Annotated in this window: 47 protein-coding genes, 1 tRNA gene and 1 rRNA gene (1 of these 49 running past the window's edge); 26 read left to right on the top strand and 23 right to left on the bottom strand. The window is 35.6% G+C overall.

Annotated features, from left to right (window positions below; translation table 11 throughout):
• The 3 genes from ACU1LP_RS07350 to rlmB form a co-directional block, all read left to right on the top strand.
• A protein-coding gene (locus ACU1LP_RS07350; protein WP_445733974.1) for a SusC/RagA family TonB-linked outer membrane protein crosses the window boundary here: on the top strand, positions 1-930 show its 3' end. 2,139 nt of this gene lie to the left of the window's left edge; 930 of the gene's 3,069 nt are visible here — the last part of the coding sequence; its start codon lies beyond the left edge, outside the window; the stop codon is at positions 928-930.
• Between the two features lie 10 nt (positions 931-940).
• Complete coding sequence (locus tag ACU1LP_RS07345) at positions 941-2,395, top strand: SusD/RagB family nutrient-binding outer membrane lipoprotein (protein WP_445733973.1); 1,455 nt, start codon at positions 941-943, stop codon at positions 2,393-2,395.
• A 136-nt stretch (positions 2,396-2,531) separates the two neighbouring features.
• Positions 2,532-3,278: a 23S rRNA (guanosine(2251)-2'-O)-methyltransferase RlmB gene (rlmB, locus tag ACU1LP_RS07340; RefSeq protein ID WP_445733972.1), complete on the top strand. Its 747-nt coding sequence runs from the start codon at positions 2,532-2,534 to the stop codon at positions 3,276-3,278.
• Between the two features lie 589 nt (positions 3,279-3,867).
• On the opposite strand, the gene ACU1LP_RS07335 is transcribed toward rlmB, so the two are convergent.
• Positions 3,868-4,599 carry a rhomboid family intramembrane serine protease gene (locus ACU1LP_RS07335; protein ID WP_445735948.1) on the bottom strand — a complete coding sequence of 244 codons (732 nt, stop codon included), beginning with the start codon at positions 4,597-4,599 and terminating at the stop codon, positions 3,868-3,870.
• Positions 4,600-4,813: 214 nt separating this feature from the next.
• Here ACU1LP_RS07335 and ACU1LP_RS07330 point away from each other — a divergent pair, with 214 nt between their 5' ends.
• A complete protein-coding gene (locus tag ACU1LP_RS07330; protein WP_445735947.1) occupies positions 4,814-6,091 on the top strand; it encodes a replication-associated recombination protein A in 1,278 nt (425 codons plus the stop codon).
• 44 nt (positions 6,092-6,135) lie between these two features.
• Here the strand turns inward: ACU1LP_RS07330 and ACU1LP_RS07325 are convergent, their stop codons facing one another.
• From ACU1LP_RS07325 to ACU1LP_RS07290, 8 genes are all read right to left on the bottom strand, one after another.
• Positions 6,136-7,032 carry a hypothetical protein gene (locus ACU1LP_RS07325; RefSeq protein ID WP_445734443.1) on the bottom strand — a complete coding sequence of 299 codons (897 nt, stop codon included), beginning with the start codon at positions 7,030-7,032 and terminating at the stop codon, positions 6,136-6,138.
• Positions 7,022-8,428 (bottom strand): DUF5723 family protein, encoded by a 1,407-nt coding sequence (locus ACU1LP_RS07320; protein WP_445734442.1) that lies wholly within the window; start codon positions 8,426-8,428, stop codon positions 7,022-7,024. The genes ACU1LP_RS07325 and ACU1LP_RS07320 overlap by 11 nt, the downstream gene beginning before the upstream one ends.
• Positions 8,425-8,991, bottom strand: coding sequence for a hypothetical protein (locus tag ACU1LP_RS07315; RefSeq protein WP_445734441.1), 567 nt, complete (start codon positions 8,989-8,991; stop codon positions 8,425-8,427). The genes ACU1LP_RS07320 and ACU1LP_RS07315 overlap by 4 nt, the downstream gene beginning before the upstream one ends.
• 30 nt (positions 8,992-9,021) lie before the next feature.
• The gene (locus ACU1LP_RS07310) at positions 9,022-9,711 is read right to left on the bottom strand and encodes a YjjG family noncanonical pyrimidine nucleotidase (protein ID WP_445734440.1); all 690 of its coding nucleotides are present in this window, start codon (positions 9,709-9,711) and stop codon (positions 9,022-9,024) included.
• Positions 9,701-11,002 carry a polysaccharide deacetylase family protein gene (locus ACU1LP_RS07305; protein WP_445732511.1) on the bottom strand — a complete coding sequence of 434 codons (1,302 nt, stop codon included), beginning with the start codon at positions 11,000-11,002 and terminating at the stop codon, positions 9,701-9,703. The genes ACU1LP_RS07310 and ACU1LP_RS07305 overlap by 11 nt, the downstream gene beginning before the upstream one ends.
• A gap of 48 nt (positions 11,003-11,050) precedes the next feature.
• Entirely contained in the window at positions 11,051-11,749 is a 699-nt protein-coding gene (gene radC, locus ACU1LP_RS07300; RefSeq protein ID WP_445732510.1) for a RadC family protein, read from the bottom strand.
• Positions 11,750-11,851: 102 nt separating this feature from the next.
• A complete protein-coding gene (locus ACU1LP_RS07295; RefSeq protein ID WP_445735946.1) occupies positions 11,852-13,609 on the bottom strand; it encodes a response regulator in 1,758 nt (585 codons plus the stop codon).
• Positions 13,603-14,730, bottom strand: coding sequence for an FIST signal transduction protein (locus ACU1LP_RS07290; protein WP_445733401.1), 1,128 nt, complete (start codon positions 14,728-14,730; stop codon positions 13,603-13,605). The genes ACU1LP_RS07295 and ACU1LP_RS07290 overlap by 7 nt, the downstream gene beginning before the upstream one ends.
• A gap of 195 nt (positions 14,731-14,925) precedes the next feature.
• Between ACU1LP_RS07290 and ACU1LP_RS07285 the strand changes: the two genes are divergently transcribed.
• The 3 genes from ACU1LP_RS07285 to ACU1LP_RS07275 are packed head-to-tail and all read left to right on the top strand — an operon-like array spanning position 14,926 to position 16,657.
• Positions 14,926-15,525, top strand: coding sequence for an FMN-binding negative transcriptional regulator (locus tag ACU1LP_RS07285; protein WP_445733400.1), 600 nt, complete (start codon positions 14,926-14,928; stop codon positions 15,523-15,525).
• Between the two features lie 3 nt (positions 15,526-15,528).
• Positions 15,529-15,774 carry a CBU_0592 family membrane protein gene (locus tag ACU1LP_RS07280; protein WP_445733399.1) on the top strand — a complete coding sequence of 82 codons (246 nt, stop codon included), beginning with the start codon at positions 15,529-15,531 and terminating at the stop codon, positions 15,772-15,774.
• Between the two features lie 16 nt (positions 15,775-15,790).
• A complete protein-coding gene (locus tag ACU1LP_RS07275; protein WP_445733398.1) occupies positions 15,791-16,657 on the top strand; it encodes an alpha/beta hydrolase fold domain-containing protein in 867 nt (288 codons plus the stop codon).
• A gap of 17 nt (positions 16,658-16,674) precedes the next feature.
• Here the strand turns inward: ACU1LP_RS07275 and ACU1LP_RS07270 are convergent, their stop codons facing one another.
• A complete protein-coding gene (locus ACU1LP_RS07270; RefSeq protein WP_445733397.1) occupies positions 16,675-17,769 on the bottom strand; it encodes an ABC transporter permease in 1,095 nt (364 codons plus the stop codon).
• A gap of 8 nt (positions 17,770-17,777) precedes the next feature.
• Positions 17,778-19,916, bottom strand: coding sequence for a carboxy terminal-processing peptidase (locus ACU1LP_RS07265; protein ID WP_445733404.1), 2,139 nt, complete (start codon positions 19,914-19,916; stop codon positions 17,778-17,780).
• A gap of 177 nt (positions 19,917-20,093) precedes the next feature.
• Here ACU1LP_RS07265 and surE point away from each other — a divergent pair, with 177 nt between their 5' ends.
• From surE to ACU1LP_RS07245, 4 genes are all read left to right on the top strand, one after another.
• On the top strand, positions 20,094-20,873 hold the full coding sequence (gene surE, locus ACU1LP_RS07260; RefSeq protein ID WP_445733403.1) for a 5'/3'-nucleotidase SurE: 780 nt from the start codon (positions 20,094-20,096) through the stop codon (positions 20,871-20,873).
• A 107-nt stretch (positions 20,874-20,980) separates the two neighbouring features.
• Entirely contained in the window at positions 20,981-21,262 is a 282-nt protein-coding gene (locus ACU1LP_RS07255; RefSeq protein WP_445731762.1) for a hypothetical protein, read from the top strand.
• Positions 21,263-21,386: 124 nt separating this feature from the next.
• Positions 21,387-22,502 (top strand): lipid-A-disaccharide synthase, encoded by a 1,116-nt coding sequence (lpxB, locus tag ACU1LP_RS07250; RefSeq protein WP_445731761.1) that lies wholly within the window; start codon positions 21,387-21,389, stop codon positions 22,500-22,502.
• Between the two features lie 5 nt (positions 22,503-22,507).
• Entirely contained in the window at positions 22,508-23,089 is a 582-nt protein-coding gene (locus ACU1LP_RS07245) for a C40 family peptidase (RefSeq protein ID WP_445731760.1), read from the top strand.
• A gap of 62 nt (positions 23,090-23,151) precedes the next feature.
• Here ACU1LP_RS07245 and ACU1LP_RS07240 read toward each other — a convergent pair whose 3' ends face one another.
• Positions 23,152-25,290, bottom strand: a complete 2,139-nt coding sequence (locus tag ACU1LP_RS07240; RefSeq protein ID WP_445733396.1) for a T9SS type B sorting domain-containing protein — start codon at positions 25,288-25,290, stop codon at positions 23,152-23,154.
• A 152-nt stretch (positions 25,291-25,442) separates the two neighbouring features.
• Between ACU1LP_RS07240 and ACU1LP_RS07235 the strand changes: the two genes are divergently transcribed.
• Positions 25,443-27,482, top strand: a complete 2,040-nt coding sequence (locus tag ACU1LP_RS07235) for a ComEC/Rec2 family competence protein (RefSeq protein ID WP_445733395.1) — start codon at positions 25,443-25,445, stop codon at positions 27,480-27,482.
• Between the two features lie 53 nt (positions 27,483-27,535).
• Here ACU1LP_RS07235 and ACU1LP_RS07230 read toward each other — a convergent pair whose 3' ends face one another.
• The 3 genes from ACU1LP_RS07230 to ACU1LP_RS07220 form a co-directional block, all read right to left on the bottom strand.
• The gene (locus ACU1LP_RS07230) at positions 27,536-28,084 is read right to left on the bottom strand and encodes a thioredoxin family protein (protein ID WP_445733394.1); all 549 of its coding nucleotides are present in this window, start codon (positions 28,082-28,084) and stop codon (positions 27,536-27,538) included.
• 180 nt (positions 28,085-28,264) lie between these two features.
• Positions 28,265-30,076 (bottom strand): peptide MFS transporter, encoded by a 1,812-nt coding sequence (locus tag ACU1LP_RS07225; protein ID WP_445731756.1) that lies wholly within the window; start codon positions 30,074-30,076, stop codon positions 28,265-28,267.
• A 448-nt stretch (positions 30,077-30,524) separates the two neighbouring features.
• Positions 30,525-32,249 carry a peptide MFS transporter gene (locus ACU1LP_RS07220; RefSeq protein ID WP_445733393.1) on the bottom strand — a complete coding sequence of 575 codons (1,725 nt, stop codon included), beginning with the start codon at positions 32,247-32,249 and terminating at the stop codon, positions 30,525-30,527.
• A 215-nt stretch (positions 32,250-32,464) separates the two neighbouring features.
• Here ACU1LP_RS07220 and ACU1LP_RS07215 point away from each other — a divergent pair, with 215 nt between their 5' ends.
• Positions 32,465-33,793 carry a hydroxymethylglutaryl-CoA reductase, degradative gene (locus ACU1LP_RS07215; RefSeq protein ID WP_445731754.1) on the top strand — a complete coding sequence of 443 codons (1,329 nt, stop codon included), beginning with the start codon at positions 32,465-32,467 and terminating at the stop codon, positions 33,791-33,793.
• Positions 33,794-33,806: 13 nt separating this feature from the next.
• Entirely contained in the window at positions 33,807-34,727 is a 921-nt protein-coding gene (locus tag ACU1LP_RS07210; RefSeq protein ID WP_445733392.1) for a GYDIA family GHMP kinase, read from the top strand.
• A 216-nt stretch (positions 34,728-34,943) separates the two neighbouring features.
• Here ACU1LP_RS07210 and ACU1LP_RS07205 read toward each other — a convergent pair whose 3' ends face one another.
• The 7 genes from ACU1LP_RS07205 to ACU1LP_RS07175 all read right to left on the bottom strand — a co-directional run bounded on the left by ACU1LP_RS07205 (position 34,944) and on the right by ACU1LP_RS07175 (position 42,787).
• Positions 34,944-37,073, bottom strand: coding sequence for a SurA N-terminal domain-containing protein (locus ACU1LP_RS07205; RefSeq protein WP_445731752.1), 2,130 nt, complete (start codon positions 37,071-37,073; stop codon positions 34,944-34,946).
• A 138-nt stretch (positions 37,074-37,211) separates the two neighbouring features.
• On the bottom strand, positions 37,212-38,501 hold the full coding sequence (locus ACU1LP_RS07200; RefSeq protein ID WP_445733391.1) for a hemolysin family protein: 1,290 nt from the start codon (positions 38,499-38,501) through the stop codon (positions 37,212-37,214).
• Complete coding sequence (locus tag ACU1LP_RS07195; protein ID WP_445731750.1) at positions 38,502-38,696, bottom strand: hypothetical protein; 195 nt, start codon at positions 38,694-38,696, stop codon at positions 38,502-38,504.
• 79 nt (positions 38,697-38,775) lie between these two features.
• The gene (lptC, locus tag ACU1LP_RS07190) at positions 38,776-39,330 is read right to left on the bottom strand and encodes an LPS export ABC transporter periplasmic protein LptC (RefSeq protein ID WP_445731749.1); all 555 of its coding nucleotides are present in this window, start codon (positions 39,328-39,330) and stop codon (positions 38,776-38,778) included.
• Entirely contained in the window at positions 39,330-40,712 is a 1,383-nt protein-coding gene (locus tag ACU1LP_RS07185; RefSeq protein ID WP_445733390.1) for a hypothetical protein, read from the bottom strand. Before ACU1LP_RS07185 ends, lptC begins: the two co-directional genes overlap by 1 nt.
• An 18-nt stretch (positions 40,713-40,730) precedes the next feature.
• On the bottom strand, positions 40,731-42,059 hold the full coding sequence (locus ACU1LP_RS07180; protein ID WP_445733389.1) for a hypothetical protein: 1,329 nt from the start codon (positions 42,057-42,059) through the stop codon (positions 40,731-40,733).
• Positions 42,056-42,787 carry a type III pantothenate kinase gene (locus ACU1LP_RS07175; RefSeq protein WP_445732057.1) on the bottom strand — a complete coding sequence of 244 codons (732 nt, stop codon included), beginning with the start codon at positions 42,785-42,787 and terminating at the stop codon, positions 42,056-42,058. Before ACU1LP_RS07175 ends, ACU1LP_RS07180 begins: the two co-directional genes overlap by 4 nt.
• A gap of 247 nt (positions 42,788-43,034) precedes the next feature.
• Between ACU1LP_RS07175 and ACU1LP_RS07170 the strand changes: the two genes are divergently transcribed.
• The 12 genes from ACU1LP_RS07170 to ACU1LP_RS07115 all read left to right on the top strand — a co-directional run bounded on the left by ACU1LP_RS07170 (position 43,035) and on the right by ACU1LP_RS07115 (position 57,551).
• Positions 43,035-43,107, top strand: a tRNA-Phe gene (locus ACU1LP_RS07170).
• A 127-nt stretch (positions 43,108-43,234) separates the two neighbouring features.
• Positions 43,235-43,858, top strand: a complete 624-nt coding sequence (locus tag ACU1LP_RS07165; protein WP_445732056.1) for a response regulator — start codon at positions 43,235-43,237, stop codon at positions 43,856-43,858.
• A gap of 36 nt (positions 43,859-43,894) precedes the next feature.
• Positions 43,895-45,799, top strand: coding sequence for a tetratricopeptide repeat-containing sensor histidine kinase (locus tag ACU1LP_RS07160; RefSeq protein ID WP_445732055.1), 1,905 nt, complete (start codon positions 43,895-43,897; stop codon positions 45,797-45,799).
• 127 nt (positions 45,800-45,926) lie between these two features.
• On the top strand, positions 45,927-47,300 hold the full coding sequence (locus tag ACU1LP_RS07155; RefSeq protein ID WP_445732054.1) for an RCC1 domain-containing protein: 1,374 nt from the start codon (positions 45,927-45,929) through the stop codon (positions 47,298-47,300).
• 32 nt (positions 47,301-47,332) lie between these two features.
• On the top strand, positions 47,333-49,360 hold the full coding sequence (locus ACU1LP_RS07150; protein ID WP_445735945.1) for a tetratricopeptide repeat protein: 2,028 nt from the start codon (positions 47,333-47,335) through the stop codon (positions 49,358-49,360).
• Positions 49,361-49,388: 28 nt separating this feature from the next.
• The gene (locus tag ACU1LP_RS07145) at positions 49,389-50,405 is read left to right on the top strand and encodes a hypothetical protein (RefSeq protein ID WP_445735944.1); all 1,017 of its coding nucleotides are present in this window, start codon (positions 49,389-49,391) and stop codon (positions 50,403-50,405) included.
• A gap of 65 nt (positions 50,406-50,470) precedes the next feature.
• Positions 50,471-50,974 carry a type VI secretion system tube protein Hcp gene (locus ACU1LP_RS07140; protein WP_445735943.1) on the top strand — a complete coding sequence of 168 codons (504 nt, stop codon included), beginning with the start codon at positions 50,471-50,473 and terminating at the stop codon, positions 50,972-50,974.
• Between the two features lie 56 nt (positions 50,975-51,030).
• Complete coding sequence (locus tag ACU1LP_RS07135; protein WP_445735942.1) at positions 51,031-52,965, top strand: OmpA family protein; 1,935 nt, start codon at positions 51,031-51,033, stop codon at positions 52,963-52,965.
• A gap of 14 nt (positions 52,966-52,979) precedes the next feature.
• Positions 52,980-53,990: a hypothetical protein gene (locus ACU1LP_RS07130; RefSeq protein ID WP_445732049.1), complete on the top strand. Its 1,011-nt coding sequence runs from the start codon at positions 52,980-52,982 to the stop codon at positions 53,988-53,990.
• 364 nt (positions 53,991-54,354) lie between these two features.
• A complete protein-coding gene (locus ACU1LP_RS07125) occupies positions 54,355-54,561 on the top strand; it encodes a hypothetical protein (protein WP_445735941.1) in 207 nt (68 codons plus the stop codon).
• Entirely contained in the window at positions 54,552-55,619 is a 1,068-nt protein-coding gene (locus ACU1LP_RS07120; RefSeq protein ID WP_445735940.1) for a hypothetical protein, read from the top strand. The genes ACU1LP_RS07125 and ACU1LP_RS07120 overlap by 10 nt, the downstream gene beginning before the upstream one ends.
• 273 nt (positions 55,620-55,892) lie before the next feature.
• Positions 55,893-57,551, top strand: a complete 1,659-nt coding sequence (locus tag ACU1LP_RS07115) for an ELWxxDGT repeat protein (protein ID WP_445735939.1) — start codon at positions 55,893-55,895, stop codon at positions 57,549-57,551.
• 49 nt (positions 57,552-57,600) lie between these two features.
• Here the strand turns inward: ACU1LP_RS07115 and rrf are convergent.
• Positions 57,601-57,671 (bottom strand): 5S ribosomal RNA (gene rrf, locus ACU1LP_RS07110); the annotation flags it as partial.

Here is a 57,671-nt window from a genome sequence, read left to right as displayed (position 1 = left end):
GATTTTACCTACTACAAAGAGAGAACCGAGGACATATTGATTAGCAGACCAATTGCCAACTCATCTGGATTCGCTGCTTCTTACGACAACTCTGGTGAATTGGAAAATAAGGGTATTGAATTCCAAATATCAGGAGATATTATTAAAAGTAGTGATTTTACTTGGAACCTTAATTTAAACTATTCACAATACAAAACTAAAACTTTAGCTTTGGCTGATGGTGTCAATGAAGTAAGTATTGAGTCTGCTTTTACTTCCATAGGTAGTTATGCCATTGTAGGGCAACCAGTAGGTGTGTTTTATGGAACAAAATGGGAAAGAAATGATTCTGGACAATTGTTAATAGGAACAAATGGTCTTCCTAGTGTAGAACCTATACAGGGTGGTGTAGGAGACCCTAACCCTGAATGGACAGCCGGTATTAGAAATACTTTTAACTACAACAACTTTAGCTTATCTGCTTTCTTTGATATAAGAAAAGGAGGCGACGTTTATAATGGCACTTATGCTAGGCTAAATAGATTTGGTATGACCCAAGAATCGGCTGAAAATAGAGAAGGCACCTATATAATCCCTGGTGTTAAAGCTGATGGAACTGCAAATGATATTGCAATAAGTCCTAATTCTTATTTTAGCCAATTTGCAGGCGATGGTGGCGCAGCTGCCGAACAATTTGTAGAAGATGTTAATTGGGTAAGGTTAAGAGATGTTTCTTTATCTTATAATTTTGATAAATCTGTTACTGAACAATTAGGGATAACAGGACTTATGATTTCGTTAAGTGCTAGAAATTTATGGTTAGACACTAATTATAAAGGTGTAGATCCAGAAACTAGTTTAACAGGTGCCGGATCGAATATAGGTGGTTTTGATTATTTTAATAATCCAGGGTCAAAATCTTACAGATTTACCGTTAGTTTAACTTTTTAAAAAAATGAAAATGAAAAAAATATTAAAAAAATATAGCGCAGTATTATTACTTATGACTGTATTGGCTTCATGTTCAAGTGATTTAGATAAATACTCCATAAATCCAAACGACCCAGAAGCAGTAAGTCCAGACCTTTTACTTACATCCATGCAAGTGGGCACGTTTTCAGTTTATACCGGAAACCATACCAGAATAGCATCCCTGTTTTCCCAACATATTGCTGGGACCAGTGAAGGCCAATTTGGTGAATATTCCAATTATAATGTAACTGAACAGACCATTGAAAACGAATGGGGTTCTACTTATACAAATACAGTAGGTACTGGTATTGTTATAACTACAGATTTTCCTGAAGGTTATGACTTCCATAACGGTATTGCCAAAATTTTATTAGCATTTAATTTTGGGGTTGCTACAGATTTATGGGGAGACGTTCCTTTTTCTGAAGCAGGAAGACTTATTAGTTCTGGAATCAGTAACCCAAGCTATGATACTCAAGAAACTGTTATTGCAGGTATTCAAACCCTTTTAGATGAAGGTATCGCGCTACTCTCAAAAGGAGCTAGTGCAAATAACAAAATATTACCTGGAAGTGACGATTTAATTTTTGGCGGTAATACCGACAAATGGATTTCTGCGGCTTATGTTTTAAAAGCAAGATACGCACTACGTGTATCATTACGTAATCCAGCTGGTTATGACCAAGCATTAAGTTTCTTGAATAGTGCAAACTTAACTGGTAACGCAAATGATATGAATGCCGTTTTTCCAAATTCTGGAGGTGGTAACAGTAAGAACCAATGGAAAGATTTTGAGGACAATAGAGCTAATTATATTAAATTGGGTGGGTTTTTCGTTAATGCAATGAAAAATATGAATGATCCTAGATTACGCTTTTTTGCCACATTAGATGCCAATATGGGATATTCTGGAAATGCGGTGGGTGATATAAATACAATAACAACCTCTAAAGTAGGACCTGCTATTTCTAGTACTACGGTACCAATTGGTTTAGTTACATTTGTTGAGTCTAAATTTATTGAAGCAGAAATATATAAAAGGAAAAATATGAATGTAGAGGCTAAAGCGGCCCTTAAAGCGGCTTTAGAAGCTTCAATTGACAAAATGGAGGTTTTAAAGGGCTATTTTGTAGAAGATGACGCCGAAATACCAAGTATTACACTAGCAGAAAAAACAGCTTTTGTTGCTGCTCAAACAGCAGACCCGATGATAACCTTAGAAAATATTATGCTACATAAATACATAGCTTTATTTTCTTCGATGGAGCCCTATAATGATTTCAGAAGAACTGGATTTCCTAATTTACAAGTAAACCCAAATGCAGTGAACAATATTACTGTAATCCCTTTGAGATTCCCAAGTGCCTCATCTGAAAGATTGTATAATGCCAATGCCACTATTGTTAGTGATATTACAACACCAGTTTGGTGGGATATGAATTAATGTTTATTTATTTATAATTTTAAAGAGGCTGTCTTAATAGTTAAGACAGCCTCTTTTGATTTTAATCTTGTATGCTTACATTAAATAAAATTCCACATTTATTATCTCCTGAAATTCATTTCATACCTTTACCCTCATGGAAAACCAAACACAAATTTTTGGCATACGTGCCGTTATGGAAGCTATTAATGCAAACGAAACTATTGATAAGGTTTTTTTGCAAAAAGGCCTAAAAGGGGAATTGTTCAGTGAATTGGAATCGCTACTCAATAGAAACTCGATTAACAAATCGTATGTGCCGGTTGAAAAATTAAACCGGCTTACCAATAAAAACCACCAAGGGGTAGTTGCGCAAATTTCTCCTATTGAATTCCACGATTTGGAAACACTTGTAATGAACGTTATGGGGTCTGGCAAAACACCCTTATTTTTATTGTTGGACCAATTGAGTGATGTCCGTAATTTTGGTGCCATCATACGTACTGCGGAATGTACAGGTGTTAACGGCATCATCATTCAAAAAAAAGGCGGTGCGCCCGTAAATGGCGATACTATTAAAACAAGTGCCGGTGCGGTTTTTAAAATTCCCATTTGTAAGGTAGACCATATTAAAGATGCCGTTTTTTATATGCAATCTTCGGGCATTAAAGTGATAGCTGCAACTGAAAAAACAGATGACACAGTATATGATGTTTCTTTTACCGAACCTTGTGCTATCATAATGGGTTCGGAAGATAGAGGTATTAACCCTTCCATTTTAAAAGTTGTTGATGCCAAAGCAAAACTACCCTTACTGGGCGAGATTGAATCTTTAAATGTATCAGTGGCTTGTGGTGCTTTTTTATATGAAGTGGTGAGACAAAGACGAGAGATTAACGAGTAACGATTTTGGATTGACGATTTTGGATTGACGATTTTGGATTGACGATTTTGGATTGACGATTGACGATTGACGATTGACGATTTACGATTGACGATTTACGATTAACGATTGACGATTGACGAATTTAAAACTTGCGACTTTGCGCCTTTGCGAGAGAATAAAAAAATTTGATTAGCAAGTAACGATTGACGATTGACGATTGACGATTTAGAATTAACGATTTACGATTAACGATTAACGATTGACGATTGATGATTGACGATTGACGATTTTGGATTGACGATTGACGATTGACGATTTTGGATTGACGATTTTGGATTGACGAGTAACGATTGACGATTGACGATTTTGGATTGACGATTGACGATTAACGATTGACGATTTACGATTAACGATTGACGAATTTAAAACTTGCGACTTTGCGCCTTTGCGAGAGAATAAAAAAATTTGATTAGCGAGTAACGATTGACGATTGACGATTGACGATTTTGGATTGACGATTGACGATTGACGAATTTAAAACTTTGCGACTTTGCGAGTGAAAAAAAACCCTTCGAGAGGCAAAAACATCAAACTTGAAACTGTCGAACTAATTCCCATCTTCCAAGTGCTTCTTATGAATATAATTGACAGAAGGCAACTCATCTCCTTCGTCTTGTAGACTTTCAATAAAGTTACCGTTTTCATCAAAGTGTTTTAAAAAGGGGTCATCAGCTGCGTTAAAATCTTTTTGTTCCCATACATATTTTTTTGGTTTTGCTATGGCTTTCCTAAATATTAAAGCAAACAATAATCCTGTTATTAATCCTGATAAATGCCCTTCCCACGAAACGCCTTCTTCCAATGGCAATGCATACCAAATCATACTTCCGTAAAGAAAAACCACTAATAATGAAAGCGCAATGAGACGGTAATGTTTTGCGAAAACACCTTTAAAAAAAATAAAACTCACCAATACGTAAATTAATCCGCTGGCACCAATATGATAGGATGGTCTGCCCATAGACCAGGTTAAAAAACCCGAAACCATTATTCCAAATATTAAAACTTTCCAAGCAATATTCCTATAGAAATAAAACAATGCCATGGACAATACAAACAACGGAATGGTGTTATGATATAAATGCTGAATACTACCATGAATAAACGGGCTGAATACCACACCTTTCAACCCTGATAGCGTTTTTGGGTAAATACCATACTTGCTAAAGTTATAGCCAAAACGTACCTCAAACCAAAACACCAACCAAATAGTCAGCACAAAAAAAATGGGGTATGCTACTACGCCTGTTGAAAATTTAAAATGGTCTTGGTTGTTCATAGAATTAAAGATAGCAAATAGTTAACCAACTTTTGTGATTGTGCTAAAATGGCAGTGTTCAGTTTTCAGTCTCAGTCGCAGTATTCAGTCACAGTTCAAATAGCTATCAAAGTACGTTGTTGTTTTGAAGTTCAAAGTTTCCAAAATTCTGAATTCTGAATTCAAAAATTGTTAATACCTTCCTCTTTTCACAGGAATTAATTAATTTTACACTATGAACGAACCTTTAGCAGAACGATTGCGCCCAAAAACCTTGGAAGACTATGTGAGCCAAACGCATTTGGTTGGAAAAAATGGCGTTTTAACACAGCATTTAAAACAGGGTTTGATTCCGTCGATGGTGTTTTGGGGGCCACCGGGAACCGGTAAAACCACATTGGCAAACATAATAGCTTCTGAATCCGGCAGACCATTTTATGCGCTTAGTGCCATAAATTCCGGGGTAAAAGATATTCGGGATGTGATTGAGAAAGCAAAACAAAGTGGCAGCTTGTTTACTACTAAAAACCCTATTTTGTTTATTGATGAGATTCATAGATTTAGTAAATCGCAACAAGATTCGCTATTGCAGGCTGTTGAAAAAGGATGGATTACCTTAATTGGGGCAACTACCGAAAACCCAAGTTTTGAGGTGATTCCAGCACTTTTATCGCGCTGTCAGGTTTATGTTTTAAATGCTTTTGATAAAAACGATTTAGAAACGCTTTTAAAGCGCGCTATTGAAAAAGACGCCTATTTATCCAAAAAAAAAATCAAGCTAAAGGAAACCAACGCCCTTTTAAGACTTTCGGGCGGTGATGCCAGAAAACTGTTGAATATTTTTGAACTGATCGTGACTTCTGAAAACACAGATGCTATTGTGATTACGGATGAAAGTGTATTGCAAAAAATCCAGAACAATACAGTTCGTTACGATAAAACAGGTGAGCAACATTACGATATTATTTCGGCGTTTATAAAATCGATTCGCGGTAGCGACCCCAACGCTGCGGTGTATTGGTTAGCACGTATGATTGAAGGTGGTGAGGACGTCAAGTTTATAGCCCGCAGATTGCTTATTTTATCCAGCGAGGACATTGGGAACGCCAATCCCACCGCACTGGTTATTGCCAACAATACGTTTCAGGCGGTTTCTGCCATTGGGTATCCCGAGTCCAGAATTTTATTGAGCCAATGCGCTACTTATTTAGCCTGTTCGCCCAAAAGCAATGCTGCTTACATGGCTATTGGCAAAGCGCAACAATTGGTGCAAAAAACGGGCGATTTATCAGTGCCCTTAGAAATCAGGAATGCGCCAACCAAACTCATGAAAGAGCTCGGTTATGGCGAAAACTACCAATATGCCCACAACTACGAGAATAATTTTGCCAATCAGGAGTTTATGCCCGAACAAGTAAAAAACACGAAATTGTACGACCCTGGAAATAACGCCCGCGAAAACGCCCATCGAGATTTCTTAAAACAACGTTGGAAAGACAAATATGGGTATTAGATGTTAGATGTTAGATGTTAGATGTTAGATGTTAGATAAAAATATTAAAACTTAATATTCAAAACGTCTTGCTTTAAAACATCGTTTTCATAGTACTCCAAAATCCAAGCATCGCCTTTTTTGTACAGAGTCGCATTTTTACTTTCAACTAAAAACACATCGGCCATTCCTGTTTTTTTAATTCGATAAACCACTTTTGGCGTACTGTCAACCAACTGAAACCCATTGTCTATGGCTTGGGCATACAATACCCCTGAAGCGTCCACTTTTTGGGTTTTAGGTATGGTTTTAACTTCTTTAACGGCAACTTCTTGGGTGGGCACTTTTGCTGGAACTGGCTTTTCTGGCACCTTTTCAACCACTACAACTTGTGGTTCTGCTATTTGAACAACTGTTTCCTTTTCTTTTTTAAGAGATTCAATTTCTTCTTTCAGTTGCTGTATTTCTTTTGCAACTTCATTATTGGGCACTACTTCTTGAGATGCAACAGAGGTTATTGCTGCACTTGGCACGTACTTGTAATTTAAAGCTTCAATAGATTCAAAAGCATTCCTAACGGCTTCATTATATGCTTTATCATACTCTTTTTCTCTGCTTTCACCCATTTCAGAAGTGTAAACAATTTGATCGTTGCAATCTTTAAGTTCTATGGCCAATTTTGTTTTGAACATGCCTGAATCCTTAACTAAATCCGATTTAAGGGCCAAACACCTGTTCTTAACTAAATCATCAGGATATTTTTCGCCTTCCATCAATGCCTGGAAACCGTACTTATTGAATAAAAACTGCGTTAGGGAATTCAACCGGTATTGGTCTTTTTCCTTTAAAAAATCATATCTATTTGGCACAATCACATATTTATAATTGTTTAAATTGGTTTGGGCAAAAACACTTATGGTTATAAAACAGGCAATAAGTAGTGCTGAAATTTTAGTCTTCATTTTTCTTTAATATATAGTTAAAACCTAATTGTAAAGATACACTTTGCGCATCATATATGTTTTTATATTGCAAAAAATTATCTGCCATGATATAAAAATTGAGGGGCCCTAAATTTGCCGATACCCCAAAACCAATGTTACTAAATGAATAAGCATCTATGGTATAGGTTGTTTTGGCGGACAATCCTTTAAACAACCGTCTGTAATAATATAATGTTAAGGCTGCTTGGGGTTGCTTAGGTCTGTTGATGGCATATAATTGTGTGCCAACAGCATTCTGAAATTCCTTTTTCTCTTTGATACAGTTGCATGTCTTCTCTTTTTTTTTCCCGAAGGCATAATTTAAGGAAGCATTTAACTTTACGGGCCGCCAAGTGGTGAATTTATTGTACGTGGTATCCGCATCAAAAATATCGCTGAATTCACCCTCAATCTTACTCCAATAGCCATCGGCGGTCTGTCCTGTTTCCAATTCTGAAAAAAAAGGATTGATCCCTTCAAATTCATAAGTTCCTTTTACGGAATAGTTTTCAATATCTTTCTTATGGCTAATAAAGCCTACATCCAACAAACTGGCATCCACATACCATTGCTTATCTATTTGATAAGTGAATCCAACATCGAAACCCAAACCCAAATCGCCGCCCAATAACATGCGCTTTTTAATGTCTTTAACAATGGCATCTGAATTGCTATTTCTCAAACTCGATAAACCAGAACTTCTCAATTCCAAATCCAAATTAAAAATATGGTTATAAATATTGTTGTTGCCCTGTACCGTAACAAAGCTTCCTTTATTTTTTGTGGAATTTACATTTACAATATTTGAATATATTTTGCCCCTAACACCATAGGTGAATTGCTCGTTCACTTTTTTGTTATAGCCCACGTGAAATACCGAAATTACCTCGGCACTTACACTTAAATGGCTTGCATCGAACACCCTATTGATATTATTCTGGTTTCCTTCTAATGCCAAAACAGCGTAATCTTTAGGGAAATAGCCAATAAAATCGAACTCCTGATAAAGGCCAAAACTTAAATATTCGTTTTTCTCGAACAAACTCCCAAAGGCAAAACCGCCCGAAAATATGTCAATTTGTTCGTTAATGGTTGCAAAATCTCTGGCTTTTGAATTATAAATGGCTTTACGGAGTTTCACGTTAAAATCGATGCCGTTATCGGCAAATACATCATAAACCGTTATACCTGATGTTCCGGCATTGGCGTGGATCTGGGAAAGCAACGGAACGCCAATAAAACCCGAATTTTTAATTTGACCTCCCGGATTGAGCAGTAATGCCTGGGGTATTTCTGAAAACCCATAAAGTATTTGTTTGTTTTGCCCAAACGAAAACCAAGTGATTAAAACCAATACCATAGTTAAATTTCTCATGGTATGGATTTAGCTATATTGAAATAAAATATAGATTTAGATTTTAGGATTATCCGACCTTTGCTATCGTTATTAATGGGCAAACCGGGAAGCATATTCAAAGTAAAGACGATTGTTGTTGTACTTTTTAAAGCTTCAAGTGAATCGCCTTCAAACAATTCGGTGTGATTAGAAGCGACGTTTGTGGTATTTGCCGACGGTGGTATGGAAAATGTAAACGTGTGCTGGGTTTGATTGGAATCATCTAAAAAATCAACTCGAATCTGGAATCCCCTATTTATGGAATTGGTAGTTTCGAACACAAATTCTGCTTTAACAAGATTTTCAACTATAAAACCATTATTAAAAAATTGAACTTGGACGAAATCCTGTATGGTAGTTAATTCGTTTCCGTTGTCTAAAAATCTAGGTGCTGGTTCGTCCAAAAAAACAAGACTTGATACAATGGCCGGAGAAATCTCGAAATCGTTAATTTGATCGAAACCAACAGGTTCTGTACAAGATAAACAGAAACTATTTATTATGATTGTTATAAATGTATATTTAAAAAGTTGTTTTATCACTGCTTGTAAAACGCTAAAATATAGTTTAAATTACAAATATTCTTTTAGTTCTATTAATTCGGTTATTTGGTTCACATGGGTGTCTATGTCCATATTATTGGTATCAAAGTAAATAACCTGCATCCCTACATTCAGGGCGCCCAATATGTCGGCTTCATAACCATCGCCTATCATGATACTTTTATTGGTACTGGTATTCGCTTTTTTAATGGCATGATGAAAAATTTCTGGGTGTGGTTTTTTAACGCCTATATCTTCGCCATTGGTGATTGTTTTAAAATAGTGATGGATGTTGGATTTTAACAGTTTTTTGGATTGCACTTCTTCAAATCCGTTCGATAAAATATGGAGATTATATTTTGGGTTTAGATATTCAAGAATTTCAACTGCATTTTTGAACAAAAAATTATTATCGGTAAGATAGGTAATATAATCTGTTGATAATGTTTTGATGGTATCATCCTCAATATGCCATTTAGATGCAAAAAATGTATCTCTCAATCGACCAAAACGCAACTTTTCCTTATCAATTTTTGCATCTCGGTACAATTTCCAATACTCGAAATTTATTTCTCTATAATGCGATAAAAAAACTTCAACAGGAACGTGAATGTTATGCTCTTTAAATATTTTGCTGAATGTTAACGCTGAATTTTTGTCAAAGTCCCAAAGCGTATGATCCAAATCAAAAAACACGTCTGTTATCCCGTTAATCTTCATTCCCAGATTCCAAAATAATATTAAACAATTCTTTAAAGCCTTTCCAGCGTTCAATTTCACTAAAGGTATAGTTATGGAATATGGGGATAAACTCGCCATTTACCTGCTTCACTTCACTGATAACCTCATTTAAAGCCTTCTTTTTATCCAACAGCGAATGGATTTTTAACAAAACATAATCCATTAGATGGTACGAATGGATTTTTAATGGTGTTTGTATTTCATAATCCAAATCGTAAAACAAAAAAGGCGTACAAGTGCCTGCCCTAAAACCTATTTGATTGACATACCCCATGGTGTAATCTTCTAAAATCTCCAATTCTATAAGGTTTCTATACGATTCGGGCAGATTTAATTTTGAAAACGATTGTCGCGAAGCCTTTAAATCGGTATTGATTATCTCTTCCATTTTTAGTTTTTCCTTTTTCATTATTGCAAAATCATCAATCGCAAAAAAAGAGGTTTTCAACCCGACTTCGCAGTAATCGGCAACATGTTTTATTAAGGAAACAAACTTTTTTTTATTGGGGTTGATGCCTTTATCGTAGGTTGAAAAATCCCCGAGTAAGAAGAAAAACAGAAATTTATATTTACTTTGTTTTTGTCTGTTTATAATATATTTGAAAGTGTCGTAGGGATCGTGCTTTAAACTAAAAATTACCATAAACCTATTATATAAATTCCTGAATTTAAATTGGAAAATGTCTTTTACGATGCCTCCAAAACTTCTCATGAAGCCTTTTAACTTATAGTGATACGGACTGGGCACGTCAATAATGGGCTTTACCGAATACTTTCTTTGTAAAAATGTATGTTCAGGGAATTGTAACTGTAAAGCTTCTTTAAATTTATTGGCCCAAATATCTACAACGGGTTGGTGCAAAAAACCATGTTTGTAAGCAACACTTTCGGTGGCTACAAACCTACCGTAATGGTCTTTTACATGTGGCAAATATTCCTCATACCTGGAAAGCAAATAAAAGGATGCCGCAAAAACATCAAAAGGGATGGCACTTTTGTCGCCGTTATGAAAGAAGCATTTGGTGTGCCCCCAGTTTTGTACATTAATATCGATATCATTCAATCCTTGTTCAAATAAAATATCATGGCTTTTAATATAGAATTCATTTCCAAGTTGTTGCTTTGTGTACGATATTTTGATGCCATCATGCGCAATAAACTCCTCGATTTTAGTTGTAAAAGATACCTCAACACCTAAAATCCTGATACAAATGTGCTTAAAAATGTATTTTAATCGGGGTGTGATGTTATGGGTATAGACTAAAAGCATAAAATGGGTTTGCGGTTTTTAGTAGCAGTTTATAGTATTTCAATCAATTTATAATACGGCTTCATCGGCAAAACTAAAATATGCATTTTCTGTTATAATCAAGTGGTCCAACACTTTTATATCCAAACTTTGTGCCGCTATTTTTAGTTTATTGGTTATTTGCTTATCGGCTTCACTGGGTTTTAAAGTGCCCGAGGGATGGTTGTGTGCCAAAATAAGTCCGGTGGCGCCAACTTCCAAGGCGGTTTTAAGCACCAATCGCACATCCACCAAAGTGCCTGTAATGCCCCCTTTGCTCAATTGGCTTTTTTGAATGACTTTATTGGAATTATTTAAATAAATTATCCAAAATTCCTCGTGTTGCAACTCGCCAATAATGGGTTGCATGAGTTCAAAAACCGATTTACTGGAAGAGATTTTCTTTTTTTCCAATGCCTCCTCGCCCCTTCGCCGTCTTCCCAATTCCAATGCAGCCGCAATAGTAATGGCTTTTGCTGCGCCAATACCTTTAAATTCCATAAGTTGCTTAATGGATAGTTTTCCCAACTTATTCAAATTATTGTCTGCACTGGCTAAAATACGCTTGCACAAATCTACAGCACTTTCATTTCTGCTGCCCGAGCCAATTAAAATAGCAACCAATTCGGCATCGCTTAAAGCAGCTTTGCCTTTATAAAGTAGTTTTTCTCGTGGTTGATCGTCTTGACTCCAATTTTTTATGGAAAACGAGGCTGGCTTTTCTTGCATAGATTAAACCTACTGAATTTATTTAATTTTAAAAACAAATTTAACATAAGAACGTCTTTTTTAAAATTGGATTAATATTGATTGAAGATGGGCTAAGATAATTTATCGCGCGTTAATATTAACTTTGGGTTTGTTTATCAAGTCTTTACTATAGGACTTTAGGAGATTGTATAACTGGATAGGGTTAAAAGGTTTTCCCATAAAACCATTCATTTTATATCGCTCGGTTTTTTTTCTAATATCAGTTTGGGCAAAAGCTGTTAAAGCAATAATTGGAACATTTGCTTTTGTTGGGTTAGATAATTTTCGAATCCGTTTGGTAGCTTCATAACCGTTTAACACAGGCATTTGTAAATCCATTAGAATTAAATCGAAATCCGATTTTTTATAAATCTCTAAAAGTTCTTTGCCATTCTCGGCTATTTCATAATTTACTTTCCAATTAGAAAAGAACTTTTTTAATATTAAAATATTCATTTTGTTATCTTCCGCAACCAATACATTTATGCTTAATGGCTCATAACTAGGTTGTATTTTAACCATATCGGGTTCAAAACCATTTAACCTATTACTAACTTTATAAGTTATGATGAATGAAAATGTAGCACCCTTTCCTAATTCGCTTTCAACTACTAATGTGCTATTTTGAATTTCCAGTAATTGTTTACTTATAGAAAGCCCCAAACCTGTTCCACCATATTTAATGGATATATCTGAATCTGCTTGTGTAAAACTCTCAAATATGGAACCTTGCCTATCTTTTGATATGCCAATACCTGTATCAACAACTTTAAATTCGAGCTTTATTTTATTTTTATCAATCCCTAAATTTTTAATGCTTAACTGGACGCTTCCTTTTTCGGTGAATTTTAAGGAGTTACTCAATAGGTTTTTAATGATTTGTGCTAGCTTTAAGTCATCTCCAATAATACTGTTTGGCAATTCATTTTCTTTGACCAAATAAAATTTCAATCCTTTTTTTTCTGCTCTTAAACTAAAGTGTGATTTTATATTTTCTAAAAAATAATTTAAACCAAAATCCTTTTCAACCAAATTTAACTTGCCAGATTTAATCTTATCAAAATCCAGTAAATCGTTAATTAAACCCAGTAAATGCTCTCCTGAATATTTCAATGCTTTTAGATTTTCTGCTTGTTCTGGCAAATAATCTTCCATTAGTAAAATATTTGTTAATCCTGTAACTGCATTTAATGGAGTTCTAATTTCATGAGACATTGTAGAGAAAAAAGCGTCTTTAGACTTGCTGGCCCTATTTAATTCAATCTCAATATTCTTTAAATTGGTCACCTCTATAATGGTACCAATAAATCCTGTGGGGACCGCTTTGTGATTAACAACTAGTTTGCACTTAACTTCAAACCACATTAGCTTGTTATTTCTGTAATACTTGAAAATAAATTTTATGTGCTTCTTTTTGCCATAAAAAAGCTTTTCAAATTTTAAATTGCCATCAATATTTTCACCTAATAAAAAATCTTTAAAGTTTTTACCTATGGTATGTTTTATTGACAACCCTGAATATTCAGTCCAAGCCTTATTCAAATAAGTAAAATTACCGTGTAGGTCGGTTTCAAAAATAACGCCTCCAACATTGTTAACAATGTTCTCTAATTTGGTTTTTGTACTGTCTCTTTCAAGAATTAGTTTTTGATTTGCTTTAAATAATTCATTGGAACTGGCTTCTAAAATATTCTCAACATGCAAAATATCTTTATCAAAACTTTTATAGGCATCGTTCACCATATTTAAAAACTCGGCATACTGTGGTTTTTCCGAAAAATCCAAATCTGATTTTTTAAGCTGACGTCTTAAAAGTCTATGTAAATCATTATTTAACATTCTGAAAGTGTTGTGATAGTCATGGTTTGATTGTGCAATTCACAAGGTGAAAACTCGCCAAAAGGCGCAATTTCTCCGTAAGAATAAAAACCTGTAATACAGGGCTTATCTCCAAGAACTTCCCTAACAACTTCAATTTCTTCTTCCACCATTTGCTTTAGCACTAAGCGCCTACCCACACAGCTGATTAGTATTGCTAAATCTGAAGTGTCCTTAAGTTCTTTATTTGCTCCGATAGCGGAATCTTGGGCACCTTTTATCAACCTATCAATGTTAGCTTTCATCAATCTAACATAAGCTCCTTGGGGAATATTTCCGGCAAAAGTTAAACTTTGGTCTGCTTCACTTATTGCTAAAATGGTTCGCACAACAGGCATTGAATTTTCATAAACCCTTAAACTTAACGGAAATAATAATCCTGAACTGGGCAAATCGTGAGCCTCTTCACCTAAAAACGATTTGTAAATTTCCAAAGCTGGCATACCATCTAGTTCGTATAAAACGTTTTTAACCGATTTAGTAACGTGTCGCTCTATTCCAAAACTGTCCCAACCTCCTTTTGAGCTAAAGCCTACTCTTAAATCTTCACCATTTAAACCCAAGGCAACGATTGTTTTATCAACTATTTCACCATCGTTAATTATGAAAGTTTCATTAAAATTAGATCCATCGGCGGCTAATCCTCCTGTTATACTCACATGGGGGTTATTATGCCTTAATCCTTCAACTAAATCGGCACCGTTAACATTTAATCCATCACTTAAAACAAGAATATGCTTTAAATTTTTATTTTGAAGTTGAGCGGAAATTTGCTTTCCTGCCTCTTTGCTACAATCCATATTCTTAACTGTAACCGAAACTTTTTTTAATTTTACTTTATCAAATTTTACCGCAGTAAGGGAAATGGAAGCATCTTTCACTGTAATACCTGAAATTTCACCAGCTGTTGAACAACCCATAATTATCGTGTTAGGGTAGATTTTCTTTAATGCATTTAAAACATCTTGCTTTAATTTGAACTCGGGCGACACGAAAAGCAAAAACAAATTTGCTTCTATATTAATTGAAGTTAATTGGTCCTGCCAGTCAGATTCTATTAGCGAAACTTGCTGAACTTTCATACAAAAAATTATTGAACTGTAGGTTTGATTTGTTTTGTCGGTTTTTTCTACCGTTTGTCGAAGATATAATATTTTTTTATATAAAAAAATTTTAATGTGTTTATACCTACAAAATTAATTTTATGAGGTATATTTTTGAAAAAAAATAGTAACTAATGTTGTATTTTTATATTCAATTATAAATATTATATACTTTTGAACTATCCACCAAAAATACATCAAGACAACGATATTAACCACATGATTGAGGTAATAAAAACCTATCCGTTAGCCACCTTAATTTCAGTAAAAAACGATGAACCTTATATAACACATTTACCCTTAATTTATAATGAAGCCGGTAAATTAATTGGTCATATAGATAAATATAATCCGCAAGCGGAATTATTAAAAGGAGACCTCCCGATTACTCTTATTTTTTCAGGTCCCCAATGTTATATCTCGCCAAGTATTTACACCACAACCCAATTACCCACTTGGAATTATATTAAAGTCCATTTAAAAGGCACGGTGAAGGCCATTGAAAGTAAAGAGGCTTTAAAAGAATCTATCATTAAAATGACGGAATTTCTTGAAGCTCCAGACCATAAATACGTTTTAGAACCCGATAACCAACGCATGCTCGGTGCATTGGATTATATTGAGATGTTTGAAATCACCATTGATTCCTGGGAAGGTAAATTTAAACTTTCGCAAGACAAAAAACCACAGGATATTCAAAATGCAAGAACAGAACTGTTGAGAGCAAACCAAGCAAGTGTTGAATCGTTTTTAGAAAAAGTATTTAAACCATAACCTATGGCGTATAATGATATTATAGGAACCATTGGGGTTGGATTGATTCTAATTGCCTATTTTTTAAACATAAAAGCATTAATTCCTAAAGACGGGATCCTGTTTTTTGTCCTCAATATTATTGGTGCAAGTTTAGCATGTTATGCATCGATTTTGATTTCCTATATTCCTTTCGTGATTTTAGAAGGTGCTTGGGTTTTGGTAAGTTTTTGGGGATTGATAGGGGTTTTGAATAAAAATAAAGTTTAACATAATTATTATAAAAATGAAAAAATTCCTTTTTTTAATCATTTTAAGTATAAGTTTTTTTTACAATACCTTTGCTCAACAACAAACTTACAAACCGGTAAGTTTCCCTCAAGGCTACACGAGCCAAATTGATATCATCTACACACAGGTTAATGGTTGGAACGGGCGCATGGATTTATATACTAATCCGAAAGCTACAACCCCTACTCCCATTGTTATAAATATTCATGGTGGTGGTTGGAACCACGGTGAAAAAGAATCGCAAAGTGGTTTTGGTTCTTTCTTTAAAAATGGGTATGCCGTGGCAAATGTTGAGTATCGATTGGTTGATGTTGCACCAGCACCAGCGGCTATTGAGGACGTAAGATGTGCTTTAATATATCTATATAAGCACCACAAAGAATTAAATATTGACACCAGAAAAATTGTGATTATGGGTGGTTCTTCAGGTGGACATTTGGCACTTATGGCTGGATTGTTAGGCAACGATAAACGCTTTGACTCCCACTGCCCTTTTGATGGCAATATTAAAGTTGCAGCTATTATAGATAAATATGGGGTTAGCAATTTAGTGCCTTTAGGAAATTGGAAATCAGCCAAAAACTGGTTGGGTGTCCATTATAATAACAAGGATTTTATTAAGTCGGTTTCACCAGTTTTTTATGTATCTGAAACCAGTCCGCCAACATTTATTGTGCATGGTGATGCCGACCCAACGGTTCCCTATTCGCAATCGGAAGAACTTTATAAAAAATTAAAAGAATTTCATGTTAAAACAGAGTTTTTAACCATTCCAAACGGTAAACACGGTAAATTTACGACAGAGGAAAATGAACTTTTAAGTGAAAAAATGTGGTCTTTTTTGAAGGATTTGGGGTTGTGAACATTTTTACAGAAAAATTAATTCTTCACATCCAGAGCATCGCGCAAGGCATTGCCTATAAGCATAAATGCCATGACCAAACTCATGATGCCAAGCCCCGGAATAATGGCTAAATAGGGTTTTCCTAAAATAATATAATTGTAATGGTCTTTAATCATAGCGCCCCAACTTGCCATGGGAGGTTGCGCACCAATACCCAAAAAACTAAGTCCGCTTTCAATTAAAATGGCTGCCGCAAAATTTGCCGCCGAAATTACAATGACCGGTGCCATAATATTGGGCAAAATATGTTTGGCAATAATTCTATAATCGTTAAAACCCAAGGCTCTGGCCGCAGTAACATACTGCATTTCTTTGGTACTGATTATTTGTCCGCGCACTACTCTAGCTACCTCAACCCACATGGTGAGCCCCACTGCTATAAATACTTGCCAAAATCCTTTTCCTAAAGCCAAGGTAATGGCAATTACCAATAATAACGTGGGAATGGACCATGTAACATTAATGATCCACATGATCATGTTATCTACCTTACCACCAAAATAGCCCGCGATGCTACCCATAAAAACCCCAATGATCAAGGATATAAAAACGGCCACAAACCCTATAAAAAAGGATATTCTGGCACCCACCAAAACGCGACTCAGCAAATCCCTTCCGTATTTGTCCGTACCAAAAAGAAACGTTTTTTCTTGTATGTATTGGTTTGCTGAACTGTTTGGAAAGGGTTGTAACGACATGGCTTTTTCAACGCCTTCCAATCCATCGGAAGCATATTCTTTATAGGTTAAAGTATCGCCTTTTACCTTAAATTCTGAAATTGGGATTTCGGTATCCGTATTTTTTTTTCCAAAGAACACTTTATCAAATCCACTTTGATTGGTTTCCAACTGCGATGGAATGGTAAGCATCAAGACTTTAAAACCCGGTTTTTTTGAATGGATGGACAAATGCATTTGATTGGCATATTGCGAATTATCGGGGGCAAAAACATAGGCAAACACCGAAACCAGCCCAACTAAAACGATAAAACAAAAACTAAAAACGCCCCAAAAGTTCTTTTTAAACTTTTGGAGCGCCAATTGTTTTAATGAGCTTGATTTATGACCCATAAATAAACTTAATTTTTTACAGCAGCTGCCACCTTCTTAACAGGGTACGACATTTTTAAATCTTCCAGTACATTGATGGCTTCATCCACATAAATATCCTGACTTAAACTTTCGTGCCAACGTGTACGTTTTTCTTTTAAATCGGTTGTATCTTTAGTGAACAACGATTTTTCAAAAGATGTCGAGTCGAACGTTAAATTGGTTGTGTATTTTGTAAGGGCATCAAAACGTTTCGCTTCATCTTCATTCATCTCTAAAGCTGCTTTATATTTTTCATAATTCAATGATACCACCGTTTCGTCAATTTTGCTTTTTACCCACTTTGCATTGTCTTCTATAAGCTTTAACTGCGCATTGTTACTTATGCGTTCCTTACTTTTTTTAATAGTGGCATTATAATCAAAATAATATTCCCATGGTGTAAAATCTGCGGCATCAATTTCATCCCACGGCAATGGGTTGTCCTTGTCCTTTTCTCCTACTTCAATAAAACTAAAGCGCCCTGGCACATTTACATCACTTTTAACACCTTCCAACTGTACCGAGCCTCCATTGATTCTATAATACTTTTGGGTAGTCAAGGCCAAAGCTCCTAAGTCGCCACTGGTATTGTTCCTTAGCATGTTGTTTAGGTTTATAACGTTTTGAACCGTGCCTTTTCCGTAGGTTTGCTTACCACCAATAATTATAGCTCGTTTATAATCCTGCATTGCTGCTGCCATAATTTCGGAAGCCGATGCCGATATTTCATTTACCAAAATAACCAAGGGACCATCCCATGAAATGGATTTGTCCTTATCTCTTAAAACCTCTTTGTTTTCGCCGGTGGAGCGCACTTGCACAATAGGACCATCTTTAATGAACAATCCTGCCATTTCTACCACGGTTGGTAACGAGCCACCGCCATTATTACGTAAATCCAGCACTAAACCTTCTATTCCTTCTGCCTTTAAATGCTCAATTTCGGCTTTTACATCTTTGGCGGCATTGATGTTTTTATAATCTTCAAAATCCACATAAAAAGAAGGCAAATCAATAACACCAAAAGTCATCCCATCTTTTTTTACCACCGAAGATTTTGCATAAGTTTCAACCAATTCCACAACATCCCTGGTAATAGTGATGTCTCTAGTGGTACCATCTACTTTTTTAATGGTCAGGGTTACTTTGGTTCCTTTAGGGCCTTTTATATATTTTATGGCGTCATTAATACGCATACCAACGATATTTACCGGAAACTCCTCATTTTCTTGCTTCACTTTTAAAATAACATCTTCAACTTCCAACTCTTTACACCTCCAAGCTGGACCGCCGGAGATAAGCTCCACTATTTTAATATAGTCCATTCTTTTCTGCAATCTGGCACCAATACCTTCCAATTTACCAGACATACGCTGATCGAAGTCTTCCTTATTTCTAGGTGCTAAATAATAGGTATGTGGGTCAAATTCTTCAACAATGGTGTTTACATATATGGCAAACCAGTCTTCCCGTTGTAAATCGTCAATATTATCATTAAAATAAACGTCGATGGACTTTAAAGTAGACTCGCGGGCTTCTTTTTCAATATCTTTTTCTGACTTCATAACATAGGCGGGGTCTTTCTTTTTCATGGACTCCTCTTCTGCCATCAAGTCATCATAATTGGAAAGTGTCGAAAATTTAAGTTGTTTTCTCCAACGCTCTGTCATTTCCCTTTTATTCTTCACAAATCCAATATTCTCATAATTCGTGTCGAAAGTCTCATCTATGGTGTAATCAAAGGGCTCTGAAAGCACTTCCTTATAAATTTCTTGAGCTTCGGCAATACGTTTTAGCATACGCTCATGCACCACATTAAAAAAAGTAATGTCGGTCGCTCTTAACTGATCATCAATACTTAATTTGAACTTTTCAAAATCTTTAAAATCAGACTCGTAGAAATAACGTTTTACCGGATCGACTATTTCAAGATAGTCTTTAAATAATTTGGCCGAAAACGTATCATCCAAAAGAACGGGGTCAAAATGCCCTTGCTCCAACACAAAAGTAATTACCTGTATCAGTAATTTATCTTTATCAGGATTGCTGAATTTTTTTGTTGTAAAACTGCACGATGCAAATGCAAGCAGTAACGATAACAATAAAACTTTATAATTCCTCTTCATAATTTTTTTCATCTGTTATTTATCAGAGGCTCCAAAAATGCCTTCTTTTTTTTTACTAAAATAGAGAAAAAACCATGCCAATAAATAGATTGCGCTACTAATTTTTTGTTAAACTGAATAATTATCCCATTTCCTACATAAATTATGTATTTTAGCGGTATTATTTTGGGAACTGTAATGACACCGAAACCACTGATATTAGTAACAAATGATGATGGCATCAATGCCCCGGGTATCAGGACTTTAATTAGTGTGATGACCACCATTGGCGATGTGGTAGTGGTAGCCCCCGATAGCCCGCAAAGTGGCATGGGACACGCCATAACCTTGGATTCCATGCTGTATGTGGAGCAAATTTTTATTGATGAAGGCCCTCAAACAGAATACAGTTGCTCTGGCACCCCTGCCGATTGCGTTAAACTTGCCATACGGGAAAAACTTGACAGAATGCCGGACCTGTGTGTTTCCGGTATCAATCATGGCTCTAATTCCTCTATCAATGTTATATATTCCGGAACCATGAGTGCCGCTATTGAAGCTGGCATTGAAGGGATTCCCGCCATTGGGTTTTCGCTATTGGATTACACTTGGAAAGCCAATTTTGAAGCTTGTAAACACTACGTAAAAACCATTACCGAAAACGTTTTAAAACATGGTTTGCCAAACGGTGTGATTTTAAACGTAAATATTCCCAATATTTCAAAAGAAAAAATTAAAGGCATTAAGGTTTGCCGACAAGCGAAAGCCAATTGGGTGGAAGAATTTGATAAACGAAAAAATCCACAGGGAAGGGATTATTATTGGCTTACCGGAAAATTTGTTAACTTAGATGGAGGTGAAGATACCGATGAGTGGGCGCTGGAAAACGGCTATGTTTCTATAGTGCCTATCCAATTTGATTTAACAGCACACCATTATATCCAAAACTTAAATGCTTGGAATTTGAATGAGGATTAAACAAATTCAGAATAATAAATGAAACGCTTATGATTAAAATTTATTCGGATAAAAAATGATTGCCAAGGCGTTCCATCTGACCTTTAAAAAACAATAAATATAAACAGATGAAAGAAAATATTATTATAGGCATGCTTGTGGGTTTAATCGCAAATAGCATCGGTTTAATTTTAACGGCAACTTTATTGGGGCAAGGCGAAAATTTCATTACGGTTATAAAAGCAGCCGCTAAAGAAGATTTTTTAGGCAAACTTATTAGTTTAGGAGCTATATTAAACTTAGTGGTATTCTTTATATTTATTAGAAAACGACAAGATTATCGCGCACGCGGGGTATTGTTGATAACGGTATTCATTGCGGTATTTACCTTTTTATTTAAGGTTTTTTAATGATTGCATGTGTCCTCGAGCATTATCGAAAATGAAAATATATTTTTATTTGAAGATAAAAGCGCAGCTTGCGAGAGGTTTTTATAAAAATAGGTCTCGACTGCGCTCGACCTGACAACGAAAAATGAAGTATTACATTATTGCAGGAGAAGCCTCGGGCGATTTACATGGCTCGAACCTTATGAAAGCATTGCAAAAAGTAGATGTACATGCCAATTTTAGGTTTTGGGGAGGCGACCTTATGCAAGCTGTTGACGGTACACTGGTAAAACACTATAAAGAACGTGCCTTTATGGGTTTTACTGAAGTGATCATGAACTTTTCCACTATATTTAAAGACATGGCTTTTTGTAAGAGCGATATCAAAGAGTTTAACCCCGATGCCATTATTTTTATTGATAATTCCGGTTTTAATCTGCGCATAGCGAAATGGGCAAAACAACAGAATTTTAGAACAAATTATTATATTTCCCCACAAGTTTGGGCATCAAGAGCTGGCAGAATAAAAGCCATAAAGCGCGATATTGATGCCATGTACGTGATATTGCCTTTTGTTGAGGCCTTTTATAAAAAGTATGATTATAAAGTGACCTTTGTGGGGCATCCATTAATTGATGCGATTTTGAGCAGAGACCAAGTGGGCGAAAAAAAATTTAGGACGGAAAACGAATTGAGCGAAAAACCAATAATAGCCTTGTTACCGGGAAGCCGGAAACAGGAAATTACAAAAATGCTTTCCGTGATGCTGAGCTTGGTGGATGATTTTCCCAACTATCAATTTGTTATTGCAGGTGCTCCAAGTCAGGAGTACCGTTTTTACGAGCCTTTTATAAAACAGAACAACGTAAAATTCATTTCCAATAAAACCTATGATTTATTGAGCGTTTCGTATGCTGCATTGGTAACTTCGGGGACTGCCACTTTAGAAACCGCCCTCTTTAAAGTGCCACAGGTGGTTTGCTATAAAGGAAGTGCTATTTCTTACCTAATCGCTAAGCGGATCATCACTTTAAAATTTATTTCGCTGGTTAATTTAATTATGGATAAAGAAGTAGTTACCGAGCTTATCCAAAATGATTTCAACAAAAAAAGACTTAAAAAAGAACTTGAAATAATTTTAGATGAAAAAGAACGTTCTAGAATATTCATTCAGTATTACCAATTGGAAAAGGTTTTAGGAGGTAGAGGTGCCAGCGAAAAAACAGCCCAATTAATTTATAAATCCATTAAAGCATCGTAATGTTCTTGAAAAAAATTATAACCATTCTACTTTTAACCGCCTTTTGTTTAACCAGTTGCAAATCCTCAAAAAAAATTGTGGTCAAAAAAGGGAATGCCTCTAAAACCATCATCTCAAAACGAACAACCGATAGCGAAAATTTCGATACCAATCCCAATGATTTAAACTTGGATGCTGAACCTATCAGAAAAATTTCCGGCAATTCAAAAGCAGATGATATTATAGATTATGCCAAACAGTTTAGCGGCGTAAAATATAAATTTGGTGGCGCCACCAGAGAAGGGATGGATTGTTCTGGATTGGTTTTTGAATCGTTTAGGGCGTTTGATGTGATATTGCCAAGAATATCAAGGGACATGGCGAAACGAGGCGATAAAATTTCATTGAAAGAAACACAAACAGGCGATTTATTGTTTTTTAAAACCAGAAACCGACGAAACGACATCAATCACGTGGGCTTGGTGGTAGACATTGAGGATAACGCCATTCTGTTTATCCATGCCACCACAAGTCAAGGAGTTATCATTTCTTCGTTAAACGAATCATATTGGAAAGATGCTTTTGAAGAAGTGAGGAAGGTTTTATAATACCGCATAAATGGATACAATGGTTTGATTGACGCTATCGATACGCTCAAGCTGACAACTCATTATCGTTTTAAAGTAAAGTGCGATACAAATGTTTTTGGTTCTTGTGTATTAATATCGCTGTATTCCAATTTAAACCAATAATCGTTCGTAGGCATTTTGTTTCCCGAACTGGTGCCGTCCCATCCCTCTCCAGAAGTCTCAATTTGTTTTAATAATTTACCATAACGATCGAAGATTGAAATACTTGCATTTTGTTGCTTCAACGCAAAAACATTCCATGTTTCATTAAAACCGTCGCCATTCGGTGTGAAAAAAGCGGGATATCCAATTACGAGCACCGTAGCATAATTTTCCCCACAGCCCTGTTTATCCCTTGCGCCAACACGATGCTCTCCAGCACTTAAATTAATGAACTCAGTTCCATCTTGCCAAATACCGTTATCGATGTTGTATTCATATTCCCCTAAACCTTCTGCCAAAACGTGGACGATTTGATTTCTGGCAAAATTTTCAGACACACTTTCGGCCTTTACGATTGGGGGTTCTCCAATATATATTTTTGTAGCTTGCGAAACGGAACAATTAGAAATCTTATTTATAACAGTCACCTCATAAATACCTGGAATTTCTGCGGTTATACTGGAGTTGGTTTCATTTGATAAAACAGCATCATCCCGTTTCCATTCAAAATTATACTCGGTTACTGAAATGTTGGTTGCTATTACTGGGAACCCATCTATTATGATGCCTTTTTCATCCAGACAAGCAATATAAATATCATTTAGATTTAAAGTCGGCAATGCATCTATTACGGAAACGACGCCAATTTCAATAGCTATAAAATTACTTTCAACACAATCTGATTCAGATAACATCTTTATTTTATAGGATTCGCTTGGCGGTAAATCATCTGGCAAAACCACATTTACCAAACCGTTGGAATCGGTTACAATAGTTCCTATTTCTTTAGAGTTGGCAAAGCTTCCAGATGCATCACTTAATACTACTGTAAAATTTTTAGGCGTATTAAAATTTTTATTTAATGTGAAATCTAAATCAAAACTGGCACCTTTACAATAAGATAATTTAGGCACAGGTTCCACCAACTCAATTTTTTTCAGGGAGCTTTCATAAACCGTGGTAAAAATATTGCCACCACTTGAATAAACCACTACAATATCATCCGTTATCGGGTTTCTACTAATACTATGGGTTTCGCCTTTGGCAACCACAATGGTTGTTTCAAAATATTGCCCTTGACTAAAGCTGATGTTGATCATTAGCTCGTTGTTTTCATTTTTATAGCCATCTATCAATGTGCCTTCTGCGTCTGCATAAAGCACCCGTGCCTCTAAACCTGTAGAAAGCAAACCTAATTCAATGGCGCTGGTATCACCTGTATTGGCATCTATTTTAAACCCTTTACTTCCGGGGAAGGGCGCACCATTGCCACCAACAAAAACAAACGTTCCACAAGGCCCATCACTCATCGAATAACTGGAATAATACACCCTCCCTGGAGGGATCAGTTTTATAATCCTTAAACGCTTAACTTCTTCATCAATCCTATACATATAAAGTTCAGGGTCATCGGCGAGCAAAAATGCACGTCCTGTTTTATCAATTAAAATGTCTGCGTACACAAATATATGTCTTGTTTCAATTTGGGTAAAGTCGCCCAGACCACCATTTAAATTGAAATAAACAAATTCGCCTTCCTTGGTAACAATATAAAGCCGTTCTCCAACACTGGCCATATGAACAGTTAACGGAATGGAAGCGTCTAATCCTCGATCTCTTGGCACACTGGATTTTCCAATAGCTTTTGGTGTACTAAAGCTCAATCCGCCATCGATACTTGATGACAACAAAACTACATTCGCCACATAATCGACCCATGCAACAAAAACGGTCCCAGCATCATTTACTATAATTTCCGGGACCACCAAACCGCCATCACTAACTCGAACATTGGGCAAATAACTCTGGCCATTATCCACACTTTTCGCCACCCAAATGCCTGTTTTGTTTTTAAAGACTATGTATATAAAACCATTTTTATCGATATCAATATTTCTGGTGGTGCTGGCAGTGCCCATAATGTTTTGGACCAAAACATCATCATTAACTTTAACATTGGGGTATTTGGGCGTTTGGGCGTTCACATTACTATGCGACACGAGAAAAAAAAGAAGCAAATAACTATATTTTCTAAATAAGTTTAAATGAACCACAAACAGCTGTAGAATTTTTACATAAATTTAAAACAAATATTTTAAAAAAAAATTAATATGATTTTCGATTTATAAAATCAGAGTTGTTGTGCCATGAAAAATCATAAATCGGTATTATGAAACTACTCAATTTCACCATCATCAAATTGACTTTTTGCCTCATAATAGGCATCCTAATTGGGTATTTCTATAATGTATCTTTAAATACAAGTTTGTATGCAACGGGCTTGTGTCTCGTTTTGTTAAGTATCTCATATCTCTTTGCAAGAAAGCAATTCATAAAAACCATTTGGTTTGGTGCTTTAACCTTTATTACCATGGTTTTGGTTGGCATTTTGGTAACCAATCTTCATAACGAAAAAAACAATCCCAAACATTACACCCATCAACTTTCAAAAGAAAAAGATTCGATAAAAACCATCACTTTTAGGATTCGCGAAGTTTTAAAACCAGGTGATTATTATGAAAAATATGTGATTGATTTATTGGAAATTGACCATGTAAACATCCTGGGAAAATCGTTATTGAACATACAAAAAGCCCCATTGCAAACGATTTTAAAAGTGGATGACATTTACATTGTTAAAACAGGCTTTAAAGATTTAATCCATCCGCTAAACCCCAATCAATTTGATTATAAAACCTATTTAGAAAAAAAATATATTTACCATCAAATATTTACCCCAAAGCAATCACTTTTTAAAGTTGATTCCCAGCACACAACCCTCTTTGGAACAGCCGATAACATTAGAAACCACATTAACCAAAAACTAAAACTATATCATTTCAAACCTGATGAACTGGCTATTATAAACGCCCTTTTATTGGGGCAACGGCAGGATATTAGCGAGGAAGTTTACACCAGTTATACCCATGCCGGGGCGATTCATATTTTAGCGATTTCCGGGTTGCACATTGGTATTATATTATTGCTTTTACAATATATTTTAAAACCCATAGAGCGCATTAAACAGGGCATCCTTATAAAAACTGTTGTGCTTGTAACGATTTTGTGGAGTTTTGCCATTATTGCAGGTCTTTCAGCTTCGGTAACCAGAGCCGTAACCATGTTTAGCATTGTTGCCATTGCCATGAATTTAAAAAGGCCCACCAATATTTATAACACCCTTGCTATATCCATGTTTGCTATACTGCTTTTTAAACCCCTGTTTTTGTTTGATGTGGGGTTTCAATTAAGTTATTTGGCGGTTTTTGCCATTGTCGCCATCGATCCATTGTTATATAAATTATGGCACCCCAAATATTGGCTGCCCGATAAATTATGGCATACACTTACAGTTACCGTGTCGGCGCAATTTGGTATTATTCCACTTAGCCTGTATTATTTTCATCAGTTTCCAGGTTTATTTTTTCTGTCGAATTTGGTTATCATACCACTTTTGGGCATTATTCTAGGCTATGGAATATTCCTGATCTTGCTGGCAATATTGAATATTCTTCCTCAATTTATAGCAACTATTTACGGATATATTATCAGTTTCATGAATCTATTTATTGGGTGGATTTCAAAACAGGAATCATTTCTATTTAAGGATATTCCGTTTAACTTGTTATATGTTTTGGTTTCATACATTTTTATAATGGCGCTTATTCATCTTTATATAAAACGGAATCATGCTGCTTTAAAATTATTTTTAATCGCCATTGTAGTTGGGCAGTTCGCTATTATTTACACGGCTTATAAAAAACCTGAAAACGAATTTATTGTGTTCCATAAAAGCAGGCATTCCCTTTTGGGAAACACTTCCAATAATAAAATTACCGTAGCATCAGATTTTGATAGCATTACTGAAGCAAAAAATAAAATCATTAAAGATTACACTGTTGGGAATCATATTAAAACCATTGAAAAAGGCTCTCTTCAATCGGTTTATTTGCTTAACAATAAAAAGATATTGGTGATTGATAGTTTGGGCATATACAACATAAAATCGTTCGAACCCGATTATGTTTTATTGCGGCAATCGCCAAAAATAAATTTGAATAGATTGATAGATTCCATAAAACCAAAATACATCATTGCCGATGGCAGTAATTATAAATCGTATATGGAACATTGGGCAACCATTTGTAAAAAACGAAAACTCCCTTTTTACCAAACCAGTAAAAAAGGAGCTTTTGTTATTAAGTATTGATTTTAAATTATTTAGGTTTCGACTGCGATCAACCTGACAATTTTAAGTTTTATTTAACCCTTAAACTTAGGTTTAAAAGCCGTATAATAGGTATTGAACTTTTCTTGGGTATCTAAACCGGTATGTTCATTTGCCTTAAACATTTTTAAATACAATTCCAATTGCGGAGGTGTCTGATAACCTGTTATGGGCGCAATTACATCTCCTTTTTCATCCATAAAAACAATGGTTGGATATGCTTGGATTTGTAAGAACTGGGACAATTCGTGCGATGAATTACGTCTGCTTGCCATTTCTGGGTTATAACTAGGGTTTGAAAATGTTTTCCCTTTGTAATTGATTTTTTCATTCCCTTCGGCATTAAACTTTACCGCGTAATAATTGGCATTCACATAGTTTGCCACATCTGGGTTTTGGAACGTGTTTTTATCCAACATTTTACAAGGCCCGCACCAATTGGTATAAACATCCATCATAATTTTTTTGGGGTTCTTCTTTTGAAGTTCTATCGCCTTTTCAAGCGTTACCCAATTGATTTCTTGTGCAAAACTGTTAACCGAGGTTATAACAGCTATAGCTAATATAAAAACTACTTTCTTCATCCATATAAATTTTAACCAACATTTTAATTTATATATATTTATGTTGGTCTGCGTTAATCCATTTTTGTGAAATGCCCATTATGGGCCTTCATGATCCAGTATGTTGCAAAACTGGTGCCGAACTTACAAAAAATGTTACAAACAATGAATATTTTGAATTTTTTTTAACTTTATTTTAGATTAACGGATACCGTGCATGAGTTTTTTAATAACGGGTTGAAAAATTATTGAAACGACACCAAGTGAAACTGAAACTATTGTTAACATCCAAAAGAAATAACTAATCCCATTTTCATTGGCAATCCTATCGACGTTTTCACCAAACATTCCTGCCAATTTCATGCCAATAGCGATTGCTAAATTCCAAACACCAAACATAAAAGCTATCATTCTTGCTGGAACCAATTTGCTTACATACGACAAACCTACAGGAGACACACATAATTCTCCTAATGTGTGAAATAGATAAACCAATACCAACCATATTATACTTACTGACGCTGTTTTGGCACCATTTTCTATGCCACTAGATCCAAAAGCGACACAAGCCATGCCCAGGCCCAATAAAAACATCCCCATTCCGTATTTAACATTTGCAGAAGGATTGTATTTGCTTTCCCATATTTTAGAAAATAATGGTGCAAATATTATAATAAATAAAGAATTCAAAACACCAAACCACGAAGCAGGCACCTCTGTTAATGGCGTGGTGGTCTTATCAAATTTTAGAGATTCTAAGGTGCTATCCGATAATTCTAAATACCCCGCTCCATAAAAATCCCTTAAAAGCATCCAAATAGTAATAATCCAAACAATTACAAAACTTACAGATAGAACAATATTTGATAATCCATATTTTTTAAAGGTTTGCTTAAACAATATAAACATGACCCAATTAATAATCACTAATGGAATTATTGCCATTAACGAATTTACTATCAAGTAAATCAATCCTGCATTACCAGTTAAAACCCTATTTGTATAATCTTTTGCAAAAATTGTTAATGTTCCTGGAGATTGCTCAAAAACAGCCCAAAAGAAGATGGTAAGAAAAGCAAAAAAAGTAACCGCAATAAGTTTTTGTTTGGTTATTTGAGAATACTGGGTTAAGCGATACCCCAATAAAAACAGAAATAAAATTAAAGCCAAAATAATCATGAAATTATTTCCATCCAATCCAAAAACCTGAAAATCAAAAAGGTTAAAAGTTCCTTCCGTTATTTTTGATGCAGGCGAATTAATCAACCATAACAAACCAATACCTCCACTTAAAGCTATCAAAACCAATTGCCATGAAGTAAATGGATTCCTTTTATCAATGTCTTCTTTTTCTTGTAATGCTTTTGACGCTTCAGTAGGCTTTAATCCAATATCACCAAAAATATCTTGTGCTAACCAAAATTGCAACAATCCAAATAACATAAAAATACCTGCTAATCCAAAACCAATACTCCAACCTACTTTTTCTCCTAAATATCCACAAAGTAAAATTCCTAAAAAAGCACCGGCATTTACACCCATATAAAATATAGTGTAGGCACCATCCTTTTTCTGTTGTCTATGCTTATACATTTCAGAAATTATAGAGGTCATATTTGGTTTAAAAAAACCACTGCCAAAAACCAGAAGTGTTAATCCCAAATAAATAAAAAATGAAGATTCCATTGCCATAGAGGCATGGCCTAGCGTCATTAATAAAGCTCCTATTACAACTGCCCATCTGTATCCAAGTATTTTATCAGCAAAATACCCACCAAGTAAAGTAGATAAATAAACCAATCCTGTATAAGTGCCAAACAACGCCATGGCGTATTCCCTAGGCCAGCCCCAACCCTCATCAAGTAACGATGATGTTAAAAACAACACCAATAATGCACGCATTCCATAATAGGAGAAACGCTCCCACATTTCGGTAAAAAATAATACGAATAATCCTGATGGATGGCCTAAAACTGTACTTTTGAAAAATTGGTCGGTTGAATTTTCACTCATGTTTTATAGTTTAAATTGTAATATTAAAAATCAGTTTAGTACATGACAAAAAAAGATATTTCATTAAAAAAATTATTTAAGTCGACCCCTCCGCCTATCGGCATACCGAAATTAATTCGGCACACGCTCTCCCCTTGAAAAAGGGGGAGGAATTATTTAAGGAGTTTTTTTTTAATAATTTGATGTTAATAAATTTTTGTCATGTACTTAAAAAAATCCGTATTGTCCGGTTAAAAATCATATTATGTCCCTACGGGACATTTGTTTGGTCGCGATCTCCTGATTACCAGTATTTTGCCCCACTGGGGCAGTATGCCGTTAGGCATTAAATATAGGTAAATAAACAGAACCCCCTTCAAAGTCCAGTCCCGTAGGAACTACATATAATATGGGGTTTTTCAGAGTTAGACATAACTTTTATCGGACAAAAATGATTAAAAAAATAATTTTAGTTATCCGCTAATTCAAAACCTTCGGTTTCGTCATTATGCATCATACGCTCGTTATCTTCAGCACCATGCGTTAATCGCTTTAACGGTTTAAGGAGTAAAATTACCAATAACCCAAAAATTACAGTAAAAATAGTGATTCCAGAAAAAATGGCATATTCACCAAATTCAGAAGCCTTTTCGCCTAAAACACCAGCTACTTTATTGCCCAAACCAGTTGCGGCAAAATACACACCCATCATTAACGACGCATATTTTACGGGAGCCAATTTAGTAATAAAGGAAAGTGCTACTGGAGAAGAACATAATTCACCAATGGTATGGAACAAATAGGCTAAAACCAACCAATACATTGCTGAACTTCCGTTAGTATTATATTCAGAAGCAGCAAAAATCATGAAGACAAATCCCAATCCCATTATCATGGTTCCAACTGCCATTTTAAATAAAGAGGAAGTTTCTTTTCCTTTTAATTTTCTATCCGCCCAAAATCCCGCTACCGTTACTGCAAATATGATTATAAACCCAGCGTTTAAAGATTGAAACCAAGTTGCAGGGATTTCAAAAGGATTAGAAACAAACATAAATTTCTTTAAGAAGAAAAACAAAACAGAGACTAAAATTGCACCTATGATCCAAAACAAATAATATTCCTTCTTTTTGATTTTTTCATAAATGCCTTTTAAAAATAAAATGCCTATAACTATATAAAAGAAAATATCTATGCTAAATAAAGAGGTAAACCTATCTGTTTTTGTTTTTGTATAAATGCTCATTAAGCCTCCAGCTTGCTCAAAAGCACCCCAAAAAACAATAACGATCAAAAAAGAAAGCAATAATACCAAATACCGGTCTTTGGAAACTTGAGATTCTAAATTTTTATAAATCATCATCATAATTCCCGCAACCAGTACAATGAAAATATATAATGCGGTATAGCCCCAACTATCAACTCCTTCATACGTATATCCGGCATAAATTGAATAAGCCATTATTAAGCCAACAATACCAAGATTAATAGGAGATTTTAACAAATCAGAAAACAACTTCCCTATCGATACATTATTGTTCCTATCTTCCTCTGTAGGTTTATTACCAACTTTAACCAAAAACTTTTGTCCATATAAATAAACTACCAAACCAAACAACATAGCAATACCTGCAAGTCCAAAACCGTAGTGCCAACCTATCTTTTCACCCACATAGCCAACAATGAAAGTTGCTAACAAAGACCCTAAATTAATTCCAATATAAAAAATACTAAAGCCTTTATCTCTTCTTATATCACCTTGTTTATATAAACCTCCTACCATAGTGGATATATTAGGTTTTAACAATCCAACACCAAGTATAATTAGTATTAAACCTGTGTAAAACGCCCACATTTCATCAAATGCCAAAATACCATGGCCAGCCACCAAAGTTAGTGCTCCATACAGAACAGCTTTTTTCTGGCCTAAAACTTTATCGGCAATCATGCCCCCGGGAATGGACATAACATAAACCAGCATCGTGTACCAACCGTATAACATAATGGACTCTGAATTTAGCCAGCCTAAACCAGGATTTTCTGCGGTAGTTTTTTCAACTAGATAAAGTGTTAAAAGTGCGCGCATTCCATAATATGAAAAACGCTCCCACATTTCTGTAAAAAATAAAACGTATAACCCAATTGGATGTCCAAATAATTCTTTTTGATGTGGTTTTAATGTAGAGTTTACCATAAATTTATAGTCATTGAACGCTACTAAAATTGATGGATGTAACTTTTGAGCATTAATACAATCTTGCTAATTCCAATCAATCGTTGCGGTTTTATTAAAAGTTTCCAAGTTTACTAAAAATTCTTTAAAAAACCCTTAAAATTTACAATTAAATGTAGTTCGGTTTATATAAAATCAAGATATAGTATCTTTGTGTTTTAAAACATCGAAAATTAATGTGTGCTTCTATTTCTGGCTTTTCCAAATTATCAAAATCCAAAAAAATTGATTGGATCGTTGAAACCTACTTTTTCAATGCCAAAGAAACCAAAAATATTTTAAAACAATACTGGAACACCAACGAAAAACTCCAACAATTGCACGACGAGTTTATTGAAAATACCATTACCAATTATTACTTGCCTTTAGGTGTTGCCCCCAATTTTTTAATAAACGGAAAATTCCACACCATACCCATGGCCATTGAGGAAAGTTCGGTAGTAGCGGCAGCCAGTAATGCCGCAAAATTTTGGATGGACAGGGGCGGATTTAAAACCAAAGTGATCGCTACCACTAAAATTGGGCAAGTGCATTTTATGTACCAGGGAAATAAGGAAACCCTAAACCAATTTTTCAAACACATAAAGCAACAGCTTATTGATGATGCGAAACCCATTACCAAAAACATGGAAAAACGGGGTGGTGGCATTTTGGATATTGAATTACGCGATAAAACCCAAGATATAAAAGGCTACTACCAACTGCATGCATCGTTTGAAACATTGGATGCCATGGGCGCCAATTTTATAAACTCCTGCTTAGAGCAATTTGCAAAAACGTTTAAAACCCAAGCGTTGGCTTTTGATGGGTTTTCAGAAGAAGAAAAAAACATTCAAATAGTGATGAGCATCCTTTCCAACTACGTGCCAGATTGTTTGGTGCGCGCCGAAGTAAGTTGCAAGGTTGAAGCATTACATGAAGATATAACTATTACGGCAGAAGAATTTGCAGCCAAATTTATTCAAGCAGTCCATATTGCCGAAGTGGAACCTTACAGAGCCGTTACCCACAACAAAGGTATTATGAACGGTATTGACGCCGTGGTTTTAGCAACGGGCAACGACTTTAGGGCTGTTGAAGCGGGCGTTCATGCCTATGCCTCACGAAACGGAAGATACAGCAGCTTATCGCACGCCAAAGTTGAAAACGATGTATTTACCTTTTGGATGGAAATTCCGTTGGCATTGGGCACTGTTGGCGGTTTAACAGGATTGCATCCCTTGGTAAAATTATCGTTGGAATTACTTCAAAATCCAACCGCAAAAGAGTTGATGCAAATTGTGGCTGTGGCAGGTTTGGCGCAAAATTTTGCTGCTTTGCGCTCGCTGACCACCACTGGCATCCAACAAGGGCACATGAAAATGCATTTGATGAATATTTTAAATCAGTTTGAAGCCAATGACGCCGAAAAGCTAACCTTGATAGAATATTTTAAAACGAATGTGGCAACACATAGTGCCGTTGTTGAAGCTATTGAAAATTTACGATTGAAGATTAACGATTAACGATTTTTGAACTTTGAACCTGAAACCTGAAACCCATTACAGCAACGGAAAGCTTTTATTTACAGGTGAATATGTGGTGCTTGATGGTGCTTTATCATTGGCGTTACCAACAAAATTTGGGCAATCGTTAGAAATTGAAATTCTAAATGAGCCTAAAATAATTTGGGAAAGTTTTGATGAAAATGGGGATTGTTGGTTTAATGATGCGTTTTCTATTGATGAGATTGCTTCGGGTTTTTCAAACCCTCGCAATGACGTTTCAAAAAGAATCATTCAAGTTTTGAATGTTGCACAAGCAATGAATCCAGATTTTCTAAGCAAAAAAAGCGGTTTTAAAATCTCAACCCATTTAACCTTTCCTAAAAACTGGGGATTGGGGACTTCTTCTACGTTAATAAATAACATTTCCCTATGGGCCAATATAAATGCTTTTGAACTATTGGATAAAACCTTTGGAGGAAGCGGTTACGATATTGCGTGTGCACAAAATAACCATCCCATAACCTATCAATTAGAAAAAGGCAAACCCCATGTTACCGAAGTATATTTCAACCCTAATTTCAAAGAACATTTGTACTTTGTTCATTTAAACAAAAAGCAAAACAGTCGTGATGGTATTGCAAATTATAAAGCCAATAAAGGACATATAGCTTCTGCCATTTCAGAAATAAACGATTTAACTTCCAAGATGATTCATTGTGTTTCTTTAGAAGATTTTGAATTTTTAATGAAGCAACACGAATCAATTATCTCAAAAATAACCAAACAAGAACCGATTAAGAATCTTCTGTTTAACGATTTTAACGGCGCCATAAAAAGCCTCGGGGCGTGGGGTGGCGATTTTGTTTTGGTAACTTCAGAAGAAAACCCAACTGCTTATTTTAAGAACAAAGGGTTTCATACTATCGTTCCTTATACAAACATGATATTATAAATAGAAACCCGTCTTCTTCGCAGTCGAATAAATTATAATTTTTGCTTTGTGGATTTTGTGCCTTCTTCGTGCTTCTATGCTGAAAAGTTATTGCACTAAGTTTCACAAAGAAAACACAAAGCTACACGAAGAACTTACAGGATTAACTCAATTTAATATAGAAAACAAAAAATGCCCCGAAATTCGAGGCATTTTAAATTCTATAAATGGTATTTTTTACTGTATTTGATTTTTTGCTCTGTAATCTTCAATTTCAGCAGCCTCTTTTAACGCACTATAAAGTCTTGAAGTGGCTACATTTATTTTTTGTTGTTCTACTCTATTGGCAGCCGCTTGGTAATTGTCCAATTTAACCGCAGGTTCTACTTTGGTTACCTGGATCATATATACGCCATTTTCACCATCAATTAATCTTGAGGTTTGCCCGTTTTTCAATCCAAAAGCAGCTCCTACAACCAACGGCTCTCTACCTACTCCTGTAATGGTTGGGTTCTTCATATTAATAGCATCAGCGGTTCTTACCGTCGTGTTTTCAGCTTTTGCTAAAGCATCCAATGTAGTTGCCGATACTCTTTTCCTGATCATTTCTGCCTTTTTTTCTTTGCGAACAATGGGCATTACGGTAGCCTTGGCATCATCAACAGACATTAATCCTTTTTCATGTTTTGCTACCAATTGTGCAATAACATAACCATTTGGGATATTAAAACGTTTTATATCGCCTACATCGGTACCATCTTCAAATGCCCAACGGACGATGGGTCTTTGACTTCCAATGCCTGGGATGTTTTCATCCAATTCTTTCATGCCATTTACCGGACGCACCACAAAGTTCTTTTCTTTTGCTACGGCTTCAAAATCCTTTTTGCCAATGGCAATTTCAAAGTTAGAGGCATCTCTAAATATTTTATCCACAGTACCTTCAGATGGCTCTACGGGTCTCGCTATAGTGGCTACTTGTACTGCTTTATTTTTAGTTTTCTGACCTTCAATTTCTATGATATGGAATCCGAAAACGGTTTTAACAATGCCTAAATCGCCAACATTACCTTCAAATTCAAAATCATTGAATTCCGGAACCATGCTGTTGTATGGATGCCAATCGTAACGCCCTTCATTATCAACACTTCCTTTATCTGAAGAAAACGCTTTTACTAATTCCGGGAATTTAGATCGGTCTGCTTTAATGACAGCCAATAAGCTATCAGCAGTTATTTTTGCCTGTGCTTCTGTTCGGGTAACAGTAGCATCAGCACTTTGGGATCCTAAAAACGGGATTAAAATGTGTCTTACTTTTACAGAATCCGGGATTTGCTTCACGGCAATGACTTTTGAAATTTTATAATAGCCGTTATCTATATACGGGCCATAAACTTGCCCAATGTTTAGATTATAGATACTATCGGCAGCCACCGCTGGCAAACTAGATTTGAATACAAAACGCTTATCGAATTTTATATCGGAGTTTGAATTTACAAAATTTTCGTTATTGGTGGTATTCAAGAACCCAACAAGCGTTTCATCAGCTTTACTGGTTTCGTTGTATTCCACTCTATCTTTTAACAAGTCTTGTAAATTCTTCTTAATGCCGTCTTCATCTTCTACGGAAGCTACTTCATTAAACTGAACAAATTTAATATCTCTTGAAGCCTCTACTTCAAATTGTTTTTTATGTTTACTGATGTAATCGGAAACATCCGATTTGGACACTTTTACCACACTATCCGATATGGAACTATACGGTATTTGTACAAATTTAATATCCACTTTATTGCCTTCCAATTTATGCTCCAACTCACCTTCCAACAGGGTGCCCGTTAAACCCGCTTTTACCATATTATAATAGTTTTGTTGCAAAGCATTGTCGGCAATGGATTTTTCGTAATTGACCCAACTTTCATAACCTTGCGGCGAGGTTTCCTTTAGGTTCGCTATATATTCGTTCAATTTATTTTCATCGAACATACCTGCTTCGTTTAAAAACTCTGGGCTGGTTGCCAATGTTGTTTTAAGCAAGTCTCTCATTTGGTCTTTTTCAATGGAAATACCCAATTCCCCAAACTGGTTTTCCATAATGGCTTTTCTAACTTCCTGTTCCCAAACTTGGTTCATAACCTGGGAATTGGATGCATTGGGCCCTGCTTGACGTTGTGCTGCTTCTACTTTTAGCATAAAGTCTTCGCGGGTAATATCTTTTCCGTTTATTGTTGCAACAATGTTGTGCGATTTGCCCGAAAACGAATTTCCGCTTTTAAACAAATCTGCTAATACAAAAGAAAATAACGCCAATGCTATCACTATTATTAAAAAAAGTGAGCGTTGCCTGATCTTATTTAAAACTGCCATCTGAAATTATTTTATTTTAAATCCTTGCCCGGATTTTCTTGTTAAGTTGGTTGGCCCATATTGTTGACCAAATATCGAGTGCGAAAATACTATTTTCTATTTAATAATAAAAGTAGTTGGATGTTTAATTATTTATACTTAACCCTCGTCTAAAATTTTTAGTTCCACCAGGTCTATTTTAGTGTTTGAAGCTTCTAAAATGGTGAATTGGAACGTGTCAATCCTTACAACATCATTTTGTGCCGGAATCTCTTCGGTATCATCAACAATCAATCCGCCCAAAGTTTCATAATTTTCGTTTTCCGGAAGGTTCAATTTATAGGTTTCATTAATATAATCTACTTCCAATCGTGCCGAAAATGTATAGGTGGTGTTATCTATTTTTTCTTCAATCAAATCATCAGTATCATGTTCATCCTCTATTTCACCAAATAATTCCTCAACAATATCCTCAACGGTCATAATGCCCGAAGTGCCGCCATATTCATCCAACACCACGGCAATACTCTTTCTTTTTTTAATAAGCAAACTAAGCACATCCTTTACAAAAACGGTTTCGGGCACAAACTCCACCGGAAGCATCATCGCCTTGATGTTTTTTGGCTTTTTAAATAACTCGAAAGAGTGCACATAACCCAAAATATCATCGATGGTTTCTTTATAGACCAAAATTTTGGTAAAGCCTGTTTGGGTAAATAAGGTGTTGAGCGATTTTATGGAATCGTTAATTTCAACAGCGGTGATTTCGGTACGGGGCACCATAACCTCTCGGGCTTTTACTTCGGAAAATTCCAAGGCATTTTGAAAAATCTGTATTTCAGAATCTACATTATCATGCGCTTCAACCGATTCCATTTGCTCACTTATGTAATTGCCCAATTCCACTTTAGTGAATGCCAGTTGAATTTGGTCGCCCTGGGTTTTAAAAAGGTGCTTCAAAACAAAATCTGAGATCCAGATAACAAAATCTGAAATAAAAGTAAACAGCACATAAAACCCGTAAGCAGGAATGGCAAATGCCTTTATAAAAGTGTTGGAATATATTTGGAAAAATACTTTTGGTAAAAACTCGGCAGTAATTAAAATAAGTAACGTAGATATAATGGTTTGGGTCAATAAACTAAAATCGGTAAACAATAAGTCTAAAAAAGCGTATGAGGTTGGCACCATATCTTTAAACCATTCCACCAACAAATCGCCCATAAAAAACCCATAAACAACCAACGCGATATTATTGCCTATTAACATGGTGGCAATAAATTTTGAAGGTTTTGCGGTAAGTTTGGTCAATACTTTAGAAAGGATGCCTTCTTGTTTTTTCTCTATTTCTATATGGATTTTGTTTGAAGACACATAGGCAATCTCCATACCCGAAAAAAAAGCCGACAGTATTAATGATACTATAATGATAATAACATCACTACTCATTTAGTTTGAATTATCTTTGTTTTGATATTTCTTGTTAAACTTTCTTCTGAAGAAAAACATAAAAATAGCCAATGCTGCCAATCCAAATGATATGTATGCACCATTGGTGGCATGGTTCCATTTTGAAATACCGTCATAAACAAATAAAACTGCAAAAACTAAATAGGCATATTGAAAAATTTTAGAATATTTCATCTCTAGTAGTATTGATTCTGAGTGTAAAGATAATTAAAATTGAAGAAGGGTACTTTTAAAATTAAAAGGAAAGGGAAAATTAATCTTCTACGGTAACCAAACCGGTTACCTCTAGCACTTCGGCATTGGTAAATTTTGAATTAGAATCGAAACCGTTGCCATGTATAATGTCTTTTTCGCTGGTAAAGGTCACGGGTTTATTGGTAAAAAGCCATTCCTTTTGCCGGTCGTAAAACAATTGTTCAGTTTTTAAAACCCTATTATCTGCGGTTGTAATAACCACATTGCCTTGTAAATCTATAATATCTGTTTGGTCGTAAATAATGGCATAATCAGAAACCACGACACTTTTTTTGTTATCCTCGTCATAAATATCCAGGATAATGCCTTCTGGAAATTCGTTATATGGAAAATCCCTATTGGAAAAATCCAGTCTTTTGGGACTTATCAGGGTTGCGGTAACCCTGCCGGAATCGGTGTATTTTAAATTAATGTTTACAGCGATTCCAACAGGTTCATTTTCCGAAATGCCCATTTTTTGAACCTGCTTAAAACTGTCGTTACATGAAAAAAACATAGCCACCATAACGATGGTGACTATGTTTAAAATAGTATTTAAAATCACTTTTTTCATTAAAGGCTTGGTACGGTTACCGAAGCTCCAATCCAACAACTGATCGTAATGGTTTTCCCAGCCATATTTCCGCTAAAAATCTCAGCTTTAGTTGGCGCTTTCGCCAAATAACTTGCGGCCGACTGGTTGGCATTTCCAACTTGCGTAGCATCTACACGGCCAGCTTTCCTAGCTTCTTCTGCAGCTAACCAATACACCGCTCTTTTATTAAAGTTGGTATCGCCACAACTGTTGGCACTTGCTGCATACATAGCGGCAATTGACAAGTATGGTTTTCCGTTTGAAGGGTTCAATCTAAGCGACTCTCTAAAATAGCTTCTCGCTCTACCATAGTTACTTTTCGTTTTTAATTTTAGTCCTATCCTATTATTCAAATCAGCTTTTTTGTAATTATCAGTTTCTAATTTTATGGCTTCTTCGTAAAAAGAAATAGCTTCGTTGGATTTTCCTTGTTTATCTTTCAATACGCCTAAGTAGTAAGCCGATTTAGCTGTTGGACTCAACTCATGGTATGCGTTTACCATTTTAAAGAATAATGGATCTTCGGTACAGTCTTTTTCAACCATTTTTCCTGCGGCTCTTTGTAACCAAACGGCATTTTCTTTATTGGCCTCAAAGTTCTTTTCGTATAAAGGAATCAAAATATCACAATTCGCCCTGCTTCCCATTTTTTCATCAATACCAGAGGCAATTAAATCATAATTAGTTAAATAGCTTTCAAAATATGCTTTATAGCTTTCTTCTCTATTGGTCAATTCGGTTCCCGCGTCTACTTTTTCGATAAGGGCGTTCAATTTTTCAGAATAGTTTTTCACTTCATCTTCAACTTTTTCTACAATATCATCATATTTATTGAATAAATCTTCAGCAGGTTTTTCACCAGCATCAAATAAATCCACCATCAAAGAAAAATAAGTATATAAACTTTGTGGATTGGTAAATGTTTCTTTATCAGCTTTGTAAGCGGCATCGAAACATTCATATAACTCTTTGTTGGACTTGTTCAAAACCCCCTTGTTGTCATACATCAATTGGCAAGATTGAGCAGCATATTCGCCTTTTGGAGTTTTATCAGGAAAGTGCTCTCCTCTTTCTTCCCAAAGTTTCAATAAATCATTTATTGCCGCTGCTTTATCTGCGCCAGTAGCTTTTTCAATTTTATCCTTTAAAATTTTCTCTCCATCCACATGAATGGCAATGTTGAATTTTGGGCATTTATTCCTAACATCCATCCAAGGTTGGTAGGCTGCATCATAATTTTTTGCTTTCACATACTCATGGAATATAGACAATTTTGTCATACACTCCTCATCTTGTTGCGCGTACCCAAAATTTAACCCAATAAATAATAAAGCTAGCACTAATGTAATTTTTGTTTTCATGATAATAAATTTACGCTGTTAGTCATATTTTCTTTTACTGAACCATCTATCGTTCAAAGATAAACTTAATTGGAAATTAACAAAATTCTCTTGTATTAATTTACTGTTAGTAGTTCCTCTTTTTCCTAATTCGAATCCTAAATTGGCATTTGAGAAAAAGCTTCCAACCGGTAAGCCTACTCCAAAAGATATGCCAAACTCTTTTATGGACTCTTTTTTTATGTTTGGATCGGGGTTTTCAAAAACCAATCCTGTATTCTCAAAGTGCAAACCTGCTCTATATACGGCTCGCTTAAAGTAACTTGTGAACGAATTGTACTGAGGAATATAAAACCCTCCAATCGAAATAGTTGTTGCATCTTCATACTTTGTGAAACTACTTGTGTACAAAGGATTTGAAAAGTTACCCGTTTGTTGGTATACTGATTCTATTCCTACAAACCACTTCATGGGTTCTCCAACTCCCACGCCTATTGAGAATTTTGATGGCAATACCAAATTGGTTTCTTTCAACCCCGAAGCTTCCAAATCCGTTTCAATAGTATTCAATACAAACTCTTGTCCTGTACTGGAATTAATTGTAATGGTTGAAAATGATCTTTCGTTCCTTGATGCCAAATTACTCTCGGGAGTATATGTTATACCTGAAACAAGCTCCAAACGTTGGTCCAACATGGTTTTATATGAGACTCCTAAGTTGAAATTCAAGCCGCTTAAATCAGATCTATTGTTCTCTCTAGATGGGTTTGGTATTGGGTCACCATCAACATCATACGAGTAGGCTACCGTACTATTTTGAATATTCCCAAAGTTGTACTGGGCATCAATACCAACGCTTAACCCATCCATAATTAGATATCCCAAACCAAAAAACGCTTTGTTAAGCCCCCCTTGCCCTTTAAATCTATTCGAAATCCTAGCATCATTGTTAAGAGATTCCAATTTATATCCTACCGATGTATAAGGCAATAAGCCAAAACCAAAACCAAGTTTGCCCACTGGGATGGATAATGCCAAATAATCAAACGTGGTTGACGACGCCTTGTCGCTGCCCGAATCACTTTTTAGATCCATGCTGGAATAGCTTCCTCCTACGGTAAATTTAACAGGCCTGCTCTCATTGTTTAAAACCTCTAAATTTTTTCCTGCATACGAAGCGGGGTTTCGTAAATTTATATGGATACTATCGGTATAGATACTTAACCCACCCATGCTTCTGTTCTCGACTGTTCCTTTAAATTTTAAGCTTCCAATACCGTAAAAAGAATAAGGAGAGGCGGTGCCCTCTTGCCCATAACTACTAATTGCAAAAACTGCAATAAAAACCAATACAAGTTTTTTGATCATTCGTTTGAATTAAATTGTAAAATAAAGTTCAGTCCCTCTAAAAGAAAATTAGAAGTCGCAAATATGCTACTTTTTAATTGTTTAGACAAGAAATTACCATCGCCTCCTGTTAAAATAACTGTTAAATCTGAATATTTCCGTCTATAATCTTCTATAACCCCATCAATTTCTTTTAAAACACCATATACAATGCCAGAATGTATGGATTCTTCGGTTGAAATTCCAATAATATTATTTGGTAAATCTGTATCTAATAACGGTAAATTGGCCGTTAAATTATTCAACGATTTATAGCGCATTCGCAAACCCGGTGAAATGGCTCCGCCCAAGTGTTCATTCATTTGGTTTATAAAATCGTAAGTAATGCAAGTTCCTGCATCAATAATAAGCACATTCTTATTGGGGGAATGATTAACGGAAGCACTTACAAGCGCCATTCTGTCAACTCCTAAGGTTTTGGGTGTTTTATAAAGACTTGTGTAAGGCAATTTGGTGTCAGAATTCAAAATCAGCACCTTAAAATACAGGCTGATAACCTTAACATCTGTTTCACTTAATTTACCAACCGATGAAATAATGGCCTTCTTAACCGTTCTAAATTTATATTTAATAGCCTTAACGCGCTCTAAAATCAAATTTATTTCCACGACTTCTTTATGCTTAATTTGGTCGCCTTTAAATACCGCTAATTTTACAAAAGAGTTACCAACGTCTATTATTAGATTCATATATTGATTAAAGCCCAAATTTACAAAAACAGGAAATAATAACCCTTCGTATTTAACTTATTATATTGATATTAAAATACATGTACCTCCCAAAATAAAAAAACACGGAAAAGGATTCATTTTTTTCAAATTTATCTTGTCGAATAATAAAAATCAATATATATTTGCATCCGCTTTAGCGAGCTACCTTAGCTCATCCCGATAGCTATCGGGAGGTAGGGCAAAGTACAAAATTGTCAATTAGTTTGGTACCTTAGCTCAGTTGGTAGAGCAAAGGACTGAAAATCCTTGTGTCCCTGGTTCGATTCCTGGAGGTACCACAAAAAAAAATCCCGAAACTTATGTTTACGGGATTTTTTGTTTGTTGCAAACTTATAAAAATCAACCGTTTGTGCTATTGCATATTGAAATTAACTACCTTTAATTAGCAAATTAAATCGCAACCGAATGATTTCACTATGCATTATAGAGGATCTTATAGAAATTCAAAAGGGATTGGAAACCATTATTGAAGCAGATTCGAATTTTACACTCCTCAAAAGTTATGAAAATGCAGAAGATGCCATCGGCGAATTGCCAGATTTAAGACCAGATATTGTCCTTACCGATATTAATTTGCCTGGTAAAAGTGGTATTGACTGCATCCATGAACTAAAATCCAAGATTCCCGAAACGCTCTTCATTATGTTTACCATTTATGAGGACAACGACCAAGTTTTTGAAGCCTTAAAAGCTGGGGCAAGTGGCTACATTCTTAAAAACACTGCGCCTCAAAAAATCATTGAAGCGTTACTTGAACTTTATGATGGTGGCAGCCCAATGTCTCCAAAAATAGCTCGGAAAGTATTGAGCTCGTTCAATCCAAATACAACATCAAATACTGTCAATGAATTGATTTCCAAAAGAGAACAAGAAGTACTGTTGCTTTTGAGCAAAGGCTTTCTTTATAAGGAAATTGCCGATAAGCTCAACATTTCGTTGAGTACGGTAAAACGGCATCTCAATCATATTTATTCAAAGCTTCAGGTACAGAACAAAACGGAAGCGGTTAACAAACTATATGGCAAGTAGATGTGCAAAGTGTTCTGTCTATAAATTTAAAATTCGATGAAAAAAACAAGGCTTTTCTTTATTTCCGTTTTTTTGGGTTCTGTTTTGAATTGTTTTTGCCAACAGAAGTCCATTGAACAATTACAATCCGACATTGACAAAGCAAGCTCTGAAGAGTCAAAGGTCGATGCCATTAATAAGTTGGGCGACCACTGGTTTGACCGCAATTATGATTCAGCAATTTATTACTACAACAAAGCAAATAAGATAAGCAACTCCATTGATTATAAAAAAGGTGTTTTTGACCATGCCAGCAAATTGGGCAATGTGTATTTGTTTCAAGGAAACTATGGGGATTTGAAAAAGCTCATGGAAGCGTCCATTATTAAGGCAAAGCGATACAACGATAAGCATTACGAGGCTATGTACACCACAAATCTTGGAAATGCCTATATGTACAATTCCGAATATGAAAATGCCTTGCTTTACTTCCAAAAGGGTATTGATTTGTTCAACGCGAATAAAGAATTTGACTACGAGCGGAAAATCAATATTTTTATCAGTATCTGTTTTTTTAATTCAAGCAATTTTGACAAATCCATTGCCTATTCAAAGTTGGCACTGCAGCAATCTGACGCCGCAAAAGACAGTTTGAACATTGTGGAAGCCTTGGAGTATATTTCCAATGGGTACATCGAAAAAAATGAATTTAGCCAGGCTAAACCCTATCTTGAAAGAGCCATCAAACTTGCCAAAACATTGGAATTGCCCGATAAAATCGCCAGTAGCCAATATCTATTGTCACGGGTTTTTGCAGCGGAAAAAGCGTACCCAAAAGCCATTGAATATGCAAAAAAAGCACTGGAATATTATGATGCCACGGGAAACATTTTCTATAAAATAAATGTTTTGACATTTCTTTCAACGTATTACAAAGATTTGAAAGATTATGACAAATCACTAGAATATATAAAGCAAGCCGAACAATTGGCAGAAAGCAATCAGATGAAAAGCCATTTGCTATTGGTGTACAAAAATATGGCGGAATTGAACAATGACATCCAGAATTATAAGGATGCGTATCGCTATTTGGAAAAACATGATGTATTGAATGACAGTCTCAATTCCATTGATTTGAAGAACAAATTGCAAGGACTTGACGTACAATATGAAACTCAAAAAAAAGAACTTCAGATACAATCACTTCAACAGCAAAACACCATCAAAACATTACAGAACAAGAGGCGATTTTGGATTTCGTTGGTTCTTGTGATTGTTATTATCAGTCTATCCGTATTTGCTTATTACCAATTTAGAAATTTCAGGATAAAAAAAGCATTGCTTTCCGAACAACAAAAAACCGCCATTGTTGAAGAACGTCTTCGCATCGCCAGTGAAATGCACGACGATGTAGGTTCTGGGTTGAGCAGGATACGCTACATCATTGGTGCAATTTATAACGGGAAAACCGAACAAAAAGAGGGACTTGAAAAAATTACTGAAATAAGCGACGATTCGGTTCAAAAAATGAAGGAAATCATTTGGTCGCTAAATGAAAGTAACCAAAACCTTGAAGAACTTATTTATTACATTCGTGGCCAAATGAGTGAATTGACTGAAAATGCACAAATCCATTTTGAAAGTTATCTCCCAGAAAACATACCCACCCTGTTTTTTGGATGGGCCAGAAACCGAAACACCTATCTCTTGGTAAAGGAAACGGTACACAATGCCATAAAACATGCAGATGCCACTAAAATAACTTTGGAATTTGAGATTTCCAACGACCTTATAATCACCATTTCAGATAACGGAAGGGGTTTTGATACCAACCTAAAACATTCTGGAAACGGACTAAACAACTACAAAAAAAGAATTTCTGAATTGAAAGGTAACTACAAAATAACATCCGAATTAAGCAAGGGAACAACGGTCACCTTCCAAATCCCTCTAACTTATTAATAGGTTTCTTGCTCCTTGCTTCTTGCTTCTTGCTTCTTGCTTCTTGCTTCTTAAAAATGATACAAACGGTTGATTGACAAGCGTCTGATTAAAACATAATTTTATTTAAAATTTAAGAGATAAAATTATGAAACGAATTTTTACGCTGTTAAGTATCATCGCCATAACCACACACATGAATGCCCAATGTTGGCAAAGTGTAGCTACAGGTTCATATCACTCCTTGGCCATAAAGGCTGATGGTACACTTTGGACATGGGGACTGGGAACTGGTGTAAGCGTTCCTAAACAAATTGGAACCGCAACAAACTGGCAAACTGTTGCTGCTGGCTATGGTGATTCGTTTGCTTTAAAAACCGATGGTACGCTTTGGGCTTGGGGAGATAATGATTATGGACAACTCGGACTTGGGGTTAATGGAGGTTTTTATTTTAATCCTGTGCAAGTAGGTACTGACAATAATTGGCAAAGTATTGCTACTGGTGCTTATTTCGTTTTGGCACTTAAAAACAATGGCTCGCTCTGGTCTTGGGGTATCGATGATTATGGACAGTTAGGCGATGGAGGCAGCAATACCAACAGAAGTACACCCATGCAAATTGGAACAGACACCGATTGGCGAAATGTATATGCAGGTTACGACCATGCCCATGCCATAAAAACAAATGGCACACTATGGGGTTGGGGACAAAATTTTTATGGGAACCTTGGAAATGGCAACTTCGGCGCCGTTAGCGGGACAAACCCAGCGGTGAACATACCCACACAAATTGGCACAGACACCAATTGGCTGAATTTATCCATAAGAAACAGCAACCATGTATTGGGATTAAAAACCAATGGCACGCTTTGGGCTTGGGGACAGAATTTTGGAGGCGCATTGGGTGATGGCTCCAATATCAGCAAGTACGTTCCGACGCAAATTGGTACAGACACTAACTGGCAGTCAATTTATACCGGAAATTACGATTCACATGCCTTAAAAACCGATGGCACACTTTGGGCTTGGGGACGCAATGATTTTGGTCAACTTGGAGACGGAACATTGATAGACAAATATACACCCATACAAATAGGTACGGACCTCACTTGGCAGCGACTTACCTCTGGTGGGATTGACTATTCCATGGGAATTAAACTTGATGGTTCGATGTGGGGATGGGGGAAAAATCCTTATGGGCAACTCGGCAACGGAGGAAGCAATTCAAATATTAACAGTCCCATTACAATCAATTGCCCAACATCCACTTTAGGTGTAGGCAATTTTACCACAGTTGATTTTATGGTGTTCCCAAATCCCGTGAAGGATATCTTGACCATTAAAAATCCATCAAATTTACCAATTAGCAGTTTTAGTATCATGGATATTTTTGGTAAGACAGTTTTAAAACAAGCGGAGTCTTCAAATCAAATCAATGTTGAATCTTTAAAACAAGGCATGTATTTTTTACAAACAACCCTTGAAGGAAAAAATTCGATAACCAAATTTATAAAGCGTTGAGATTTTAATTGGTTAATTATAAACCTAATAAGATGAAAAAATTTTATATCATAATTAGTTTGATGTTTTTAGTGAACATTTCATTTGGGCAAAGAAAACCAACTGAAAAACCTCCTACCCAAAAAGAAATGCAGGACATGATGAAGGAAATGCAGCAAGGTATGGATGAAATGAGTGAAGAAGATAAAAAAATGATGGATAGTATGGGTATAAAAATGCCCAATATGAAAGCATTGCAAAGAACAGTATCCAGCGTTAGTGATGCAAACATGAAAAATGCTTATGATAACGAGAACAGGATTGTACCAAAAAAAGATGATTTAAGAATTAAAGCAGCCCTTGCAACCAAACTTTCAAATTCCGGGATGAGTGCGTACATCGATCAAACACAACAGGAAGTACTGCAAAGATTATCACCTGCTACAAAAGCCAAAGGCGCAGAAATTTATCAGCAAATAAAAAGTTTAAATAAATCTGAAGGGAATTCAGCGGTTGGGTTGTGGATGGATGGCAAGCCCACACTTGCATTATATATTATGGGAGAAGTCTGCAAAGAAGATCCAACCAATGCAATCCATTTGAACAATTATGCATCGTTTTTAACCTCATGCGGTGCAGAACAAAAAGCACTACCGATTTTAAACAATCTCAATTCACGCTTTCCCAAAAACAGCAGCATTCTTAACAACATAGCCCAGGCATGGTTGGGGTTGGGTGATATACCAAGAGCCGAACGTTATGCCGACAGTACCGTTCGTATTTATGCTAACCATCCTCAGGCAAATATGGCTATTTGTTTAATTGAAGAAAGCAAGGGTAATATTCCTGCAGCTCTTGTTGCTGGCAAAAAAGGCATTAGTAAAGCCTTTAGTACTGAAAAAGTAAACAGATTAAAAAAGTTGGGCTATACTATAAAAAGTGATGATCTAAACTGGGACATACCTATGCCACAGGACCCAATGGGTTTAGAAAAATTTACGTGGCCAGATTTTCCGATGAATGTTGATCAAAATGAACTTCTTAAAAATTATTGGAAAGATTTTAGGAATAAAATTGCAGAAAAAATTAACGAACTTGAATCAAAACAACAAGAATTAGTAAAGTTATGGGAGATTGAAAATGAATTACGCACTAATCGGATCATAAGTGGTGCTCAAAATGGTCAATATTACCAATTGCTACCTGGATACGCAGTCAAAGCCAACATAAAATTAGGACCTGGGGTAAGTGATATACAAGCCGATATGGCTTTTGCTTTTACAAAAGAATTTGAACCTGTCAATAATGCCTTGGCACGAATAAAAGAATACGAGGATATCTTTAATCGAAATCAGGAAGAAATAGATGGTGAATATAAAGGTGAAATTGGCGAAGGAAAATCGAACCCGGTAGCAGCTTATTGCAGTGAATCAAATGCAAATAGGTCTCAATTTTTAAGATCTGCCAATGGTGGTCTAGTAGCCGCCTATAAGGCATATTTTGATAATTTCCTGCGCCGAGGTAGTGATCTTTTATATTATTATCAATATACATTATGGCCAGAACAATTTGAACTTGTAAAAGTTAATGCTCAACTAACCTGGCTTAGACAAATTAGTGAACAAAGGGTTGTTTTTATGGATAAAAGCAAATGGTGCGAACTTGTTCCTGTATTTCGAGACCCAAGCCAATTACAAAATTTTGATGATGTAAGCTGTCAGTATGTGAGCACAATGAACCTTGGGGTATATAAAATCACTTCCAGTTGCAGTAATTTATACGGAGAATTCGATTTTGGTGGAGTAAAAATTGATATAAATGACAACGTAGAAACAGGAAAATTTTCAGGCTCGGCTTTGATAGGAGTAAGTAAAGGCTTTGATGGACCAGCTGGTGTTGAAGTAGAAGGTTCGGCAGCTGTTGGAGTAGAATTTGATGGTAATGGACTTACAGATGTAGTTGCTATTGTTGGAGTTGATGCCAATGTAGCAGGGCAAAACATAGCTGGGGCAGATGTTAAAATTACTATTAATAGTGGAGTAACTACCTCGGGTAAAGGAATTTTAGAAGGTATAAAATAGTGATCAAAAATTTTAAATAACATTCATTATGAAAAATATACTATTGATTATTTTATTAGGGATTACAATCAGCTCCAATGCGCAGGATTGTAAATCAGAAAATCTTGCCAAATTACCTGGCACATGGAAAAAAGCGGCACAGGGTTCTATTGAAAACATTAGCGCCATAGAGTTAGCTAAAGAAAAAGCAATTTTAAATAACCTCCATCAATTAATCAGTGATAATTACAAACCCACAGGTTGCCAGATTTCATACAGTACAGTATTTGGTAAATATCTTGCACAGGGCAAGAACTGGATTGCAGATCCATATTACTACAGTATGTATATTCTCAGGTACTTATGCGATAAAAATAGTATTGATAAGTCAAAATATTATGTTGATGTTTCTACAACCACCAATTACAAGATTACAATCAATGCAATATATAATCTCAACAGGTTGTATGCCGCTGAATTACCGGACGATGAATTAAGAGGCTATCTAAAATTGAAACAAAAACCCCAGAAAAAAGATGGATTTTATTTTATGGGTGAAGAAATTGTTGGAGATGCCTACCGTGAAAATAAGATCATGCAGTATTCGTGGTTGATTACCTATAATGACACTTTACCGTTTTATTATGTAAGCCGAAAGGAATATTTGCAGCTCACCAAAAAAAGACTGGACAAAACCATGAGCGAACAACCCGACAGTAAAGCGTACTATCAGGAGTTTGCTAACCGAATTAAGGACTACATGGATCAAACCGCTGATTACCTGAACCAGCCTGCCATTTGCATGTGGAATGATGAAGAGCGATTTAATGGTTTTGTTGAGGAAGGAACTTTAGGTTCATTTATTGCCATTAAACCCAACATTGTTTATTACAGAAAAAATCTAAAACCTTCTGTGCCTCAATTCTTTCACATACAATATGAGTTAACGCAACGAGAACCTGTCTTTGAAAAAAATATTGATGGTATTAAAGAGGCTGTTGATTTTGAAAAATTGCACAGCTTGTTAGGGAAAGAATCAATCAAAACAGCAACAAAAAATAACTAATCCGTCACAAAAACAATTTATTGACAAATTAACCTATCAATCAACAACATATAATCTAATAAAAAATGAAAAAACTACTATTAACTTTAATGTTGCTACCCATAATGGCGTTAGCACAAACCTCAGAAGTATATATCAATTTAACCAATGCATCTGGCACGCCTATTAAAGGGGATGCCGTAACCCGTGGCTTCGAAAAATGGATTCAGGCACTTACCATTGCATCGGGTGGCAAAAACAATTCACAAGTAAGTTTTACTATGAACATTAGTGGTTCTGCTGCCGAATTGAAAAAAGCAATGGCAAGTGATGAATTATTGCCAACCGGTCAGGTATCTGTGATGCAAGCTGGAACTTCCACCACACAGTACACCATCAAAATGGAAAGAATACAAGTATTGGCCTGCACAGAAACGATGGGCTGCAATGGGGTCATGACCACAAGCGCAACACTACAGCCCGTTCGTATTGGTTGGACTTATTACAGTACTGGCAAAGGTGGCTTGCAAACAGTTTCCAATAAATATGGCTATGATTTAGATACTGGCGGGGCGTGGAATAATTTTTAATCAAGAGAATATAAGTCAATGAATTAAAAGCTAAAAATAATTTAAATTATAAACCAATGAAAAAATATCTATTACTTATCGGGATGTTCGTGATTTGTAACATTTCTAGCGGACAGATTTTAAAGAAACTTAAAGATAAAATAACTGACAAAACAGAACAGAAAGTTGATGCCAAAACAGATAGAACCATTGATAAATCCTTAGACAGTTTACTGGATGCAAAGTCGCCTGTAAAAATAAAAAAGAAGTCAAAAGATGATTCAAGTGACGAAAATGAAGCTACGACAGGAACAAAGGCAGGAGCTTCGTCTTCATCTAATCTAAAAGTATACAGCAAATTTGATTTTGTTCCTGGCTCAAGCATTTTATATTTTGACAATTTTGAAAAGGATAATATTGGGGAAACACCACTTGGATGGATTACATCAGCCTCTGCTGAAGTAGTTACTATTGAAGGACTTGAAGGAAACTGGGTAAAAATGGCTTCCACTAGTGCCAATCATTTTATTCGCAGTAAAAAGCAAAGCTGGGGAAATAATTTTACCATTGAATTTGATTTATTACTTATCAAAAATTCTTATGATCCCCGAATTGATATCAATTTAATTAATACAGGAGGCAATTTAGTCACCGATGAATCAATTTTGTCAAGTAGCAAAAAACCTGCCCTAAACTTTTCAGCAATTTTAAGCGGTGATAATATGAGCAGAGCCAGTCTCTATGCCGGTGATAAAAAATTGTCAGACGCGATGACAGAAAGCCTTCCCTACAGCAATACCATGCCGGTACATGTTAGTATGTGTGTGCAAGGAAAGCGTTTCCGAATGTGGTGGAATGATCGAAAATTATATGACCTCCAAGCGATAAGTGAAGAATACCTTCCAAACCAATTAGGCTTTTCATTCTATAGCACTGGTGGGTTTGATGCTTACATAAGTAATATTCGAATCGCAAAAGATATTCCTGATACCCGAGCAAAATTTGAAGAAGGTAAAATAGTCAGTAATCTATTATTCTTTGCAGGTACTTCTAAACTAAAGCCTGAAAGCATGGGAGCATTGCTCGATGTAAGTAAGGTTTTAAAAGATGTTACAAGTACTGTAAAAATTGTTGGCCATACAGATGCAGATGGAGATGATGCTTCAAATTTAAAACTTTCAGAGCAAAGAGCCGAAACGGTTAAAAGTATTTTGGTAAATCAGTTTAATATTAATGAAAGTAAATTAGAAACCGAGGGACGTGGTGAAAACCAACCAATTGCAGATAATAAAAGTGCCGAAGGTAAAGCACAGAATAGAAGAGTTGAATTTATATTTAAATCAGAGGCTGATAACTATATTGCTCCTTCGGGGGTATTACCTACTTCGGACTCAAAATTGGGAAACAATGTAAAAAACCCTTCAACCAAAAATACAGATATATCTGCTGTTTCTGGTGAGGCAATTGTAAAACTGCAAAGTAAAATCTTAAACGTCAATCTTCCCTTTGCACAAATCATGAAAACTGGTGACAATAGCTTCACTTTTACGGCCAGTAAAGAAGAAGGCAACAACAAGGAAAATTATTTCAAAATACAACTAAAGTCTGTTAACAATTCACTAAAACCAGAAACTTATAATTTTACAGAAATAGCCCAAAAACTTCCCTTATATGGAAGTAAACAGTATGCAGAAATCACAGATAATGAGGCTGTGTTATTGTATGGCGCTACACAAAAACCTTATATCTATCGATTTTCACCTATAGTGGCAAATGGAACAATGGCTTCTTATGTAGATAATTCATTGGCAAGGCATTTACCAGCTCCTTCCCCAAATTGCATATTTGTAATAGAAAAAGTTGAGAATGGAAAAGCAAGCGGCTATTTTACAACGGGCATAATGATTGAAGGTCTAAAACCGGTTACCAAAGGAGATGCAGAACAACAAACATTTACAGATGGGTTTTCTGGTGAAATGAAATGCACGTTTTCGAATGTGCCGGTTTATTAATACGGTAATAAATAATGAAAAATATATCCCTTGTTTGTATTTTTAGCTTATCCCTATGCCAAATGTTCGCACAAAAAGAATCTTTTGACATTACAAATTTTATCCCACCAAAAAACTGGGATAAAAACGTAAAAGAAGGATCATTTATAAGTTATATAAGCAGTAACAAACAAAAAGATAGTTACTGCAGGATAACGGTGTTCAAAAGTATTGCCAGTAAGGGTGGCATCAATGAAGATTTTGAAAATGAGTGGGAAGAACTTGCAGCAAAAAGTTACAAGATTTCTGATTCTGTAAAGACATCTGGAATACAAAAATATGGGAACTGGGATACGAAAACAGGGATAAGCACCTTTACGTTTAATAATAATGATAATAATATTATTATTCTCAGTACCAGTACCGGATTTAAAAAAACTACCAGCTTACAGATCATTTATAACAATCCTGATTACGATTCCACTATAGCAAATTTTTTATCCAGTGTTAGTTATAAAGAAAATGGAACTACCGCTCCTGTTATTGTTGAAAACAATAACAGCACCATCCAGTTTTCTGGTAAGTGGGCCCGCAGTATTTCTCTATCCTATAATGCAGGCGGTATGAATAGCGGCTATACAAAAAGCATTTACAACTTCAAAAGTGATAACAGCTATACATTTACCCAACGGACCTGGGGAATGACTGCTAAATATATTTACGTTGTAAAAGAAACAGGTCTTTTAAAAATGAATAACAACCAGGTTACGCTTACACCGGAAAGATCTGTAGTTGAAAGCTGGGAACATAATGGTGATACCTTAGTAAAACTGATAGCCACCAACGAACGGCCATTGGAAACAATGACATACCAATTTGTTATCAGATATGATGATTCAATGAAAGATTGGGACCTGATATTACAGACCAATAACGAAACATTACGGGATGGAAAATTTTCCGGGATCCAACCCTACCCCAACGGGTGGTACTATAGCAGGCGTTTTTCTGACTATGACTTAACAGCTCCAAAAATATTCAAGTAGAAAATAATTTTAAAAAACCCCTGTTTTAAAGGATAGTTTTCAATGCCAATTCCTATTAGTTTTATCTTCAAAATAACTGTGATGAAAAAATTGATATTGATAATGTTGGGTTTTACATTCACCCTTAATGCAATCTCTCAAAAACAAACTTTTGACCTGTTCACCTATACCCCACCTAAAAGTTGGACAAAAGAAATAACTAAACCACTATGGACTGCAAGTCCATAGGTTTCTTTGAGCAATGAAATTGCTTTTTGAATACATCACGAAAAAATCAAAAAATTATGGTAAACGAAAACTGTTATAGAAAATTTGTAGAAACTGAAAGTCTTGCACTGAAAGTGCATAGTTTCAACTAACGAATGTGACCAATGAAGGAGTTATCAGCTATACTTTCATAGATAAGAAAGATAAAAGCTGGTGCCAGACAGGTATTTATAAAAGTACAGTAAGCAAAGGAAGTATTGATGCTGATTTTGACAGTGAATGGCAAACATTGGTAGCAAAACAATACCATACAACTGAACCACCATTGGGTACTGATACTAGTGAAGCCGAAGGATGGAAATAAAATCAGGTGCTGGTAAATTTATTTTTAATGCAAAAGAAACAATGGTACTGCTAACTACTTTTTCAGGGTATGGTGTTTGCATGAGTATTGTAGCCACCACACCAAACCAGCGATATATAAAAGATATTGAAAACCTTATTGGTTCTCTTGAATTGAAAAAGCCCGAATTAAAAGAGCAAAATTCAGTAACAGAAGTAATTAATAATAACCCCGCAACTGCTGGAAAGGGCTTTGCATTTACAACAACCAATTTTGATGATGGCTGGGTTGCAACCGAACAGGCCGACTGGGTGGAAGTGACAAAAGGAAATATAAAAGTATCACTGCACTATCCGAAAGAAGGAACGATTATCCCGGCAGATCCAGATCCGCAAATCCGTGCCGCATGGGATATTTTGGTTGCACCGCGTTACAGTAATTTGCAAAACTTCAAAACCACATACATTAGCACCTATAATCGCCCCTACATTGGCATGGGGAGTGTTATAGAAAACAAGACTCAAGAAGCTGTCTATGTCGTCTTATTCAAGCAAAGCTCTGGATGGATAGAAGTTGTTTCGCCGGATAAAAATTCATTTGTGCAACACTTTAATTTTGATCCAGAAACAATCCAATGGGATAGTGATTCTGATATATTGAAAACATTGGATACTATGGTTGGAAGAAACAAATTTGCCGTAGCGGTTTCTGATCTTAATGGCACAGGCAAATGGAGCACCCGTTTTTCCAGCAATACTTATTATACCAACATATATACCGGCAACAGTGCTGGTATGAGTACGTATTCATCTTCTGAATCTTTTGAATTTGGGAGTGGGCAAAGCTACACATGGCAATTGACGGCTGCCAACTCTTACGGTGGCAGCATGGGTATGGCACAGGCAAAAGGCGCCGGAACCTTCAAATCTGTAAATAACTGGCAACTATACTTTTCAGAAATGGAGGGTAAACCAAAGATATTTGATGTTTACTTTACTGTCTTAAAAGGAAAAAGGGTGTTATGGATGAATGATGCACAACATTCCGGTTCTGGCATTTTTACAGGATTTACAAAATAAAATTCAAAAACTGAAACCGACAAGATTAAATTCTATGCCACAGCGTATAATTCAGGTTACCATAAATCAGAATCAATTTTAAACAAAGAGCTTCTCAATAATTCATTCTATACTGGTAGAATAACGAAATCCAAAAAACACAACTATGCCAACATAAGCACCTATTACTTTCAAAATGAGTGAACTATTATAAAAAATGATACAAAAGGTTGATTGACACATATCATTTTATCGCATAATTTCACATCACTATTAACCTAAACCTAGAAAATCATGAAAACAAAAATTACATTACTGATACCAATCATCCTTATTGTAAATTGGCACACATACTCACAAACCCCTTATATGGTAAAAGATATTAATCCAGGAACGCCATCGTCTATTCTCTACTCTATTTTCTCTGAATTAATACGAGTCGATAACACTTTATTTTTTAAAGCTTACAATCCAACCAATGGTTTGGAGCTATGGAAAAGTGATGGTACTTCCGCAGGAACTGTTATGGTAAAAGATATTAACGCAGGAACAGAAAATTCAAATCCATCTCATTTCACTATTGTAAATGGTACCTTATTTTTTAAGGCAAATGATGGCATCAATGGTATAGAACTTTGGAAAAGTGATGGCACCGAGTCTGGTACAATGATGGTAAAAAACATTAGACCTAGCACTATAGATGACGGCTATGCACACATAGAAGAGCTTACGAGTGTTGGAAACCTACTCTTTTTTGCGGCCAACGATGGTGTAAACGATTATGCCTTATGGAAAAGTGATGGTACAGAAGCAGGAACGGTAATGGTCAAAGATATTAATCCAACAACTCAACCTACCTCTCTTGGTAGGTTAATAAATATTAACGGCACGTTATTTTTTGGGGCTTCAGATGGTGTTAATGGCTATGAATTATGGAAAAGTGATGGTACAGAGCCTGGAACTGTGATGGTAAAAGACATTCTACCTGGAAGTCAAGGCGGTTTTAGTTCAAATATGCCAATGGCCAATGTTAATGGCACTTTATTTTTTGTTGGAAACAACGGTTATGGAAATCGCGAATTATGGAAAAGCGATGGCACAGAGTCTGGTACAGTTATGGTTAAAGATATATTTCCAGGAGATAATGGGTTTGCAAGTAATGCTTCTAACCCTTATCAATTAACCAATGTTAATGGTCTCTTGTTTTTTGGAGCAAATGATGGTGTCCATGGGCCAGAATTATGGAAAAGTAATGGGACAGAATTAGGAACAGTATTAGTAAAGGATATTATACCGGGAATTATTTCTTCACAACTAACTGCTTTGAGTAACTGTAATGGTACGCTTTATTTTCAAGCATTCGATTCTAATGGCTATTTAGATGTTTGGAAAAGTGATGGCACTGAAACTGGAACAGTATTATTAAAAAATCCAGCTTCAGGCAACTTTTATTCTGAACCGGTAGAGTTTACATCTCTAAATGGCTATGTATATTTTGTTGCAACTGGTAACACTATTGGTCAAGAATTATTTCGTACCGACGGAACAGCAGAAGGAACGGTTGGTTACAATATTCGCTACCTTACAGAAAGTTCTGCTCCAGCAAATTTAACCGTTGTAAACAATAATTTATTTTTCTCGGCCGATAATGGTGGTGCCAATGGAAGGGAGTTATGGGCTTTATCAACAGTTGCTTTGTCGGTTGAAGAAAATAGTTTCACTGAAAGTGGCTTTAGAATTTACCCAAATCCAGCAAAAGACATATTAACGATAAAGAATCTATCCAATCAAACTATTAACTGTATTACCGTCTTGGATATGACAGGTAAAACAGTTATAAAACAAGAGGTTTCTTTAAATCAAATAAATATAGAAACTTTAAAGCAAGGTATGTATTTAGTACAAATTAAAGTAAATGAACAATTTGTTGTATTAAAGTTTATTAAAAACTAAAACCTTATAAACACAAAAAACCCTTCATATTTCTATGAAGGGTTTCCAAAAAAGGCAACGACCTACTCTCCCACAATGCAGTACCATCGGCGCTAACGGGCTTAACTTCTCTGTTCGGAA

The sequence above is a fragment of the Mariniflexile sp. genome, from assembly GCF_052728615.1.
Note: the sequence above shows the minus strand (reverse complement) of the source record. Positions and strands in the feature narration are given on the sequence as shown.

What these genes read in the sequence shown, in the direction of transcription:
- ACU1LP_RS07215 (WP_445731754.1), top strand. Translation starts at nt 32,465, where the DNA reads ATGTGTGCTTCTATTTCTGGCTTTTCCAAATTATCAAAATCCAAAAAA.
- ACU1LP_RS07205 (WP_445731752.1), bottom strand. Translation starts at nt 37,073, where the DNA reads ATGGCAGTTTTAAATAAGATCAGGCAACGCTCACTTTTTTTAATAATA.
- rlmB (WP_445733972.1), top strand. Translation starts at nt 2,532, where the DNA reads ATGGAAAACCAAACACAAATTTTTGGCATACGTGCCGTTATGGAAGCT.
- ACU1LP_RS07145 (WP_445735944.1), top strand. Translation starts at nt 49,389, where the DNA reads ATGAAAAATATACTATTGATTATTTTATTAGGGATTACAATCAGCTCC.
- ACU1LP_RS07255 (WP_445731762.1), top strand. Translation starts at nt 20,981, where the DNA reads ATGAAAGAAAATATTATTATAGGCATGCTTGTGGGTTTAATCGCAAAT.
- ACU1LP_RS07305 (WP_445732511.1), bottom strand. Translation starts at nt 11,002, where the DNA reads ATGCTTTTAGTCTATACCCATAACATCACACCCCGATTAAAATACATT.
- radC (WP_445732510.1), bottom strand. Translation starts at nt 11,749, where the DNA reads ATGCAAGAAAAGCCAGCCTCGTTTTCCATAAAAAATTGGAGTCAAGAC.
- ACU1LP_RS07195 (WP_445731750.1), bottom strand. Translation starts at nt 38,696, where the DNA reads ATGAAATATTCTAAAATTTTTCAATATGCCTATTTAGTTTTTGCAGTT.
- ACU1LP_RS07270 (WP_445733397.1), bottom strand. Translation starts at nt 17,769, where the DNA reads ATGGGTCATAAATCAAGCTCATTAAAACAATTGGCGCTCCAAAAGTTT.
- ACU1LP_RS07140 (WP_445735943.1), top strand. Translation starts at nt 50,471, where the DNA reads ATGAAAAAACTACTATTAACTTTAATGTTGCTACCCATAATGGCGTTA.
- ACU1LP_RS07175 (WP_445732057.1), bottom strand. Translation starts at nt 42,787, where the DNA reads ATGAATCTAATAATAGACGTTGGTAACTCTTTTGTAAAATTAGCGGTA.
- ACU1LP_RS07200 (WP_445733391.1), bottom strand. Translation starts at nt 38,501, where the DNA reads ATGAGTAGTGATGTTATTATCATTATAGTATCATTAATACTGTCGGCT.
- ACU1LP_RS07265 (WP_445733404.1), bottom strand. Translation starts at nt 19,916, where the DNA reads ATGAAGAGGAATTATAAAGTTTTATTGTTATCGTTACTGCTTGCATTT.
- ACU1LP_RS07320 (WP_445734442.1), bottom strand. Translation starts at nt 8,428, where the DNA reads ATGAGAAATTTAACTATGGTATTGGTTTTAATCACTTGGTTTTCGTTT.
- ACU1LP_RS07335 (WP_445735948.1), bottom strand. Translation starts at nt 4,599, where the DNA reads ATGAACAACCAAGACCATTTTAAATTTTCAACAGGCGTAGTAGCATAC.
- ACU1LP_RS07280 (WP_445733399.1), top strand. Translation starts at nt 15,529, where the DNA reads ATGGCGTATAATGATATTATAGGAACCATTGGGGTTGGATTGATTCTA.
- ACU1LP_RS07330 (WP_445735947.1), top strand. Translation starts at nt 4,814, where the DNA reads ATGAACGAACCTTTAGCAGAACGATTGCGCCCAAAAACCTTGGAAGAC.
- ACU1LP_RS07120 (WP_445735940.1), top strand. Translation starts at nt 54,552, where the DNA reads ATGGAAATAAAATCAGGTGCTGGTAAATTTATTTTTAATGCAAAAGAA.
- surE (WP_445733403.1), top strand. Translation starts at nt 20,094, where the DNA reads ATGACACCGAAACCACTGATATTAGTAACAAATGATGATGGCATCAAT.
- ACU1LP_RS07220 (WP_445733393.1), bottom strand. Translation starts at nt 32,249, where the DNA reads ATGGTAAACTCTACATTAAAACCACATCAAAAAGAATTATTTGGACAT.
- ACU1LP_RS07310 (WP_445734440.1), bottom strand. Translation starts at nt 9,711, where the DNA reads ATGAAGATTAACGGGATAACAGACGTGTTTTTTGATTTGGATCATACG.
- ACU1LP_RS07130 (WP_445732049.1), top strand. Translation starts at nt 52,980, where the DNA reads ATGAAAAATATATCCCTTGTTTGTATTTTTAGCTTATCCCTATGCCAA.
- ACU1LP_RS07230 (WP_445733394.1), bottom strand. Translation starts at nt 28,084, where the DNA reads ATGAAGAAAGTAGTTTTTATATTAGCTATAGCTGTTATAACCTCGGTT.
- ACU1LP_RS07115 (WP_445735939.1), top strand. Translation starts at nt 55,893, where the DNA reads ATGAAAACAAAAATTACATTACTGATACCAATCATCCTTATTGTAAAT.
- ACU1LP_RS07275 (WP_445733398.1), top strand. Translation starts at nt 15,791, where the DNA reads ATGAAAAAATTCCTTTTTTTAATCATTTTAAGTATAAGTTTTTTTTAC.
- ACU1LP_RS07160 (WP_445732055.1), top strand. Translation starts at nt 43,895, where the DNA reads ATGAAAAAAACAAGGCTTTTCTTTATTTCCGTTTTTTTGGGTTCTGTT.
- lptC (WP_445731749.1), bottom strand. Translation starts at nt 39,330, where the DNA reads ATGAAAAAAGTGATTTTAAATACTATTTTAAACATAGTCACCATCGTT.
- ACU1LP_RS07135 (WP_445735942.1), top strand. Translation starts at nt 51,031, where the DNA reads ATGAAAAAATATCTATTACTTATCGGGATGTTCGTGATTTGTAACATT.
- ACU1LP_RS07150 (WP_445735945.1), top strand. Translation starts at nt 47,333, where the DNA reads ATGAAAAAATTTTATATCATAATTAGTTTGATGTTTTTAGTGAACATT.
- ACU1LP_RS07180 (WP_445733389.1), bottom strand. Translation starts at nt 42,059, where the DNA reads ATGATCAAAAAACTTGTATTGGTTTTTATTGCAGTTTTTGCAATTAGT.
- ACU1LP_RS07325 (WP_445734443.1), bottom strand. Translation starts at nt 7,032, where the DNA reads ATGAAGACTAAAATTTCAGCACTACTTATTGCCTGTTTTATAACCATA.
- ACU1LP_RS07290 (WP_445733401.1), bottom strand. Translation starts at nt 14,730, where the DNA reads ATGAAAGTTCAGCAAGTTTCGCTAATAGAATCTGACTGGCAGGACCAA.
- ACU1LP_RS07235 (WP_445733395.1), top strand. Translation starts at nt 25,443, where the DNA reads ATGAAACTACTCAATTTCACCATCATCAAATTGACTTTTTGCCTCATA.
- ACU1LP_RS07185 (WP_445733390.1), bottom strand. Translation starts at nt 40,712, where the DNA reads ATGAAAACAAAAATTACATTAGTGCTAGCTTTATTATTTATTGGGTTA.
- ACU1LP_RS07155 (WP_445732054.1), top strand. Translation starts at nt 45,927, where the DNA reads ATGAAACGAATTTTTACGCTGTTAAGTATCATCGCCATAACCACACAC.
- ACU1LP_RS07225 (WP_445731756.1), bottom strand. Translation starts at nt 30,076, where the DNA reads ATGAGTGAAAATTCAACCGACCAATTTTTCAAAAGTACAGTTTTAGGC.
- ACU1LP_RS07295 (WP_445735946.1), bottom strand. Translation starts at nt 13,609, where the DNA reads ATGTTAAATAATGATTTACATAGACTTTTAAGACGTCAGCTTAAAAAA.
- ACU1LP_RS07345 (WP_445733973.1), top strand. Translation starts at nt 941, where the DNA reads ATGAAAAAAATATTAAAAAAATATAGCGCAGTATTATTACTTATGACT.
- lpxB (WP_445731761.1), top strand. Translation starts at nt 21,387, where the DNA reads ATGAAGTATTACATTATTGCAGGAGAAGCCTCGGGCGATTTACATGGC.
- ACU1LP_RS07165 (WP_445732056.1), top strand. Translation starts at nt 43,235, where the DNA reads ATGATTTCACTATGCATTATAGAGGATCTTATAGAAATTCAAAAGGGA.